Annotated in this window: 53 protein-coding genes and 3 tRNA genes (2 of these 56 cut by a window edge); 17 read left to right on the top strand and 39 right to left on the bottom strand. The window is 52.4% G+C overall.

All coding sequences use genetic code 11. The features are described from left to right. Both G3I67_RS11610 and G3I67_RS11605 read right to left on the bottom strand, forming a co-directional pair. Positions 1-317, bottom strand: the 5' portion of a protein-coding gene (locus G3I67_RS11610) for a TerC family protein (protein ID WP_163655503.1). The gene continues 1,267 nt to the left of window position 1, outside the view; only the first 317 of its 1,584 coding nucleotides appear in the window; it begins with the start codon at positions 315-317; its stop codon lies off the left edge, out of view. A gap of 54 nt (positions 318-371) precedes the next feature. Next, entirely contained in the window at positions 372-1,172 is an 801-nt protein-coding gene (locus tag G3I67_RS11605; protein WP_163655501.1) for an inositol monophosphatase family protein, read from the bottom strand. Positions 1,173-1,210: 38 nt separating this feature from the next. Between G3I67_RS11605 and G3I67_RS11600 the strand changes: the two genes are divergently transcribed. Both G3I67_RS11600 and cysE read left to right on the top strand, forming a co-directional pair. Next, positions 1,211-1,993, top strand: a complete 783-nt coding sequence (locus G3I67_RS11600; protein WP_235931873.1) for an RNA methyltransferase — start codon at positions 1,211-1,213, stop codon at positions 1,991-1,993. A 77-nt stretch (positions 1,994-2,070) separates the two neighbouring features. Further along, positions 2,071-2,985, top strand: a complete 915-nt coding sequence (gene cysE / locus G3I67_RS11595) for a serine O-acetyltransferase (RefSeq protein ID WP_163655499.1) — start codon at positions 2,071-2,073, stop codon at positions 2,983-2,985. A 24-nt stretch (positions 2,986-3,009) separates the two neighbouring features. Here the strand turns inward: cysE and G3I67_RS11590 are convergent, their stop codons facing one another. From G3I67_RS11590 to G3I67_RS11580, 3 genes are all read right to left on the bottom strand, one after another. Beyond that, positions 3,010-3,648 carry a 3-oxoacid CoA-transferase subunit B gene (locus tag G3I67_RS11590; RefSeq protein WP_163655497.1) on the bottom strand — a complete coding sequence of 213 codons (639 nt, stop codon included), beginning with the start codon at positions 3,646-3,648 and terminating at the stop codon, positions 3,010-3,012. After that, positions 3,648-4,322 (bottom strand): 3-oxoacid CoA-transferase subunit A, encoded by a 675-nt coding sequence (locus tag G3I67_RS11585; protein ID WP_163655495.1) that lies wholly within the window; start codon positions 4,320-4,322, stop codon positions 3,648-3,650. Before G3I67_RS11585 ends, G3I67_RS11590 begins: the two co-directional genes overlap by 1 nt. Positions 4,323-4,389: 67 nt before the next feature. Beyond that, the gene (locus G3I67_RS11580) at positions 4,390-5,382 is read right to left on the bottom strand and encodes a tripartite tricarboxylate transporter substrate binding protein (RefSeq protein ID WP_163655493.1); all 993 of its coding nucleotides are present in this window, start codon (positions 5,380-5,382) and stop codon (positions 4,390-4,392) included. Between the two features lie 158 nt (positions 5,383-5,540). Here G3I67_RS11580 and mutS point away from each other — a divergent pair, with 158 nt between their 5' ends. Next, positions 5,541-8,147 (top strand): DNA mismatch repair protein MutS, encoded by a 2,607-nt coding sequence (mutS, locus tag G3I67_RS11575; protein ID WP_163655553.1) that lies wholly within the window; start codon positions 5,541-5,543, stop codon positions 8,145-8,147. Beyond that, positions 8,144-9,331 (top strand): cupin domain-containing protein, encoded by a 1,188-nt coding sequence (locus G3I67_RS11570; RefSeq protein WP_163655491.1) that lies wholly within the window; start codon positions 8,144-8,146, stop codon positions 9,329-9,331. Before mutS ends, G3I67_RS11570 begins: the two co-directional genes overlap by 4 nt. Before the next feature lie 73 nt (positions 9,332-9,404). Here G3I67_RS11570 and bamC read toward each other — a convergent pair whose 3' ends face one another. From bamC to G3I67_RS11550, 4 genes are all read right to left on the bottom strand, one after another. After that, positions 9,405-10,559, bottom strand: coding sequence for an NlpB/DapX family lipoprotein (gene bamC / locus G3I67_RS11565; RefSeq protein ID WP_163655489.1), 1,155 nt, complete (start codon positions 10,557-10,559; stop codon positions 9,405-9,407). A gap of 1 nt (position 10,560) precedes the next feature. Then, positions 10,561-11,466: a 4-hydroxy-tetrahydrodipicolinate synthase gene (dapA, locus tag G3I67_RS11560; protein WP_163655487.1), complete on the bottom strand. Its 906-nt coding sequence runs from the start codon at positions 11,464-11,466 to the stop codon at positions 10,561-10,563. Positions 11,467-11,598: 132 nt separating this feature from the next. Beyond that, positions 11,599-12,246: a site-2 protease family protein gene (locus tag G3I67_RS11555; RefSeq protein ID WP_163655485.1), complete on the bottom strand. Its 648-nt coding sequence runs from the start codon at positions 12,244-12,246 to the stop codon at positions 11,599-11,601. Between the two features lie 45 nt (positions 12,247-12,291). Continuing rightward, a complete protein-coding gene (locus tag G3I67_RS11550; RefSeq protein WP_163655483.1) occupies positions 12,292-12,918 on the bottom strand; it encodes an L-threonylcarbamoyladenylate synthase in 627 nt (208 codons plus the stop codon). A gap of 92 nt (positions 12,919-13,010) precedes the next feature. Between G3I67_RS11550 and G3I67_RS11545 the strand changes: the two genes are divergently transcribed. Further along, a tRNA-Arg gene (locus G3I67_RS11545) sits at positions 13,011-13,087 on the top strand. 49 nt (positions 13,088-13,136) lie between these two features. Here G3I67_RS11545 and G3I67_RS11540 read toward each other — a convergent pair. Then, positions 13,137-13,943 carry a peptidylprolyl isomerase gene (locus G3I67_RS11540; protein ID WP_163655481.1) on the bottom strand — a complete coding sequence of 269 codons (807 nt, stop codon included), beginning with the start codon at positions 13,941-13,943 and terminating at the stop codon, positions 13,137-13,139. A gap of 74 nt (positions 13,944-14,017) precedes the next feature. On the opposite strand from G3I67_RS11540, the gene G3I67_RS11535 reads away from it, so the two are divergent. Beyond that, on the top strand, positions 14,018-14,887 hold the full coding sequence (locus G3I67_RS11535) for an EamA family transporter (RefSeq protein ID WP_163655479.1): 870 nt from the start codon (positions 14,018-14,020) through the stop codon (positions 14,885-14,887). A 13-nt stretch (positions 14,888-14,900) separates the two neighbouring features. On the opposite strand, the gene G3I67_RS11530 is transcribed toward G3I67_RS11535, so the two are convergent. Further along, positions 14,901-16,358, bottom strand: coding sequence for a phospholipase D-like domain-containing protein (locus G3I67_RS11530; protein ID WP_163655477.1), 1,458 nt, complete (start codon positions 16,356-16,358; stop codon positions 14,901-14,903). 48 nt (positions 16,359-16,406) lie between these two features. Between G3I67_RS11530 and G3I67_RS11525 the strand changes: the two genes are divergently transcribed. Next, positions 16,407-16,482: transfer RNA gene (locus G3I67_RS11525), tRNA-His, on the top strand. A 36-nt stretch (positions 16,483-16,518) separates the two neighbouring features. Here G3I67_RS11525 and araD read toward each other — a convergent pair. From araD to G3I67_RS11500, 5 genes are all read right to left on the bottom strand, one after another. Beyond that, complete coding sequence (gene araD, locus G3I67_RS11520) at positions 16,519-18,258, bottom strand: L-arabinonate dehydratase (protein ID WP_163655476.1); 1,740 nt, start codon at positions 18,256-18,258, stop codon at positions 16,519-16,521. Positions 18,259-18,298: 40 nt separating this feature from the next. Beyond that, positions 18,299-19,867, bottom strand: a complete 1,569-nt coding sequence (locus tag G3I67_RS11515) for an ArnT family glycosyltransferase (RefSeq protein ID WP_163655474.1) — start codon at positions 19,865-19,867, stop codon at positions 18,299-18,301. A gap of 69 nt (positions 19,868-19,936) precedes the next feature. Further along, positions 19,937-20,821 (bottom strand): alpha/beta fold hydrolase, encoded by an 885-nt coding sequence (locus G3I67_RS11510; RefSeq protein ID WP_311197099.1) that lies wholly within the window; start codon positions 20,819-20,821, stop codon positions 19,937-19,939. Then, complete coding sequence (locus G3I67_RS11505) at positions 20,818-21,201, bottom strand: hypothetical protein (protein ID WP_163655472.1); 384 nt, start codon at positions 21,199-21,201, stop codon at positions 20,818-20,820. The genes G3I67_RS11510 and G3I67_RS11505 overlap by 4 nt, the downstream gene beginning before the upstream one ends. Positions 21,202-21,220: 19 nt before the next feature. After that, complete coding sequence (locus G3I67_RS11500; protein ID WP_163655470.1) at positions 21,221-22,438, bottom strand: ABC transporter substrate-binding protein; 1,218 nt, start codon at positions 22,436-22,438, stop codon at positions 21,221-21,223. 162 nt (positions 22,439-22,600) lie between these two features. Between G3I67_RS11500 and G3I67_RS11495 the strand changes: the two genes are divergently transcribed. Continuing rightward, positions 22,601-24,673: an acetate--CoA ligase family protein gene (locus G3I67_RS11495; RefSeq protein WP_163655468.1), complete on the top strand. Its 2,073-nt coding sequence runs from the start codon at positions 22,601-22,603 to the stop codon at positions 24,671-24,673. A gap of 3 nt (positions 24,674-24,676) precedes the next feature. Next, complete coding sequence (locus G3I67_RS11490) at positions 24,677-25,912, top strand: MFS transporter (protein WP_311197098.1); 1,236 nt, start codon at positions 24,677-24,679, stop codon at positions 25,910-25,912. Here G3I67_RS11490 and G3I67_RS11485 read toward each other — a convergent pair. Further along, positions 25,901-26,659: an SDR family oxidoreductase gene (locus G3I67_RS11485; protein ID WP_163655466.1), complete on the bottom strand. Its 759-nt coding sequence runs from the start codon at positions 26,657-26,659 to the stop codon at positions 25,901-25,903. The genes G3I67_RS11490 and G3I67_RS11485 overlap by 12 nt on opposite strands. A gap of 113 nt (positions 26,660-26,772) precedes the next feature. Between G3I67_RS11485 and G3I67_RS11480 the strand changes: the two genes are divergently transcribed. From G3I67_RS11480 to G3I67_RS11465, 4 genes are read left to right on the top strand one after another with little or no spacing between them, the layout of a single operon-like run. Next, complete coding sequence (locus tag G3I67_RS11480; RefSeq protein ID WP_163655464.1) at positions 26,773-28,245, top strand: amidase; 1,473 nt, start codon at positions 26,773-26,775, stop codon at positions 28,243-28,245. A gap of 2 nt (positions 28,246-28,247) precedes the next feature. Beyond that, complete coding sequence (locus G3I67_RS11475) at positions 28,248-28,976, top strand: tetratricopeptide repeat protein (protein WP_163655462.1); 729 nt, start codon at positions 28,248-28,250, stop codon at positions 28,974-28,976. 1 nt (position 28,977) lies between these two features. Next, complete coding sequence (locus G3I67_RS11470) at positions 28,978-29,763, top strand: SDR family oxidoreductase (RefSeq protein WP_163655460.1); 786 nt, start codon at positions 28,978-28,980, stop codon at positions 29,761-29,763. An 8-nt stretch (positions 29,764-29,771) separates the two neighbouring features. Beyond that, a complete protein-coding gene (locus G3I67_RS11465; RefSeq protein ID WP_163655458.1) occupies positions 29,772-30,167 on the top strand; it encodes a dihydroneopterin aldolase in 396 nt (131 codons plus the stop codon). Positions 30,168-30,173: 6 nt separating this feature from the next. Here the strand turns inward: G3I67_RS11465 and G3I67_RS11460 are convergent, their stop codons facing one another. From G3I67_RS11460 to ppk1, 8 genes are all read right to left on the bottom strand, one after another. Next, positions 30,174-31,046: a GGDEF domain-containing protein gene (locus G3I67_RS11460; RefSeq protein ID WP_163655456.1), complete on the bottom strand. Its 873-nt coding sequence runs from the start codon at positions 31,044-31,046 to the stop codon at positions 30,174-30,176. Between the two features lie 23 nt (positions 31,047-31,069). After that, positions 31,070-33,424 carry a YgiQ family radical SAM protein gene (locus G3I67_RS11455; protein WP_163655454.1) on the bottom strand — a complete coding sequence of 785 codons (2,355 nt, stop codon included), beginning with the start codon at positions 33,422-33,424 and terminating at the stop codon, positions 31,070-31,072. Between the two features lie 114 nt (positions 33,425-33,538). Continuing rightward, positions 33,539-33,615 (bottom strand) — tRNA-Pro (locus G3I67_RS11450). 56 nt (positions 33,616-33,671) lie between these two features. After that, complete coding sequence (gene pstB / locus G3I67_RS11445; protein ID WP_163655453.1) at positions 33,672-34,454, bottom strand: phosphate ABC transporter ATP-binding protein PstB; 783 nt, start codon at positions 34,452-34,454, stop codon at positions 33,672-33,674. A 38-nt stretch (positions 34,455-34,492) separates the two neighbouring features. Further along, on the bottom strand, positions 34,493-35,380 hold the full coding sequence (gene pstA / locus G3I67_RS11440) for a phosphate ABC transporter permease PstA (protein ID WP_163655451.1): 888 nt from the start codon (positions 35,378-35,380) through the stop codon (positions 34,493-34,495). Further along, positions 35,377-36,315, bottom strand: coding sequence for a phosphate ABC transporter permease subunit PstC (pstC, locus tag G3I67_RS11435; protein ID WP_163655449.1), 939 nt, complete (start codon positions 36,313-36,315; stop codon positions 35,377-35,379). Before pstC ends, pstA begins: the two co-directional genes overlap by 4 nt. 11 nt (positions 36,316-36,326) lie before the next feature. After that, the gene (gene pstS, locus G3I67_RS11430) at positions 36,327-37,367 is read right to left on the bottom strand and encodes a phosphate ABC transporter substrate-binding protein PstS (protein ID WP_163655448.1); all 1,041 of its coding nucleotides are present in this window, start codon (positions 37,365-37,367) and stop codon (positions 36,327-36,329) included. Positions 37,368-37,518: 151 nt separating this feature from the next. Next, the gene (ppk1, locus tag G3I67_RS11425) at positions 37,519-39,624 is read right to left on the bottom strand and encodes a polyphosphate kinase 1 (protein WP_311197097.1); all 2,106 of its coding nucleotides are present in this window, start codon (positions 39,622-39,624) and stop codon (positions 37,519-37,521) included. Between the two features lie 113 nt (positions 39,625-39,737). Between ppk1 and ppx the strand changes: the two genes are divergently transcribed. Further along, complete coding sequence (ppx, locus tag G3I67_RS11420) at positions 39,738-41,225, top strand: exopolyphosphatase (protein ID WP_163655446.1); 1,488 nt, start codon at positions 39,738-39,740, stop codon at positions 41,223-41,225. 21 nt (positions 41,226-41,246) lie between these two features. On the opposite strand, the gene G3I67_RS11415 is transcribed toward ppx, so the two are convergent. From G3I67_RS11415 to G3I67_RS11395, 5 genes are all read right to left on the bottom strand, one after another. After that, positions 41,247-42,041, bottom strand: coding sequence for a GNAT family N-acetyltransferase (locus G3I67_RS11415; RefSeq protein WP_163655444.1), 795 nt, complete (start codon positions 42,039-42,041; stop codon positions 41,247-41,249). A gap of 117 nt (positions 42,042-42,158) precedes the next feature. Beyond that, the gene (gene glmM / locus G3I67_RS11410; protein ID WP_163655442.1) at positions 42,159-43,505 is read right to left on the bottom strand and encodes a phosphoglucosamine mutase; all 1,347 of its coding nucleotides are present in this window, start codon (positions 43,503-43,505) and stop codon (positions 42,159-42,161) included. Continuing rightward, entirely contained in the window at positions 43,498-44,346 is an 849-nt protein-coding gene (gene folP / locus G3I67_RS11405; RefSeq protein ID WP_163655440.1) for a dihydropteroate synthase, read from the bottom strand. The genes glmM and folP overlap by 8 nt, the downstream gene beginning before the upstream one ends. 21 nt (positions 44,347-44,367) lie before the next feature. Continuing rightward, positions 44,368-46,260 (bottom strand): ATP-dependent zinc metalloprotease FtsH, encoded by a 1,893-nt coding sequence (ftsH, locus tag G3I67_RS11400; protein ID WP_163655438.1) that lies wholly within the window; start codon positions 46,258-46,260, stop codon positions 44,368-44,370. Between the two features lie 149 nt (positions 46,261-46,409). Then, positions 46,410-47,048, bottom strand: a complete 639-nt coding sequence (locus G3I67_RS11395; protein WP_163655436.1) for an RlmE family RNA methyltransferase — start codon at positions 47,046-47,048, stop codon at positions 46,410-46,412. Between the two features lie 18 nt (positions 47,049-47,066). On the opposite strand from G3I67_RS11395, the gene G3I67_RS11390 reads away from it, so the two are divergent. Next, complete coding sequence (locus G3I67_RS11390; RefSeq protein ID WP_163655434.1) at positions 47,067-47,672, top strand: YhbY family RNA-binding protein; 606 nt, start codon at positions 47,067-47,069, stop codon at positions 47,670-47,672. A gap of 2 nt (positions 47,673-47,674) precedes the next feature. Here the strand turns inward: G3I67_RS11390 and greA are convergent, their stop codons facing one another. The 5 genes from greA to G3I67_RS11365 all read right to left on the bottom strand — a co-directional run bounded on the left by greA (position 47,675) and on the right by G3I67_RS11365 (position 52,870). Beyond that, on the bottom strand, positions 47,675-48,151 hold the full coding sequence (gene greA, locus G3I67_RS11385; protein WP_163655431.1) for a transcription elongation factor GreA: 477 nt from the start codon (positions 48,149-48,151) through the stop codon (positions 47,675-47,677). 144 nt (positions 48,152-48,295) lie between these two features. After that, the gene (locus G3I67_RS11380) at positions 48,296-49,006 is read right to left on the bottom strand and encodes an ABC transporter ATP-binding protein (RefSeq protein WP_163655429.1); all 711 of its coding nucleotides are present in this window, start codon (positions 49,004-49,006) and stop codon (positions 48,296-48,298) included. Then, a complete protein-coding gene (locus G3I67_RS11375) occupies positions 48,996-49,784 on the bottom strand; it encodes an ABC transporter ATP-binding protein (protein WP_163655427.1) in 789 nt (262 codons plus the stop codon). The genes G3I67_RS11380 and G3I67_RS11375 overlap by 11 nt, the downstream gene beginning before the upstream one ends. After that, entirely contained in the window at positions 49,781-51,670 is a 1,890-nt protein-coding gene (locus G3I67_RS11370; RefSeq protein WP_163655425.1) for an ABC transporter permease, read from the bottom strand. The genes G3I67_RS11375 and G3I67_RS11370 overlap by 4 nt, the downstream gene beginning before the upstream one ends. A 12-nt stretch (positions 51,671-51,682) precedes the next feature. Further along, on the bottom strand, positions 51,683-52,870 hold the full coding sequence (locus G3I67_RS11365) for an ABC transporter substrate-binding protein (RefSeq protein WP_163655423.1): 1,188 nt from the start codon (positions 52,868-52,870) through the stop codon (positions 51,683-51,685). 313 nt (positions 52,871-53,183) lie between these two features. Here G3I67_RS11365 and G3I67_RS11360 point away from each other — a divergent pair, with 313 nt between their 5' ends. After that, on the top strand, positions 53,184-53,960 hold the full coding sequence (locus G3I67_RS11360; protein ID WP_163655421.1) for a ferredoxin--NADP reductase: 777 nt from the start codon (positions 53,184-53,186) through the stop codon (positions 53,958-53,960). Positions 53,961-54,004: 44 nt separating this feature from the next. Next, entirely contained in the window at positions 54,005-54,652 is a 648-nt protein-coding gene (locus tag G3I67_RS11355; RefSeq protein ID WP_163655419.1) for a histidine phosphatase family protein, read from the top strand. 16 nt (positions 54,653-54,668) lie between these two features. Here G3I67_RS11355 and G3I67_RS11350 read toward each other — a convergent pair whose 3' ends face one another. The 4 genes from G3I67_RS11350 to carB all read right to left on the bottom strand — a co-directional run. Beyond that, positions 54,669-55,430: an SDR family oxidoreductase gene (locus tag G3I67_RS11350; RefSeq protein ID WP_163655416.1), complete on the bottom strand. Its 762-nt coding sequence runs from the start codon at positions 55,428-55,430 to the stop codon at positions 54,669-54,671. Beyond that, on the bottom strand, positions 55,430-56,371 hold the full coding sequence (locus G3I67_RS11345) for a Bug family tripartite tricarboxylate transporter substrate binding protein (protein ID WP_163655545.1): 942 nt from the start codon (positions 56,369-56,371) through the stop codon (positions 55,430-55,432). Before G3I67_RS11345 ends, G3I67_RS11350 begins: the two co-directional genes overlap by 1 nt. Before the next feature lie 87 nt (positions 56,372-56,458). Then, positions 56,459-57,637, bottom strand: a complete 1,179-nt coding sequence (locus tag G3I67_RS11340) for a CaiB/BaiF CoA transferase family protein (protein ID WP_163655414.1) — start codon at positions 57,635-57,637, stop codon at positions 56,459-56,461. A gap of 32 nt (positions 57,638-57,669) precedes the next feature. Beyond that, on the bottom strand, positions 57,670-57,671 hold a 2-nt sliver of the coding sequence (gene carB / locus G3I67_RS11335; protein WP_163655412.1) for a carbamoyl-phosphate synthase large subunit. It continues 3,241 nt past the right edge of the window; a 2-nt sliver of its 3,243-nt coding sequence is all that appears in the window; its start codon lies off the right edge, out of view — the gene reads right to left on this strand; the stop codon is cut by the window's right edge — 2 of its three bases fall inside, at positions 57,670-57,671.

Raw genomic sequence — 57,671 nt, 5'->3', positions numbered from 1 at the left:
TGAAGCTCAAGGGTTCCCTTGAACAACAGGAAGAACCCTCCAACCATCAGGATCAGGTCCCGGCCGGAGAACTCGAAGCCGGCAATCGCCAGCCAAGGCTGTTTTAACTGGACTAGCCAGGACATGCCGGCCAGCAGGCCAAGTCGCATGATCAGCGCAAGGGATAGCCCTATGATTCGGGCCCGGTCGCGCTGGGCTGGCGGTAGCTTATCGGCCAGAATGGCGATAAAAATCAGGTTATCGATACCCAGGACGATTTCAAGTACGACCAGGGTAAAAAGGCCGACCCAGATTGTCGGGTCAAGCAGCCACTCCATTGAGGGCTCCAGTAGTTGTAGAGCCCTTAATGGTAACGGATATTTGTGACAGTGTTACTTGTTCGCCTGTCCTTGCAGGTGAGCCAGCATCTGGGTAAAGATTTTCGGAGTAGCGGCCAGAACGTTGCCCGACTCCATCCAGGTCTGCTCGCCTTCCAGATCTGCGATCAAACCGCCGGCCTCGAGAACCAGCAGGCTGGCGGCGGCCATATCCCACTGCTTGAGTCCAAAGCCACAAAAGCCATCCAGACGACCGACGGCAACGTATGCGAGATCAAGCACGCAAGATCCGGTTCGACGAACGCCTGCGGCAGTTTGCGCCATTTCGGCAAATCTCGGCGCAGCCAGATCATCAGGGACTTTTGAGCCCGGCCAGCGCGCGCCTAGCAATGCATCATGAAATCGCGTCTGAGACGATACGCGTACCCGTCTATCGTTCAGAAATGCCCCACCGCCACGACTGGCCGTAAACAGTTCATTGCGAGTCGGATCAAAAATCACGGAATGCATGATTTGACCGCGCTGGCGCAAGGCGATCGACACGGCATACGTCGGAAATCCATGAATGAAGTTGGTCGTACCATCGAGTGGGTCGATCACCCATTCATTTTCTGGAAAATCGCCGCTTTCGGGGTGACCGATCTGGCCGGACTCTTCGCCCAGAAAGGCGTGATCCGGATAGGCGGTGCGCAACACATCGATGATGGCCTCTTCAGCGGCATGATCGACTTCCGTGACATAATCGCGGGGACCTTTTCGGGAAACCTGAACACGGTCCAGATCAATGCTCGCGCGGTTGATGATGGATCCGGCGCGCCGGGCCGCCTTGATGGCGGTATTAAGCATTGGGTGCATATAAGTGGATTTTTTAATTGGCTAAAGTGTGATTTTAAATGACTCCTGATTTTTCACGCATCCGGTTCATCATGACCGAGCCAAGCCACCCCGGAAACGTCGGTTCCGCAGCCCGGGCAATCAAAACCATGGGATTTAGCGAACTGGTTCTCGTCTCGCCCAAGATTGACGACATCACGACTCAGCCAGAAGCCATTTCGCTAGCGAGCGGAGCCTCAGATGTTCTTAATAAGACGCGGATTTTGAATTCACTGGGTGATGCACTGTCGCCCGTGACGCTGGCCTTTGCACTGACCGCTCGTCAGCGGGATCTCGGGCCACCGGTATGCGATATTCGCCAGGCAGCCGAAATCGGTCGCCAACATTTGCTCGAACACGCCAATGCGCGCATCGCAATTGTTCTCGGTACCGAGCGATCCGGTTTGACTAATGAACAGATCGGCTTATGTCATCGCGTCTGCCACATACCCGCTAATCCCGAATACAGCTCATTAAATGTATCGCAGGCCATGCAATTGGCCGCATGGGAGTTCAGATATGCTTTATTGCAGGCTAAACCCCCGACGCCCGTTGTCTTAGCGGACACCGACCCCGGGCGCCAGCCCGCCAGCACCGAGTCTATCCTTGCCTTAATCACGCACTGGCAAGAGGCACTCGAGGCCGTCGAGTTCCTCAATCCGGCTCATCCAAAAAAACTCATGCCGCGCATGCGACACCTCTTTACTCGCAATAACTTGACGCAAGACGAGGTCGATATGATGAGGGGAGTGTGTTCAGCGATGATCCAGACTGCAAAATTCGGTGTCAGAAAAAAGAGTTGATCCGATAGTTGATCGAATCCACTCTAGTTCACAGGTTAATGCGATCGTGATGCAAACTCTGCGCTACGATGAACGTTATGTTTAAAAAAATACGCGAAAACATCAACTGCATTCTGGAACGCGATCCGGCAGCGCGCAGCAAACTTGAAGTCGTCACGTGCTATCCGGGCCTGCACGCCCTGATGACGCACAGCCTGGCCCACTGGCTTTGGCAAGTAAGGCTTTACTGGCTTGGTCGACTGGTTTCGCATCTTGGCCGAGTCTTGACTGGCATCGAAATCCATCCCGGCGCACAAATTGGTCGTCGCGTTTTTATCGATCACGGATTTGGTGTCGTGATTGGTGAAACTGCCGTGATCGGTGATGATTGCACCATTTACCAAGGTGTCACCCTTGGTGGAACGCGGCTATACAAAGGCACGAAGCGCCACCCGACCTTGGGCAAGGGTGTCGTTGTCGGTGCGGGTGCGCAAGTGCTTGGCGGCTTTACTGTAGGGGATGGTGCGCGCATTGGCTCAAATGCTGTAGTCGTCAAGCCGGTACCCGCCGGAGCCACTGCCGTGGGCAATCCCGCGCGCATCATTGAGGCAGACCAAGGTCAACAAGCCTCGAACACGAACAACGAAGCCGCAGCCGACGCCAAGACAAGCCCCTGTGGTGAATCGGCACTTGGTTCCAACAACGCAAACAAGTCTGCCGGCGGCAAATCGCCATGCGATTCAGACTGGGATGCAGCGCCGTTGCAGGCGATTCTGAACAAAGGCGAAACAACTCGCACCGCAGGCCGCGACGCATCGTTCACCGCCTATGCGGTCGACCCCGGTGCGAGCGATCCCTTGGTTAAAGTGCTTCACGAATTGATCACGCACGCCGAAGAGCAAGACGCACGCATCGCCAACTTGTGCAAAACAATCGAGTCGATGGGCTCGAAAGTCAACGACTCGACCAAGCCCTTCGATGCGCAGCGACTCAACAAACTGGTCGATGAATAGGGCTTGGTGTTTTAAATCTAAAACTTAAAACACCAAGTCGAGCCCCGTCATCCGACGCAGTTCCTCTTGTCCGGCACCGGCCATATCATCCACGACCCGAACCACGCCACCGGGTTCGATCTGAAACACGGCCACATCGGTGTAAACGCGCGAAACACAACGCAATCCCGTCAAAGGATACGTGCACTGATCGACCAGCTTGCTGACGCCTTCCTTGGTTTGCAAATCCATCATCACGAACACATCTTTTGCGCCGGCAGCCAAATCCATTGCACCACCTACTGCCGGAATGGCACCTTCTTCCCCGGTCGACCAGTTGGCCAGATCGCCGAAGCGGGACACTTGGAAAGCGCCTAGTACGCAAATATCCAGATGTCCGCCACGCATCATCGCGAAGGAATCGGCGTGATGGAAGTAGCTTCCACCCTTCAGAAGCGTTACAGGCTGTTTACCTGCGTTAATGAGGTCGTAATCCTCTTGGCCAGGAGCAGGCGCTGGTCCCATACCCAATACGCCATTTTCGCTTTGCAAAAAGATATCTTTATCGGCAGGCAGATAGTTGCCTACGCGGGTTGGCAAACCAATACCGAGGTTAACGACTGCGCCTTCCGGAATGTCACGGGCAACGCGCGCTGCAATTTCATCTCTAGAGACTCGTTTCATTATTTCGCTCCCTTGGCAACACGCACGACTCGCTTGACGTAAAGACTTGGCGTCACAATCGCCTCCGGATCCAGCTCACCGAGTTCGACGATTTCGTCGACCTGGACGATAGTCATCTTGGCTGCAGTAGCCATGACCGGACAGAAGTTACGCGCTGTTTTGTTGTAGATCAGATTGCCCCAGCGATCAGCCTTCAGTGCCTTGATCAAGGCCACATCGGCTTTAATCGGCAATTCGAAAACATAATCCTCGCCGTCGAGGTTACGGATTTCCTTGCCCTGCGCCAACTGCGTTCCTACCGCTGTACGCGTAAAAAAGCCGCCGATTCCGGCACCACCCGCACGGATACGCTCGGCCAACGTGCCTTGCGGAACCAGTTCAAGCTCAAGCTTTCCGGCGCGATAGAGGTTGTCGAAATGATGCGAATCGGCCTGCCGGGGGAAAGAACAAACGATCTTGCGGACCTGACCGGCAGCAAGCAACGCTGCAATGCCTGTCTCGCCGGAGCCCGCATTGTTGCTCACGATCGTTAAATCGCGCGCACCCTGCTCGATTAATGCGTCAATCAGTTGATGGGGTTGCCCCGCACCGCCAAAACCACCGATCAAGACGGTGGACCCGTCTTTGACACCTGCTAAAGCTGCTTGCAAATCAGGGACGATTTTTGAAATCATGTTTTGCCCGTATGTGTATTGGATATGTCTCAAAAAACGCCCCACTGAAAGCGGGGCGTATAAGGGGTTAGTCTACCTGAGCACCCGACGCCTTCACAACGTCACCCCACACTTTGACTTCGTTTTTGACGAAATCGCCGAATTCGGCCGTGGTCATCGACTGGGAAGTTGCACCAAGATCTGCCAGTCTCTTCTTCAATTCGGGACTGGCCAGGGCCTTAGCAACGGCGGCGTTGAGTTTTTGCACCACGGCATCCGGGGTTTTGGCAGGCGCCATCAAGCCGAACCAAGATGACACGTCAAAACCGGGAAACCCTGCTTCAGCCATGGTCGGAACGTCCGGCACGGCGGCAGAACGCTGGGGCGAAGTCACAGCCAGCGCACGCAACTTACCCGACTGCACCAACGGAAGCGCAGAAGGCATGTTGTCGAACATGAACTGCACCTGCCCGCCAACCAGATCGGTCATGGCCGGCGAACTTCCTTTGTAGGGAATGTGGGAGACATCGATTTTGGTGTTGATTTTGAAAAGTTCGCCCGTCATGTGAATCGACGTACCGCTTCCGGATGAAGCAAAATTCAACTTGCCCGGATTTTTATTGGCATACGCGACCAACTCTTTAACCGAATTAACTGGCACTTTAGGATTGACGACCAACAAATTCGGGACTTTAGCGCCCAAAGCAACAGGGGTGAGATCCTTCAGGATATCGAACTTGAGATTCGGATAAAGAGTCTGATTGATCGTGCTTGTCACGGCCATCATCAACAGGGTGTAGCCATCTGCAGGGGCGCGGGCCACATATTCCGCCGCGATATTGCTGCCGGCACCGGGCTTGTTTTCGACGATGAAGCTCTGACCGAACTCCTCGCCCAACTCCTTGGCAAGCAGGCGTGCCACAACGTCAGTGGATCCGCCAGCCGAAAACCCGACAACAATACGCACCGACTTATCAGGATAATTAGCTTGCGCAGAGACGGAAAAAGGCAAAGCAGTTGCCAACCCCGTCAGTAAAAGGACTGATGCGCGACGAATACGGGAAATCTTTGATACTTGCATGACTCAACCTCGGAGAAAAACAAAACAATCCTTTCATTATAAGTAATTACCCTAATTAAGGTTGCCATTAAACTAGATACTTTGCAGACAGAGAATCCACCTTGAAAACTCAAGGCGAAAATAGTTCGCTCGCAACGGATCTGAGCAACCACACCCCGATGATGCAGCAATATCTGCGGCTCAAGGCTGAGGCCGGCCCCTTGCTGCTTCTATACCGGATGGGTGATTTTTATGAAATGTTCTACGAGGATGCCGAACGCGGAGCAAAACTGCTTTCACTGACCCTTACCAGACGCGGCAGCTCCAACGGCACCCCAATTCCAATGGCGGGCGTCCCTTTCCACGCCGCCGAACAATACCTGGCAAAACTCGTGGCTCAAGGCGTATCCGTGGCGATATGCGAACAAATAGGTGATCCAGCCACAAGCAAAGGACCGGTCGAACGCAAAATCGTTCGCATCGTCACGCCGGGCACACTCACCGATGAGGCGTTGTTGCCGGCCAAAGCAGATCGTTCAATCGCAGCGGTTTTCGTCCCTAGAAAGGCAAACAAAGCCGCTCGCGCAGGCATAGCCTGGCTGAATCTGGCTAGCGGCGAATTCAAGGTTTCTGAATGCGCGATCGACGCACTGGACTCCGAGCTGCACCGAATCGATCCGGCCGAGGTGCTGATCCCGGAAGATGCCGGGTTGAATCTGACCATTCATTGTGCGACCACTAACATCCCTCCCTGGCATTTCGAAACCGAACAGGCTCAAGCGCATTTGCTTGCGCACTTCAAAACACAATCACTTTCCGGATTCGATGTTGACGATATGCCAGCGGCGATTTGCGCTGCTGGGGCATTATTGCGCTATGCAGGAAGAACGCAGGCGCATGCACTATCCCACATCCACTCGATTGTGGCTGATCGCGCCAGTCAATATGTGTTGATGGATCCGGCTACGCGCCGAAATCTCGAATTGACCAGAACATTATCCGGAGAAGAGGCGCCCACTCTGTTTTCTATTATCGATACATGTTGCACACCGATGGGCAGTCGATTATTGCGTCGTTGGTTGCATCACCCGCTGCGGGACAACGCACCGGTGCTTGCAAGACAACGTGCTGTAGGAACGCTGATAAGCGCCAACGATCAACGAACGGATGTGCTGCATGCCACTGCATTGTTGCAATCGCTGCGCGGTGAGCTCAACAAACTGCCCGACCTCGAACGCATCGCCACCCGCATTGCTCTGCTATCGGTGCGTCCAAGGGAATTAGCGAGTTTGCGCGATGCGCTATCCGCCCTACCCGTGATTCAGCAGCAAGTTGAGCAAGCAGCCCACACCGATCAGCAAGCAACGCTGCTAGGCAATATATCCGCGAGACTAACCCCACCGGATGGCATGCACGATTTGCTGATGCGCGCGATCGCGCAAGAGCCCGCATCCATGGTGCGCGACGGCGGCGTAATCGCTACCGGTTTTGATGCGGAACTTGATGAGTTGCGAGCAATTTCCACGGACAACGGCAGCTTTCTGCTTGAACTGGAAGCGCGCGAGCGTGAAAGAACTGGCCTGTCCACGTTGCGAGTCGAATTCAATCGTGTGCATGGATTCTTCATAGAAGTCAGCCGAGCGCAATCGGACAAAGTTCCCGAAGACTATCGCAGAAGACAAACTCTCAAAAATGCGGAGCGATACATCACGCCCGAGCTTAAAGCATGGGAGGACAAAGTTCTGTCCGCGCAGGATCGCTCGCTCGCTCGCGAGAAATGGTTGTTCGAGCAGTTACTGGACCAGCTTGCACCCATGATGACCAGTCTGGCTGATACCGCATCAGCTTGTGCTGAACTGGATGCCATCGTTGCGCTTGCGCACCATGCTCAACACCACCAATGGGTTGCTCCCGAACTGGGAGATCAACCGGGCATCGTCATCGAAGCCGGCCGTCATCCGGTCGTAGAGCGCGCGATCGAGCGATTCACTCCGAACAATTGCGTCTTGAATTCGCATCGGGCACTACTGGTCATCACAGGTCCGAACATGGGTGGTAAATCCACTTACATGCGACAAGTTGCGCTGATCGCACTGCTCGCACGAATCGGTAGCTTCGTGCCTGCAAAGGCCGCGACAATCGGGCCGCTGGACAGAATTTTCACCCGCATCGGCGCAGCCGACGACCTGGCGGGCGGACGATCCACCTTCATGATGGAAATGACCGAAGCCGCAGCGATTCTTGCCTCCAGTACGGCAAACAGCCTGGTCTTGATGGATGAAATCGGCCGAGGAACTTCAACCTACGACGGTTTGGCACTGGCCTGGTCAATCGCGCAGAGGCTGGTTACGCATAACCGTGCCCTCACCCTCTTTGCGACCCATTACTTCGAAATCACCCGCCTGCCCAACGAACAACCGAATACGGCCAACGTGCATCTCGCCGCGACTGAATCGCCCTCAGGCATTGTGTTTTTGCACGAGGTCAAGGAAGGTCCGGCCAGTCGAAGTTACGGGATTCAGGTTGCGCAGCGCGCCGGCATACCCGCGGCGGTCATTCGACACGCCACGCGCGAACTCGAAAGACTGGAGTCGCAAGGCGCCCCCACACCACAACTCGGGCTTTTTGGCGATGTGATCGAACAGGATGCAAAAGCCCAGGAAGCCGCTCGAACATCCGAAGCGCTTAACACGCTTAGCCAGGCGATTTTCGAACTGGATCCCGACACCTTAAGTCCGCGCGAAGCACTCGAAGCGCTCTATCAACTGAAAAATCTTCTGCCATGAATCCGAATAAACCTTTGGCAATGCTGGGTGGCATCACGCCTGCCGAGTTCATGAAAACTTACTGGCAACGAAAACCTTTGCTTGTGAGACAGGCCTTTTCCAATTTCAAGTCTCCGCTTTCCATAACTGAACTCAAAAAAATGAGTAAACGCGATGAAGTCGAATCGCGACTGATCTGGCGTGAAAATAAACAATGGCAAATGGAATGCGGGCCGTTCGCACGCCTGCCGAAAGCAACCGAGCCGGACTGGACATTATTGGTGCAAAGCGTTGACATCCACAACGATGGGGCCTGCGAACTGATGAATCAATTTCGGTTTATCCCGGATGTTCGTCTGGATGACATGATGATCAGCCTGGCAACTGCCGGCGGCGGCGTCGGACCGCACTTTGACAGTTACGATGTTTTTCTATTGCAAGCGCATGGGCGTCGTCGCTGGCAATTCGGACAGCAAAAGGATTTAACGCTAGTACCGAATTTACCGCTAAAGATTTTGAAAAACTTTGCTCCTGAGCAAGAATTCGTGCTCGAACCCGGTGACATGCTTTATCTGCCGCCTCAAGCGGCACATGATGGCGTCGCCTTGGATGATTGCATGACGATTTCAATCGGATTTCGCGCCCCGGATGAGGCAGCGCTGGCCAGAGGCATGCTTGAAGCCGCGGCGGACCAAATTTTTGCCCGAGCCGGTATCGCAAGTGGTCCCTATGGTGAACCGGCATTGCCCGGCCCCAAACTGGATGCGATTTATCGTGACCCCGGACAAAGTGCTACTAAAAATCCGGCACAAATCCCCGATCGCATGATCGATGCCGCAATAAAGGCAGCTGCGAAGATTCAGTTCAACGAAGCACTCGCCAATCGATTTCTTGGCTGCTGGCTCACAGAACCTAATCAAGCAGCCGTGTTTGATGCCTTCGACTTCAATGAGGACTCGGATGGCCAGCTAGAGCCTTATACCCATTGGTCACTTGATCGTAGAACCCGCATGCTCTACCGGGGCCAACAGTTGTTCATTAATGGCGAAGTAGCCTCCGTGCGTGCGGAGCCTGCCTTGAAGATTCTGGCCGATGAACGTGAGCTGCGTGGTGACCACCCCGCCGCAAATAAGCTTTCTGATGAGGCAAAAGATGCGCTCACAGAATGGCTGGAAGATGGCTGGATTCATCTGATCCGCAAGTAATCTTCATAAAAAAACCTCCGGTGTTTTAAGGCACCGGAGGTTTTTCATTTGAGGCCGTGATTTTATAGACGTATCACTTCAACTTGCCAGCCAGCACATCCAGCATCCGTTGCGCGGTTGAACTAGTATCACGTTTGCCATCGGCATCCAGAACCGTGACTTCGGTTTCGTTGCCCTTCTGGGTCAAGTGCAAGCGATATGTCGGCGCCTTAGCCGGATCCTTGGCACCGAAAAGCCGGCTGAAGAATCCGGGCTCTTCACGCTTGGCGCCTGTATCTGTATCAACATAGCGAACATAGAAATCACCCGCCGAGCGATCGCGATCATCCACGGCAAAACCACCAGAATCCAGAGCCACACCAACTCTGCGCCATGCCCGGTCAAAAGGTTCAGCCAGATTCAACGATGTTTTATCGCCGGTTGCAATCACCTTGGCGGCCTCTGCAGGTGCCTGGGCCTGAGCCATTTTCTTGCGTGCGCCATCGACATCTTCACCGAAGAAAACCATCATGCGAGCGAGCATGGCGGAGTTCAGGCCGGGATCTTCCTTGCCGTTAAACCAACGCACGTTGACCTGACCTTGGGTACTGTAGTCTTTCTCTTCCATGTGCTTATGGGAAATGTACACCTCGGTGCGGTTCGGACCAACACGCTCGACGCGTGTGCTGAACTTGTCGCGCGTGCCACTGTCCCACAGCCCTTCGAGGACTTTGCCCAAGGCCTGCCGGATGAAACTTTCCGGAATCTTTGCCCGATTTTCGGCCCAATTGGTCACTAGCAAACCCGCCTTGGGATCGGTCACATCAAGGGTAAAGCCGCTTTCCGTCCAGAAGTCGGCCGCCATCGAAAATACCTTGTCGGCCGGCATATCGACCACCAACCAACGTAAATCGCCATCTCGCATGACGCGCATATCGGAGCGCGTCGGCAACACGGAGGCCTGATTCGTGTTTTGAGGTGCCCCTTTAGCGGCAGCCAGCGCCTGGCCCTGCTGTTGGAACTGAGAATAAGTCGTCGTGCCCGAAGCCGGCGCACGATAGCGCGGGTCATTCGCAGCCTGAGTCAAATCAGGTGGAATGCTTAGTGGATCTGTGCGAACAACGCTCTTGTAATCAACAGAATCATCACCGCTTAGTGCTTCCCGGATACCACTACAACCCTGAAGGGTCAATAACGCTGCAAGAAAACCTGCGAACCATACGGTCTTGCGACCAACAAAACTTTTCATTTCAGAGCAACCCCGCCTGGACCATTGCTGCACGCAACGGTGCGTGAAACTGTGCACTTAACTCGACTAGTGGTAAACGGTATCCCAACGGAGTACGTCCCATCTGGGCAAGCGCCCACTTAACTGGCACCGGATTACCTTCGACAAACAGCAGCTTGTTCAAAGGTCCCAGTAAATTGTTGATTTTTCTAACTTGCGCAACATCGCCTTTGAGCGCAGCCGCACACATTTCATGCATCGCACGCGGTGCGATGTTAGCGGTCACGGAAATATTGCCGCGTCCGCCCAGCAGAATCAAAGCCGCGGCGGTGGCATCGTCACCGCTGAGCACCTGGAAGTGTTCGGGCACATCGCGAATCAGCAGCGCGCCGCGACCGATATCCCCGGTCGCATCCTTGATACCGACAATGCCGGGAACTTGCGCCAGCCGCAATACAGTTTCATGCGACAAGTCGGCAACTGTTCGTCCGGGCACGTTGTAAAGAATGGTGGGCAGATCAACCGCCTCTTGAATGGTTTTAAAGTGCTGGTACATGCCTTCCTGGGAAGGCTTGTTGTAGTAGGGAACAACCGACAAACCGGCCTGCGCGCCAACCTTGCGGGCATGTTCGGCTAGATGAATCGCTTCGCTGGTCGAGTTTGCACCGACACCGGCAATCACGGGCATGCGGCCGGCGGCATGCGTCACGGCGACACGAATCAATTCCGCATGCTCGTCGACATCGACAGTGGGAGACTCGCCGGATGTACCGACCACCACAAGTGCGTCTGTACCTTCCTGGGCATGCCAATCGATCAGTTTTCGAAAACTGTCGTAATCCAGACTACCATCAGGGTGCATCGGGGTGACAAGAGCCACCATGCTTCCCTGAAAACGGGGGCCTTGCGAAGATGAGATCGAGGACATATTGAGATCCAAAACGCTTACTAGTGGAGACGCGACTGCGCCACGTGTCATAAAAGTGCTTAAGTTTACTGGATTGCAAGAGAAATGCGTAACCTGGAACGACTTGAAACTTTTTTACCTTCGTACCCAAAATCACACAAAGATCCTAACAAGCCATGGAGCCAGGCTCATGACAGGATACATGAGCGCATCCAGGATGCCCGAAAACAAAAGGACGATCACAATTAACATGCCATAAGGCTCGAGGCGACCGAATTGCCAGGCGTATCTATTTGGCAGCAAGCTAAACAGAACGCGGCCGCCATCCAGAGGTAAAACCGGGAGCAAATTCAGCGCCATCAGGGACAAATTGATCTGAATACCGACTAGGGAGACTTCAAACATGAATCCATCCCTGATACCCCTGGAAATCAACATCCCGCACACAAAGGCCCAGATCAATGCCATCAGTAGATTGGCGCCGGGGCCGGCAAGTGCCACCCACAACATATCCTGCTTGGGACGATGCAATCGACCGAAGTCAACCGGCACCGGTTTGGCCCAGCCAAACAGCAAAGGAGACCCGCCCAGCAGTTTGGACATCAATAAAATGCCCACAGGCACCAGAATCGTGCCAACTGGATCAATATGCTTGGCCGGATTCAGGCTGACCCGGCCAAGCTGGGATGCTGTCGGGTCGCCAAATAATCTAGCCACATACGCGTGGGCAGCCTCGTGAAGCGTAATAGCAAATATGACCGGCAGTGCCAGTACGCAAATCGTTTGGATGATTTCATTCATAAGTTTTACTTTATTTTGAGCCGGACCGAATCATCGCAAAATGAACTAATCCAGTCCTAGAACGGAGGGATCTCCCCGTCCCCTGCGAACAGTAACCGGCTCAGAACCGGATAGATCGATGATCGTTGTCGGCTCGAGCGAACAGCTTCCCGCATCGATCACCGCAGCCAGTTGATGTTGAAAGCGGGTCCGGATCTCCTCCGGATCATTTAAGGGTTCATCCTCGCCCGGCGGAATCAGTGTGGTGGATAACAAAGGGGATTCGACCGTTTTGAGCAAAGCCAGTGCTACTGGATGATCCGGCACCCTGATTCCGATGGTTTTGCGCGACGGATGCGACACCCGCCGGGGAACCTCTCGAGACGCTTCCAGAATGAAAGTCCAGGGACCCGGGGTGGCGTGCTTGAGCAGACGAAACTGTGCGTTATCAACGTGGGCGAACTGGCTGATGCCGGCCATGTCCTGACATAGAACGGTCAGGTGATGCCGTTCATCCAGACCTCGCAACTTGCGCAAACGATCTGCAGCTGCCTTGTCGTCAAGACGTGCAACAACGGCATAACTGGAGTCGGTGGGAACAGCCACCAAACCGCCCTCTTGCAAAAACTGAGCTGCCTGCTTCAGCAGACGAGGTTGCGGATTTTCAGGATGAACAACAAATAATTGAGACATAGCTGACACGATACAACGAAATGCCCCGAAAACGCTTATTTGCCCTCTGAGTTATGAAGTCTTGCCGGCTGAGGTTAGAATAGCGCCCGGATGTCCCCGTAGCTCAATTGGATAGAGCACCCGCCTTCTAAGCGGGTGGTTGTGAGTTCGATTCTCGCCGGGGGCACCATCCCCACACAGGAGTCAACCTGCCCGACTCCGGTCCTCCCCACCAGGCCCTACTCCGTTACTTTCGCCGCAGCCCGAAGCTTTTTAGCGAAATCAATGCGCTTTTGCTGGGTGATCATCTGGCGGATATTTTCCCTGCTCTCTTCAAGCGTTGGAGCCTGAAAAGGGCGAACATCCTCCACTTTAATAATGTTCCATCCCGCAGGTGTTTGAATCGGCGCGGCGGCCAAGCTGCCTTTGTTCAAATTCACCATCACGTTCGAGATCACAGGCAGGATTTGTCCAGGCATGACCCAACCGACATTACCACCATCTTTTTTGCTGGGATCAATCGACTTTTCGGTGGCCAGCTTCGAAAAGGGTTCGCCTTTACGCAAACGAGCCAGTAAATTTTTTGCCTCATCTTCAGTCTTCACAACGATCAGACTTAATCGATATTGTTTGGCATCGGCCATTGCGGCAATCTGACGATCGTAATCCGCTTTAATCTCGGCGTCAGTCACGGGGTTGTTCTTGAAATAATCCGCAAGAAGCAACTCGATCAGAAAAGTCTGGCGCAACTGCGCAAACTGCTCTTGAGCATCAGGGGTTTTGTCCAGCTTCTTTTTCGATGCTTCTTGAGCAAGGACTTCGCGGGTAATCAATTCCTCTTTGATCACCTGACGCAACTCCGGCGAATCTTTCGCGCCCTGGCTGACATTGATCCGCACGTTTTGATCCAGCAGACTTTCGGGGATGGCAACGCCATTAACTTTAGCAAACGAAGCCGTTGTTTTGCCTTGAGCATAGGCCGCAGGCGCACATGCCGTCAACACGACAACCGCGGCAAATCCTTTGAAAAATTTGGAAACAGACATGGCTTGAGCTTACCCGCTAGAGAAGTAAATTGACCTCAAATTATAGAATGAAGCTCTATGCTCTAATGTGATGTATGTCTCTTTCGAACTCGCATTCTCCACGCACTGTTCTGCTTCCGGTTTTATCCCTACTTGCAGCCATCCTGTCCCTCTGTGTCGGAACATCATTCGCAAAGTCGCTCTTTCCTGAAGTCGGGGCGGCCGGGACAACAACCTATCGACTTGTATTGGGCGCTCTGATTCTGGTGATCTGGCAACGGCCCTGGAGATGGGCCTTGGACGCCAATGCCGCCTTCAGAATATTCCTCTATGCAGCATCGCTGGGCTTGATGAACCTGGTTTTCTATATGTCATTGCGAACACTGCCGCTGGGCATTTCGATTGCACTCGAATTAGCCGGACCGTTGACGCTATCGATCGTGCTTTCCCGCAAAGCGATCGATTTTCTCTGGATTTTTTTCGCTTTGTTTGGCCTGTCCCTTCTACTACCAATCACTGACCTCGGAAGTGAGCTCGATCCACTAGGCGTGATATACGCATTGGCCGGGGGGATGTTCTGGGTGCTTTATATTTTGTTCGGCAAACGTCTGGGTGGTTTGCCATCAGGACAGTCGACATCGTTGGGACTGGTGATGGCCGCACTATGTGTTTTGCCATTCGGGATCGCGGAAGCAGGTGTCAAGCTGATCGATCCTGTTTACCTTGTTGCAGGACTTGGGGTGGGTATTCTGTCGAGCGCTTTGCCTTACTCACTCGAAATGAATGCGCTGAAGGGACTTTCGGCTAAAACATTCGGCATGATGTTATCCATGGAGCCCGCCATTGGTGCGTTAACGGCGGCTGTTCTTTTGCAAGAGCATCTGGAGAGGATGCAATGGGTGGCGATCCTTTGCATCATCATTGCCGCAGCGGGTTGCGCTGCGACGGCAACACGCAAAACCTAATCCGGCGAGCGAATCACAAGTATGGCGAGGCTAGCCAGACTACCCTATTGCGCAATCTGATCAGGAAAGGCTGACGACGCTCTGCGTCCAGCGTAACGAGTGTTGACGTGGAAATCGCAGCATCGATGCGCGCATCCAACTGTTGCGCCAGTTGTCGATCATAAACCTCGATATCCAGCTCGAAATTCAATCTCAGGCTTCGCGGATCAAGATTCGACGATCCGACATAGGACCAACTGCCATCGACCGTAAATAATTTCGAATGATCAAACGTGCCGGAAGATCGCCAGATTCGACAACCGGTTTGCAGCAACTGATCGAACTGGGCAGACATCGCCGCGCTGACGAGCTTGAGATTATTTGCGCCAGGGATCACGATATCGACAATCACACCACGACGTGCAGCAGTCGCTAGTGCGGCAATCAAAGGCTGATCAGGCAAAAAATACGGCGACTGGATTCTGACGTGGGTTTGCGCGACGGACAAAGCACCCATGAGCATTTTGTGCGTATTGCCAATCGTGCTGTCCGGACCCGAAGGCACGCATCGAATCGGAACGCCGGGCTCAAGCTCATTGGCCAACACATTGGAAAACCAGGCATCGCCGGTGATTTTCTCTTGCGTTGTGAAATGCCAATCGTGCGCAAAATTAACCATCAACTGATGAATAATCGGACCACCAACCTGGAAATGAGTGTCATGCGTAACGTGCTCTTTGGCAATGGCCGTCATGAACCCCGCACGAATATTCATGCCTCCGGTAAATCCATGCATGCCATCGATGACCAATAATTTACGATGGCTACGCAAATTGGCATAAACAAGCCTGAGGCCAATAACCGGGCGCATGAACAATGCTGTTCTCACCCCCCCCTTTTCCAGCATTCGAACAATAGGCGGATGGGAATATTTGGATCCAACCGCATCGATCAAAACCCTGACTTGTACACCACGCTTGACTGCATCGATCAATGCCCCGGCAATTTTCTCGCCTATCGGATCATGATCAAAAATGTAGCTTTGCAAGGCGATCGATTTTTGAGCCGATTCGATCGCTTCCAGCATGGCCGGGTAAGTTTCATCACCACCATTGAGCAATTTAATCCGATTAAATCCAAGCAATCGGAAATCAGTAACACGATCGCCAAGCTGCCTGAGCGCAGCGAACTGGGGACCGGAAACATCGACAACATCGTGAGCGAGCACGCGGTCGATCACCTCTTCGGGATACATATTGCTTGAGCGCAGTTGGGATACACGCTCTTTTCGGATCCTGTTGATCCCTGCCACCGCATACAAAAACGGCCCGAGAAAGGGTGAAAACAGCACCACGCCAACCCAGCCAATCGCTGCCCGGACATCTTGCTTGGTCATGGCGGCATGCACCGCAGCAACAGCACTTAGTAGCCCCGAAAGCACAAAAAGTATGTGCGGCCAGTAGATCAAAAACAGTTCTTTCGCTTCAGTCATGGTCCCGAATCAATTTTTTTCCAAACATGCTAAACTTGCAGTCCTGCGGTGGCTGTAGCTCAGCTGGTAGAGCCCCGGATTGTGATTCCGGTTGTCGTGGGTTCGAGCCCCATCAGTCACCCCACCGATTTAAAGGGCGGCATTTGCCGCCCTTTTTTCGTCAGTAGATATCAGGCTCCGGCACCGGAGCACCAAAGTCGGTGCGTAAAAAGTCAAAATCGCACCCCTCGTTAGCCTGCTGGATATGTTTTGAAAACATCCAGCCATACCCACGCTCATACTTCGGTGCAGGCGGTGTCCATGCGGCTTTGCGACGCGCCATCTCTTCATCCGAGATTTCAAGCCGGATGCTTCGTGCCGGTACATCCACCGTAATCATGTCCCCGGTTTTCACCAAGGCCAAGGGCCCACCGATATAGGATTCGGGTGCGATGTGAAGCACGCAGGCACCATAGCTCGTTCCGCTCATGCGCGAATCGGAAAGACGCAACATATCCCGCACCCCTTGCTTGACCAGTTTTTTAGGCATCGGCAACATGCCCCATTCCGGCATGCCGGGTCCGCCCTGAGGGCCGGCGTTGCGCAACACCATGACATGATCAGGGGTCACATCCAAATCATCATTGTCGATAACAGCCTTCATGGATGGATAATCATCGAACACGATGGCCGGTCCAGTGTGCTTATGCAAATGAGGCGGACAAGCACTCGGCTTGATCACACAACCATCCGGCGCAAGGTTGCCTTTGAGCACGGCCAAGGCACCTTCAGCATAAATCGGGTTATCCACCGTACGGATCACATCATCGTTATAAACACCTGCGCCTTCAATATTTTGGCCAAGCGTCTTGCCGGTGACGGTCAAGGTGTCCAGATGCAAATGCTGGCGAATCCGGTTCATCAAGCCCGGCAACCCCCCGGCGTAGAAGAAGTCTTCCATCAAATACGTGTCGCCGCTCGGACGCACGTTCGCAATCACCGGAACGATGCGGCTGAATCGATCAAAATCATCTAATCCAATATCGACACCTGCGCGTTTTGCCTGAGCAATCACGTGAATGATCGCATTAGTCGAACATCCCATCGCCATGGCCACTGCAATCGCGTTTTCAAATGCCGCATGCGTCTGGATCTTTGCTGGGGTGAGATCCTCCCAGATCATGTCGACAATGCGACGTCCGGATTCGGCACTCATGCGCACATGATTCGAATCCGGGGCGGGGATCGATGAAGCGCCAGGTAAAGTCATGCCCAAAGCTTCGGCAATCGCAGTCATGGTGCTGGCCGTCCCCATGGTCATGCAAGTGCCATGGCTACGCGCGATGCCGCCTTCGATTTCGATCCAGTCTTTTTTATTGATCAACCCTGCGCGCCGATCATCCCAATACTTCCATGTATCCGATCCGGATCCCAGCACTTTGCCATGCCAGTTACCGCGCAGCATGGGACCCGCCGGAACATAAATGGCGGGTAGGCCAACACTTGTCGCACCCATCAATAGAGCGGGAGTGGACTTGTCGCAACCTCCAAGCAACACCACCCCATCTATGGGATGGCAACGCAACAGTTCTTCCACATCCATGGCAAGCATGTTGCGATAAAGCATTGTTGTCGGCTTGACGAAAACCTCCGCGACCGACTGGGCAGGCAACTCGATCGGAAACCCGCCAGCCTGTAGAACGCCACGCTTGACGTCTTCAACGCGCTGCTTGAAGTGAGTGTGACAGGGATTGATATCGGACCACGTATTGATAATCCCGACAACCGGCTTGCCGGCCCAGTCTTCAGGGGCATAGCCCATCTGCATCGCGCGCGAACGGTGTCCGAACGCACGAAGATCATCGGGAGCAAACCAGCGTGCGCTACGCAACGTCTCTGGAGTTTTAATTCGTTTACTCATTTGTCACCTACACACGTCATTGATTTTTAGATGTAACCATTTAACCGGCCGGGCAAAATTTGGACTTGAATTTCGCATCCGTCACGATTTTCCAGGTCGTACCTTGATTTTGCTGCACAAAAAAGGGTTCGCGTTCTTTCAGGATATCCCAGTAAATCGGCATTTGGTGATCTCCTCGTATCCAGAAGACCTGATTGTCCGTCTTGCACATACCGGGCAGCAATCCGTCAATATTAATCAACGTCTGCTTACCCGTCACCGGATCGAACTGTGCTGCATCCGCGAGTTCGTTGCGCCAATTATCCCGTTTCGTCAGTCCGGGCCAATTTTCAACTACCCACGCCGGCTTTTTAGAGTCCGCATAAAAAGCCAGGTCGAAGGGGTAATTCATCAGATAAACCATCGTATCTTCAGGCTTGAATTCGGCAGAGATCCTCTGCCCGGTCTCTTGAGCGCTGTCAGACTGGATAAAGCGGAAAATGCCGATTGAAATCAGGCACACTATGACTGAGGCAACCACAAAACCACCGATCAGGCGCATGGTCGTCGAGCCTTTCGCGCCATGAATCCCTCGGTACAACACTTCAGCTATCAGCGCAGCCATCGGCGCAAGGGCCGGCAAGGTGTAGCCGATCAACTTCGATGCAGGAATGGAAAAGAAGACCGTGATAATCAAAATCCAGATCAACATCAGAAATTTCAATTCACTTCCGTCTTTTTTCCAGAAGTCCGGCTTGAACAACCAAGGCAAAACAAAAGACCAAGGCAATGTCATCCCCAACAGAACCGGCGCGTAAAACCAAATCGGCTGAGGATTATTGAAGGACTGGCCAACAAAACGCTCAAACTGTTGATGAACGAAGTAATAGTCGAAGAAGTCGGGGAATTTGTGCTGCATGTACCAGAACCATGGCACGGCAACGACCAGAAACATCAAAATGGCTGCTGGCCACAACAACACGCCCAGTTTGCGCCATCGGCCGGTCAGCACAAGCCAGAAAAACAGCACGCCACCAGGCAGAACAAGTCCGATCAAGCCCTTTGAAAGCACAGCCAAAGCCGCGCATGCTGCGGCACCAAGCGACATCATTCGATAAGGTTCGCCGGCCAGAGAGCGAAGCACGGCCTCTGCGCCCGCAATTACGGTCAGGCTGATCATGCCGGCAACCAGCATATCCAGATTCGCGTATTGGGCACCCCCATAGAAATAGGGCATGGTGACCAGAACCACAAGCGCCAGCGTGGCTTGCTCGACTCCTCGATGTTTGCGCATGAAAAAATAGAGGGCCAATGCACTGAACCAGGCGGCAAGAACCGACGGCAGGCGCGCAGACCATTCATGCACACCGAATACCATGAAGGCTATTTCATTTAGCCAGTAGAAAAGCGGTGGTTTATGAAAATAAGGCATCCCGTTCAACAGCGGGACCCAAAAACTGTCGGAGCGCAGCATGTCGTAAGCGACACCTACATAGCGCCCCTCATCAGGAAGATGTAATTGACGCACCCAAGCAAGAAACCCCAGCCAAAAGCCGGAGCCAAGCACAACCCAGGGGATCGCCCGGGGTTGCAGGGCAAACCCCCACAGGCGGCAAAGTAATTTATTCATGAACAAGTAAGATGACAAAGCTAGTGCGATTGTAGGGTGTTCCGCACAAACTTGGGAGCCGTCCGATGTTCAAGCCGCCTTTGACCGAGCAAGCATTGCTTGCTCAAGCACTGGAAGAAGATAAGTTTTAAAGGTTTCAGGATCTTCGCTCATCGGGAAATGCCCCATGCCGCGCATGATCTGCCATCGGGCCCCCTCGATCGTATTGCCCAGAAACTCCGTATCTTGAGGCGTGCAGGAATAGTCGTACTCCCCTGTCAGTAGCCAAAGGGGACATTTTTTGGTGTCGATTTTTTTTACCCGGTCCCGAATATCGCCATCCTCGGTGTAAAAAAACAGGTCACCCTTGAAAACACCCGGACCACCTTGCATATAGTGCCAAAGTGTTTCCCAACGATGGCCTGACGGACTTGCCGGACCGATGAGTCCGGACACTATGCCGGCACAGACCTCGCCACCATGCACATCCGAACGATGCAACCACTCCAGATCGTAGTAGGGGTCGACATGTGCACCAGACTGCAAGCCGATTGCCGCCCCAAACCTTTCCGGATGCTCCAGCGCCAGATGCAGGACGATTCTGCCCCCGATCGAACAACCCATTACGATAGGTTGATCCAGTTCCAACGCATCAGCAACGGCCAAAATCGCCTCGGCATAATCCTTGGAAGATAATTTGTAGCTTGCGTCCTGCCAACCAATCGGTGGCGATGACTTGCCATGCCAAGGCAAGTCAAATGCGATTACCCTGAAACGGTCAAGAATCTGCGGATCATTTTGAATCGCTCGATACTGTCTTGTATCCGAACCCGCAGTGTGCAAACACAACAATGGCACACCGGATCCTGACTCCTCCACATAAACACGATGCGCTTTTCCTTGAATGTCCAGATGCAGATACCGCCCTGTAATCGGCTCCACGCGCACTTTTGCCGGGTGATTGACTGAATTCACTTTGATGTTTCCGCCTGACGCACGGATGCCAGCACATCCTTGAAATAAAGCAAATGAGACATGATGGGATAAAGGTCGCCTTCCATCTTCAGATACTTGAACTTGACCATCGCCATCAGGTCGTGAAACCCCGGCGCAGGCATCGCCTGCCAAAAAGCGGACCATGCATCGCTGGACGCACGCATCGCAAATTGCCAATTGGCCTGCACAAAGGGACCCTTTCTTACGGAAGTGATACGACCTTCATGGATGACGATCAAAAACTGATCGTCGCCGGTTTGAAACAGAAAAGTTGTGTCGACGTGACGGCCCCGCCAAACCAGACGCTCGTTCTGATTCACTAAGCGAGACAGTCGCGTCAACAAAATATCATCATGCATAGCGATATCCCGGGCGTAATTATTTCTTTGCCACCAAAGGACATTTGCTTTCAGACAACGGGTTGAAAGCCTGATCGCCGGGAACGGTTTTGACGATTTTGTAGTAATCCCAGGGACCTTTGGATTCCTGGGGGCTCTTTACCGAAACCAGATAGGTATCATGAATCAGCTTGCCATCCGGACGCAGCTTCGCGTTACGTGCAAACGCATCGCGAATGGGCATCTCGCGCAGAGTCGCGATGACATCATCAACATGGTCACTTTTCGACTTTTCGACTGCACGCAGATAATTCAGAACCGCAGAGTATTGGCCGGCCTGTAACGCGGTAGGCATTTTGCCCAGCTCTTTATGGAACCGTTGTGCGAACTTGCGGGTTTCATCATCCATATCCCAGTAAAAGGTTTCCGCAAAATTCATGCCTTGTGCTGCCTGCAACCCAACACCATGGACATCGGTGATGCTCATCAACATAGCGACAAGCTTTTGCTTTTTGCCCAGGCCGAATTCATTTGCCTGCTTGATCTCATTTTGCAAATCCGCACCCGCACTGGCGAAAGCCACTGCATCGGCGCCGCTAGACTGCGCTGAAATCAGGAAGGAAGAAAAGTCATTTCCGGGAAAAGGATAACGCGAAGATCCTGCGACCGTTCCGCCACCTTCCTTCACAAAGCGCATGCCATCGCCTTCAAGCGAATGGCCGAAGGCATAATCGGCAGTGACGAAATACCATTTTTTGGCACCTGCTTGTACTAAAGGCAAGGTTCCGACCTTAGCTAGGGCATAAGTGTCATAGACCCACATCACGTTGCCGGGCTTGCAATCCTCGCCGGTAATGCGACTTGCGCCCGCACCCGTAACCAAAGTCATTTTCTTCTTTTCCGCTGCGATGTTCATCACAGCCAGAGCAACAGCACTATTACCCAGCTCGCTCACTACATCCACGCCATCGCGATCAAGCCATTCGCGCGCTCTCGAAGCGCCTACATCTGCCTTGTTCAGGTGATCCGCACTCACCATTTCAATCGGTTTACCCAAAACTTTGCCGCCAAAGTCCTCGATCGCCAATTTGGTCGCGAGCACCGAACCCGGCCCGACGTTGCCCGAGTATGCACCCGACATGTCTGTCAACACACCGATCTTGACAACGCCTCCGGAAATCTTGTCCTGGGCGTGTACTGGCGCGACTCCGATTGCTGCAGCCGCGATCAAGGCAGAAATTGCCGATAGTTTGAACATGATGATTGTCTCCCTTTGGATGAGGCCATTAACATGGCTGTTTATTTATATTTATTTGTCCATCTTAAGCCATTTTTGCCGAAGATGACTGGACACAACGGAATCCTGTTTCCTATTATCCTTAGTAATCAATTTAAAAAGCTCCATTAGCAGAAACGCAGCATGACAGACAAAGAATTCGCTCAAGCCTTGTTTTCACCCCGTGCGATCGCGCTTGTTGGCGCCTCGGGCAACCTAAAGAAAAATACGGCCAGACCGATGCGTTTCATGCGCAAACACGGCTTTACAGGAAAGATCTACCCAATCAATCGCTCGCAAAGTGAAATCATGGGCGAGCAGGCCTATGCCGATCTGGCCGACCTGCCGGGTCCGATCGATCAGGCCTTCGTCATGGTCGCAAGTGATCTGGTTTTGCCGATGCTTGAACCGATCGCCAAAGCGGGCGCAAAAGTCGTGACCATATATTCCGACGGATTCGGCGAAACAGGCCCTGAAGGCATGGTCGTACAGAACGCGCTGATTGCACGCGCACGCGAACTTGGCATGCGCGTCATCGGACCGAATAGTATTGGCCTGGCGGATTTACATAGCGGCATGATCCTTTCGGTCAATGCCGCATTCGAAGCTGAGTCACTGATTGCCGGCGAGCTCAGCCTGGTGTCTCAAAGCGGCTCGATGATGGGCTCACTGTTGGCGCGTGCGGCGGCTCGCGGATTCGGTTTCGCCAAATCAGTTTCTGTCGGCAATGAAAGCGACGTTACGGTCGGCGACATCATCAATGCGCTAGTCGACGATCCGGACACCAAAACGATTCTGCTGTTTCTCGAAACTATTCGCAACGCTGCGGTGATGGCGGCGGCGCTCGAGCGGGCCCGTGCGCACAACAAACCCGTGATTGCGTACAAAATCGGACGCTCAGAACAAGGCGACTCGCTGGCACAATCTCATACCGGAGCCTTGGCAGGTAACGATGTAGCAGTCGATGCCTTTTTGCAGGCACATGGCGTGATGCGAGTGCGCAATCTCGAAACGCTGTTTGAACTGGCCCCGCTTGCCCAGAAATATCTCGGCAAAGCCGGCTCCCATCCTAAGCCCGCACGCGTGGCAGTCATCACCACCACCGGAGGAGCCGCAGCAACTGTTGTCGACAACCTCGGACTGATGGGCATGGTCGCGGTGGCGCCACCGCCGGCTTTTATCGACCATATGGCAAGCAGGGATATCAAGATTCGGGAAACCGCCATTATCGACTTGACGCTTGCGGCAACGAGCGCGCAGTACAAAGACCTGCTCGAGCAACTACTGCAAACCGATTGGTGCGATGCTGTCCTAAGCGTGGTGGGGTCTTCAGCCCAGTTTCATCCCGAGCTAGCTGTTAAGCCTCTGGTCGAATCTGTGAAATCCGACAACAAACCTTTGGCTGTTTTCCTGGCTCCGGAAGCGACTGCATCACTGGGCTTGCTTCAGAAGGCAGGTATTGCCGCATTTCGCACGCCTGAATCATGCGCGGATGCGTTATCGGTATTTTTCAGAAACCGTGATCCCGCGCCTCCTGAAATCGCAACAATCTCATGGCCATCGGATTTACCCAAGCACGGATTATTAACGGAATATGAAGCGAGTCGTGCCTTTACCGCACTTGGTTTAACGACCGCCAAATCGCAAGTAATCCCAGTCGACCAGACATCCCATCAGGTTCCCTACCCTGTCGTGGTCAAGATTTCTTCACGCGACATTCCACACAAGACCGAAGCCGGCGGCGTACGAGTCGGAATCAAGGATGATCAGGAGTTCGGACAAGCCGTATCTGAGATACGCGAAAATGTTCGCAAGTACGCCCCCAATGCGCAGCTTGATGGACTGCTTGTACAGCAAATGGAAGGTAGATTACTGGAGTTGATTCTCGGATACCGCAACGATGCCTTGGTAGGCCCGACCATCATTTTGGGTGCGGGAGGCATAACAGCCGAGATTTCACCCGACTTCGCCATCAGGCTTGCTCCGGTCACCATCGAACAGGCACGCGCGATGATCGACGAGGTTCGCATCACGGCACTCATAAAAGGTTTCAGAGGCTTACCCACCGGCGACATCAATGCGCTTGCCCAAACTGTAGTCGCTTTCTCGAAATTGGCCGCAATTTCCGAAGTGGATATCCAGGAAGCGGAAATCAACCCTCTTTTTGTTCAGAAAGACAAGGTCATTGCCGTCGATGGACTCATCAGATTAGGTTAAAAGGTGAATCAATCCATCCCACCTGCAGAAGCGAGCCCGAAAGCGCTTACGCATTTTCTGGGCATCAGCCAGATTTGCACTTGGGGGGCATTCTATTATGCGTTTCCGCTGATCGCAGTGGTGATGCAGAATGAACTTGGTTGGTCAAAATCCGACTTGTACGGCGCACTCACGGCAGGCTTACTTTTGTCGGCATGCCTCACCTATCCTGTCGGCCTCGCAATCGATCGGGGATACGGCCGCCAAGTCATGATGCTGGCATCTCTTGGCACGGCTGCGTTGATGGTTGCGTGGTCTTTCATTCACGATCTGACCCTCTTCTATCTGGTCGCATCCGCCCTGGGCGCGCTGCAATCAGCCATTCTGTACGAACCTGCCTTTGCGGTACTGGCGCGTCGAGTCGGGCCGCTGAATTCCCGAAAGGGAATCACATCAATCACGCTATGGGGCGGTTTTGCCAGCACAGTTTTCATTCCGATCGAACAGTTTTTGCTCAACCACTGGGGATGGCGAGAATCGCTCTGGGTGTTGGCCGGCGTCTATTTGGCATGCGCCGTAGGTTTTCTGTACTTTATTCGTCCGGAACTTGATGTGATCCATGCCACACATTCAACCGCACGTGCCGAAAACAAGGCGCGTGATAAAAGCATAGTCCATCAAGCTTTGCGCGGTCCTACCTTCTGGCTGCTGATGATTGCGCTCACCATCTATGCGTGCATGATGTCGACCTTTACTTTCCACATGTATCCCATGCTGCAGGAAAAAGGCATTTCTACTGTCGAAGTCGTTCAAGTCATTGCCGTCATCGGCCCGGCTCAAGTACTTGGACGCGTTTTAATCAGCATGTTTGCGACCAGCGTATCGATGCGGGCCATGGGATCCATACTGGTCGGATTGTTTCCCATTCCGTTTGCAATGCTGATGACCGACTCGCAAAATGTGTGGTTTCTTGCCGGTATTTTTGGCCTATACGGAATCACCAACGGCATCTTTACGATCGTACGTAGTCAGGTTGTCCCTGAAATGCTTAGCCAGCATGCTTACGGTGCACTCAATGGCCTGTTGACGATTCCGGTCACGATCGCCAGGGCAATGGGACCGGTCATTGCAGCCTGGCTTTGGGCCATTAGCCAGGACTATCAAACAGTGTACGAGGCTATCCTCTGGTCCTCACTATTGCTTGCGCTGACATTCTGGGCCGCCAATCAGGCCAGCCAACGCCCACAATCAAAAATGTGACATGTACCCGCCATCGACGTGGATAATTTCCCCCGTGACATAGGATGCTGCGTCGGAGGCGAGAAATGCCACTGCGCCGGCGATTTCACTGGGCTCGCCCCAGCGTCCGAGAGATGTGCGCTTTTCGAGCATTTGTGCAACAGATTGATCGGCGACTACTTTGGCATTGGTTTCAGTGGCAAAAAAACCGGGAGCAACACCGTTTACCGTAATGCGATGCTTGCCAAGATCGGCGGCCATTGCTCGAGTCAACGCAGCCAATCCCCCCTTTGAAGCCGTATAAGCCGCATCGCCCGAGTTTGAAATCGATCCTGCAATTGACGTGATGTTGATTAAACGTCCGGGCTTGCCGGCATCAATCAAATGCCCGGCAACGAGGCGACACAACATGAACGGACCGATCAAGTTGGTATTGAGTATGTCGAGGATATCTTCATGTGAAAAGTCGAACAGACCCCGGCGATCTCGTTTGCCCACATTATTGACGAGGATATCGACCGGACCGATCCGATCGATCAGGGACTTGAATGCATCGGTCAAGCCCGATTCCTCGGACACGTCATATCGCCAGCATTGTGCTTGAACTCCACGACTCTCCAAGTGGGCAAGCGCGGCATCCAACGCCTCGTCGCGACGACCGTTCAAAACGACTTTAGCCCCTTGAGAAGCCAGTCCGTAGGCTATTTCCAACCCAAGCCCCCTGGCACTACCGGTTATCAACGCAGTTTTTCCCTGAAGCGAAAACATTCTTAACATTCCTTACTTTTCGACAAGTGGACCAAGTGGTCGGTGGCACTGACGATTCTATTGCTTTATGCTGTCATGCATAGAAATTTCGACTTTTAAAGGCTGGTTGTCTCATGTCCGCATCAGTTCACTCCTCTTCCGTCTCCGGTGCAAACGAGATCGTATCGATGGATGCCTGCGCGCTATCTCGCGCGATTCACGAAAGAAAAGTATCCTGCGTGGAGGTTACTGACGCTTTCCTCACGCAAATAGACCGGATCAACCCGAAAGTTAACGCGATCGTAGCCATGACTGATCGGGATGAAGTCCGCAAACTTGCCGCCGAACGCGACGCTCAACTCGATAGAAACCAAAGCATGGGGCCACTGCATGGTTTTCCGCAAGCGCCTAAGGATATCTCGCCTGTCGCCGGAATGGTGACGACTAACGGCTCTCCCATTTTTAAGGGACAAATCACGACAACCGACTCCGCCGGCAACGGCCGATTGCGCTGCGCAGGCGCTGTCTTTATCGGTCGAACCAATTCACCCGAGTTTGGCCTAGGTGGGCATACCTTCAATCCGATCTATGGCATCACCCGCAATGCGTTCAATCAAGCCAAATCGGCCGGTGGCAGCAGCGGTGGAGCCGGTGTCGCCGTGGCGCTCAATATGCTGCCCGTAGCTGACGGTTCGGACATGATGGGCTCTTTGCGCACGCCTGCCGCGTTCAACAACGTATTCGGTTTCAGAACATCAGTTGGCTGCGTGCCAAGCGGTCCGGGCGAAGAAGTGTTCATGCAACAGTTCAGCGTAGTCGGGCCGATGGCTCGCAACATTCCGGATTTGGCCATGTTACTTTCGGTTCAGGCTGGATTTGATCCCAGACTTCCTCTGACTCGTCGTCAGGATGATCCAAAACAGTTTCTGCAGCCGCTAGAAACTGATCTAAGCGGCAAGCGCATCGGATGGCTGGGCGATCTGGGCGGGCATTTACCGATGGAAGACGGCCTGCTGGAGGTCACTAGAAAATCCCTCGATTACTTTAAACAAGTGGGCTGTTCTGTTGAAGAAATCACGCCACAATTCGATTTCGAAAAACTGTTCCAGGCCTGGTTGAACCTGCGCAGCTTTACCTTTTCAGGCACAAATTTCGCGCTTTACGACAATCCCGAAAAGCGCGCGCTTCTGAAGCCTGAAGCCGTGTGGGAGATCGAGCGCGGTCTCAAACTATCGGGCCTGGATGTATTTAATGCATCCAAAGTACGATCCGCCTGGCATCAAACGTTACGTCTTCTATTCGAGCGATTCGATTATTTTGTGATGCCGGCAACGCAAGTCTTTCCTTTCACAGCCGAATTGCATTGGCCTGCTGAGATAGCCGGTAAAAAAATGGATACTTACCATCGCTGGATGGAGTCGGTTGTCCCCGTGACGATGCTCGGTCTTCCAACTTTGGCGGCACCGGCCGGATTCGGTCCGAACGGCCTGCCTGCAGGCATTCAGTTGATTGGTCCGCCGCAAGCGGACTGGTCGGTGTTACAAATGGGTCATGCGTATGATCAGGCAAGTGGTTTTGCCAAAATGCGCAGCCCACTTCTGGATTGAGCATGAACAATAGATTTTTCTGTGCCGTGGTCACCGTGGCGCTTTCACTGACGATTTCCGGATGCGCCTTGCAGTCCGGCACTGTGGCCGAAGGCCTCGCCTATTATGATGCGGGCGAGTATAAAAACGCGATCGGCATTTTAAAAAGCCTTGGCCAGGACGGAGACTCGCAAGCCCAGAATGCACTAGGTGTCATGTATGAAAATGGCCAAGGCGTTGATGTGGACTACAAACAGGCTTTATCCTGGTATGAACTTGCCGCCGCTCAAGACAACGATAGCGCACAGTTTCACATCGGCATGTTGTACGCTCGCGGAATGGGCGTGCAGCAATCGCATGTTGAAGCACTGAAATGGTTCAGGCGTGCAGCGGTCAATGGTAGCTCGAACGCTCAATACCAACTTGGCATGCAGGCACTCAAGGGACAGGGCGAACCGGTCAATCCGCAGCAGGCCTTTATCTGGTTTAAGCAGGCATCCGCGCAAGGCGACTCTCAAGCACAGCTTCAATTGGGTACCATGCTAGCCAATGGTTATGGGATTAGACAGGATGTTGTACTTGGTTATATGTGGCTTGAAATCGCGGGCGGAATGGATGAACCTGTAGCTATTCAGGCTACTCAGCTATTGGCCGACAAAATGTCCAAGAAAGATATCGCATTAGCTCAAAAAATGGCTCGACAGTGCATCAAGCAAAACTACAAGGCATGCGACCGCATTGCGCGAAACTAATATGACTGAGTCTCGAAAAATTGCACTTGTCACCGGAGCGGGAAAACGTCTGGGGCGACATATCGCACTGGAACTGGCTCAAGCCGGCTGGGACATCATCGTGCATTATGGTCAATCCCTTGAGCAGGCCAGGGAAACAACCGAACTCATCCGTCGGATGGGTCGCAGCGCGGTTGAAATTCAAGCCGACCTTGGCTTTGAAGATCAAGTGAATGGCCTGATCACCCGATGTGAAAAAGCTTTGGGCATACCGGACTGCATCGTCAATAATGCCTCGCTATTCGACTACGATACTGCGAACGATTTCTCGTATGGCCAACTGGAACGGCACATGCGCATCAATACGGCAGCCCCGATCGCGCTTGCACGCGACCTGCACCAGGCACGGCTTCGAAACGCCCGCAGTCCATCTGGTTCGCATCCCGCCGTAGTCATCAATTTACTGGACCAAAAGCTGGCAAACCCGAATCCCGACTTTTTATCCTACACCCTATCCAAAGCAGCCTTGCACGAAGCGACCACTTTATTGGCCCAAGCGCTTGCGCCGCACGTGCGTGTTGTCGGGCTTGCCCCGGGCATTACCTTGATTTCCGGCGATCAATCACCAGACAGCTTCGCACAATCGCATAAAATGACGCCTCTAGGGCGCTCATCCACCCCGAACGACATCAGCGCGGCAGTGCTATACCTAGCCACTGCCCACGCCATCACTGGCACCACGCTATATGTCGACGGAGGTCAGCACCTGCAACCATCGGAACGTGATGTCATGTTCCTGACATCTTGAAACCTTCAATGACCTTCAATACCCTGCCCACCGCCGCACTCGCCAACTGTCGACGACTCTTTCTCAAGGACTATGTCATCAACATGAACATTGGCGTACATGAATTCGAAAAAAAGGGCGAGCAACGCGTCGTCGTCAATGTCGATCTCTATGTACCGCTGGAATTGAATACTCCGACCAATGATGACCTGAAAGAAGTCGTGGATTACGATTTCATGCGCCAGACAATTTCCGACATCATCGCGTCAGGCCATATTCATTTGCAAGAAACGCTCTGCGATGAAATCGTCTCTCGCATGCTTGCCCATCCTCTGGTGCATGCTACGCGCGTATCGACAGAAAAGCCCGATGTCTATCCGGATTGCAATGGCGTAGGCGTGGAAGTGTTTCGCAGCAAGTATTGAAAGTCCTCAGGCAGTACCTTTCGAAGTCGCTTCATCGATTGCAGCACAGTCATCCCAGATGCTGACACAGTTTCGACCGGCATGCTTTGCCCTGTACATGGCTTGATCGGCACGTTCCAGTTGCTGCTTGAACAAGCTCTCCTGATTGAATGACTGGATTTGAGCCGGTTCAAATATCGAAACGCCCAGACTAATCGTGATTCTGATTGGCTGGGCGGCCGAAGTAATATGTTCGATTGCCGCAACTGAAGCGCGGATTCTTTCTGCCGCGTCCATCGCGCGACTTTGAGTGGTGTCAGGCAATAAGATCACAAACTCCTCGCCCCCCACTCGTCCAAAAAAATCATTCGCACGCAACATGGTCTGACAGGATTGAGTCAGGCTTTTAAGAATTTCATCGCCTACTTGATGCCCATACTGATCATTGATGTGCTTGAAATGATCGATATCCAATTCGATCACAGCCATGGGCATTCTGGTTCGAAGCGATCGCTCGATTTCCAATACTCCCAAACGCATGATTTCTGAACGGCTGATCGCATGCGTCAATGAATCCAACCGGTTCAACGCATCCAGTTCCTTGTTTTTATTGTTCAATTCAATTAAAGCGCGTCGAACCGTAAATAATCCGAAAAACAACAACAAAGAAATCACGAAGGATGCGCCAGAATCGAAAAGCGCAAAACTAGGCACTGGAGGCTCGTGAAATATCCAGATCGCACCAAAGCGTCGACCTAGCATCAATAACAAACCGAGCGACAACACAGCCCAGCTCATTCGGAAACGCTTCAGATACCTGAAGCCCGAAATACAGATCAGGACCGCAGCGCCTTGCGCAATCAACGCCAATACATAAAGACCGAATACCAAATATTGCATGATGTTCAATCCATTATTCATGGTTATTTTTTACGGCGAGGCGGCAATCCGGTGTGTTGTGTGAGCACACGCCCTCTTGTCACCCCGGATGATTTGCCGGCGGAACCTGTATGCACTTTCTTCACACCGACTGATTTAGTGGCGATTGTGCTGTTTTTGCGACGAGTACTGGTGTAGCTACCATCGGTTTGAGGTTGATAAAACGGAATCAAATGGTTTTTACCATTGCCAATCAGATCGGCACGTCCCATCATTTTTAAGGCTTCTCTCAATAATGGCCAATTATTAGGGTCGTGATAGCGCAAAAATGCCTTGTGCAGCCTACGGCGTCGCTCGCCGCGGACAATATCGACAGACTCGCTCGTGCGGGTAATGCGCCCCAAGGGATTGCGTCCGGAATGGTACATCGCTGTCGCGGTCGCCATCGGACTAGGATAAAAGGTCTGTACTTGATCCGCCCTGAATCCATTGCGCTTGAGCCACAAAGCCAGATACATCATGTCCTCATCGCTGGTGCCGGGATGGGCGGCGATGAAATACGGCACGAGAAACTGCTTTTTACCGGCAGCCAGACTGTACTTCTCGAACATCTGCTTAAACTTGTCATAGCTGCCAATTCCCGGCTTCATCATTTTGGATAAAGGTCCGACTTCGGTATGCTCCGGTGCGATCTTTAAATAACCGCCCACGTGATGTGTCACAAGCTCTTTGACATATTCGGGCGATTTCACGGCTAAGTCGTACCGTAAACCGGATCCGATCAGGATTTTCTTAATCCCGCGCAGTGCTCGGGCGCGGCGATACATATGAATAAGCGGACCATGATCGGTATTCAGATTCTGGCAAATATCCGGATACACGCAACTTGGCTTGCGACAAGCACTTTCAATCTCGGGGCTCTTGCATCCGATCCGATACATATTGGCAGTAGGCCCACCCAGATCCGAAATCACCCCGGTAAAGCCCGTGACTTTGTCGCGTATTTCTTCAATTTCCCGAATGACCGAGTCTTCGCTTCGACTCTGAATAATGCGACCTTCGTGCTCGGTGATCGAGCAGAATGTGCATCCGCCAAAACATCCTCGCATGATATTGACGCTAAAGCGGATCATTTCCCAGGCGGGAATCTTCGTCTCGCCGTCATGACTGCCATTTTGATCGGCATAAGCGGGATGAGGACTACGGGCATAGGGCAGATCGAATACCAGATCCATCTCTTCGGTGGATAAGGGAATCGGGGGGGGATTGACCCACACATCACGTGCAATGTGCCCTGTTCCATGAGCTTGCACCAAAGCGCGAGCATTACCGGGATTGGTCTCCAGATGCAGCACCCGGTTTGCGTGGGCGTAGAGAACAGGATCAGACTTCACTTGCTCGTAGGATGGTAGCCTGATGACGCTACGATCTCTTGGCGGGACTTTGAAACTGCCCTTTCCGCGCAATGCAGGGTTTGGCACAAAATTCAAAGGCTTAGTACCTGAAGATTTCACGGACGATGCCGCACTACTTTTGGCATTCGCCGCCACTGCAACTTCACGGGCCTCTTGTTCGCGCGCGCAAGTTTCACCAAGCGATGCGGCCTGCTCGCTCACCATCAAATAAGGATTAACGTGCGCTTCGACACGACCAGGCAAATCAATGCTGGTCGAATCGATTTCGAACCAGCCCTCGGGTGTTTCACGTCTGACAAACGCAGTGCCACGCACATCGGTGATTTGATGAACGGGTTCTTTGGCGGCAAGACGATGTGCGATTTCGACGATTGCTCTCTCGGCATTGCCATACAGCAGCAAGTCGCACTTGCTATCGACGACAACTGATCGACGCACTTTATCGGACCAATAGTCATAGTGCGCGATGCGACGAAGCGAACCTTCAATGCCACCTAATATGATCGGAACGTCCTTGTAGGCCTCGCGGCAGCGCTGACTATAGACAAGCGCGGCACGGTCCGGACGCTTGCCGCCGATATCGCCCGGCGTATAGGCATCGTCACTTCGTATTTTGCGATCCGCTGTATATCGATTGATCATCGAATCCATGTTTCCGGCCGTGACACCAAAAAACAGATTCGGCTTGCCCAGTACTTTGAAAGGATCGGCACTTTGCCAATCCGGCTGTGCAATGATCCCTACTCGAAATCCCTGGTTTTCAAGCATCCGGCCAATGACCGCCATTCCAAAGCTCGGATGATCTACATAGGCATCGCCCGTAACAATGATGATGTCGCAACTGTCCCACCCTAATTGAGTCATTTCTTCGCGACTCATGGGTAAAAACGGGGCTACACCAAAACGTGCCGCCCAGAACTTCCTGTAGCTGCCCAATGGTTTGGCATCACGCGGGAACAGGGAGACGTCGGCGTAAGAGGTCATATTGTTGCTAACTGATTGATTTCTAGTACTTTACACGCTTACGGCGCGAAAAAAGACAGAGAGGAAGGATGAAAATAAAAAAGCCAACTGCAAGAGTTGGCTTTTTATCAAAACTGGTCGGGGCGGTGGGATTCGAACTCACGACCCTCTGCTCCCAAAGCAGATGCGCTACCAGGCTGCGCTACGCCCCGAAGACAAAGATCATAACAGAATTCGTGATTCTCCGCTAACCGGAGAAATCCTCCGATTAGCCAAATCGACCGGTAATGTAGTCTTCAGTTTCCTTCTTGCGCGGTTTGATGAAAATCTGGCTGGTTTCGCCAAACTCCATCAGTTCACCCAGGTACATATATGCGGTGAAGTCCGAGCAGCGGGCAGCCTGTTGCATATTGTGGGTGACGATCACGACCGTATAGTCTTTTTTGAGCTCTGCAATGAGTTCTTCGATTTTGGCGGTCGAAATAGGGTCAAGAGCCGAACAAGGCTCATCGAGCAAAAGAACTTCAGGCTTGATCGCCACGCCACGCGCAATGCATAAACGCTGCTGTTGCCCCCCGGACAAACTATTTCCACTTTGGTGCAACTTGTCTTTCACTTCATTCCATAGGGCAGCCTTGGTCAAGGCCCATTCGACACGTTCTTCCATCTGGCCTTTGCTCAAACGTTCGAACAACTTCACCCCGAAAGCGATGTTATCGAAAATGCTCATGGGGAAAGGAGTCGGTTTTTGAAACACCATGCCCACTTTCGCACGCAACAAGGAAATATCCGTTTTGGTCGTCAGCAGATTCTCGCCATCCAATACGATTTCGCCCTCGGCGCGCTGTCCGGGGTACAGCTCAAACATGCGGTTGAATGTGCGCAATAGTGTCGATTTACCGCAACCGGAAGGTCCGATAAATGCCGTCACTTTATTTTCCGCAATCGACATGTTGATGTTGCGCAGAGCGTGAAATTGGCCGTAATAAAAATTCAGGTTGTTGACCTCGATTTTCGAACGGTTCGCTACGTTGTTTGCAATGGTATCCATGTTCAGTATCGTTTTGGTTAACTGATTTTGATCAATCATCAGTGTTTACGGAATAAGTTACGAGCGATGATATTGAGCACGAGCACGGCTAGCGTGATCAGCGTCGCACCCGCCCAGGCCAGCGTGTTCCAATCTTTGAAGGGACTGGCGGCGAACTGGAAAATCACAACCGGTAAATTGGCAAGTGGCTTGTTCATATCGAACGACATGAACTGGTTATTTAATGCGGTAAACAACAATGGAGCCGTCTCTCCCGCAACACGCGCAACAGCAAGCAACACTCCGGTAATGATGCCCGAACGCGCGGCGCGATAACAAACCATCACAATCATGCGCCACTTGGGACACCCGAGAGCAAAGCAGGCCTCACGCAATCCGTTAGGCACCAGCATCAGCATGTTGTCGGTCGTGCGGACCACGACGGGTATCACCAGAATAGCCAGGGCAAATGCACCCGCCCAACCGGAATAATGACCGACCTGAGAAACATAAACAGCATAAATAAACAGACCGATCACAATCGATGGCGCCGAGAGCAACACATCATTCAAGAATCGGGTGGCAGGAGCCAACCAGCCTCGCTGACCGTATTCGGCCAGATAAGTACCGGCGAGAATTCCGATTGGCGTCCCTATCAGCGTACCCATTCCCACCATGACCAAACTGCCCAGGATCGCGTTGAGCAGACCGCCTGCCTGCCCCGGAGGAGGTGTGCTTTCTGTCAGCAGCGAAAGCGAAATCGCGCTTCCACCTTTGATGAGCAGCACAAGCAAAATCCAGCACAACCAGAACAGTCCGAATATAAGGGCCGCCATCGACAAGCCGATCATAATCCGATTGGTCAGGCGACGCCCTCTATATACCCAATTGTCTGAATTAATGGCGGACGCCGGCGGTTTGAGAGTCGTTTTGATGGTGATATTCATGACTTCTTGCCTTCAGATTTTTCCATGCGCAACAACATCATCTTTGCCAATGCCAAAACAATCGTAGTGATCAGAAATAGAATCAGACCCAGTTCGATCAGGGCTGATTTTTGCAGGCCACCTGCTTCGTTGAACTCGTTAGCCAATGCGGAGGCGATCGAATTGCCCGGATCGAAAAACGAGCCCGGCATACGGAAAGCGTTACCGATAACAAAGGTCACCGCCATCGTTTCGCCAAGCGCTCTGCCCAGGCCAAGCATGATGCCCCCGATGACGCCAGAACGCGTAAACGGCAACACGACCTTCCACATCACTTCCCAGGTAGATCCGCCCAGACCATATGCAGACTCTTTGAGCATGGGCGGGACGATTTCGAACACATCACGCATCACCGCAGCAATAAATGGCGTAATCATGATCGACAGGATCAATCCGGCCGTAAAAATACCGATACCGAAAGGTGCGCCGGAAAACATCCAGCCAATTCCAGGCAAGGGACTTAATACACTGATCAAGCCTGGTTGAACGTATTCCTGAAAAAAAGGAACAAAAACAAACAAACCCCACATGCCGTAGATGATCGATGGAATCGCGGCAAGCATTTCAATCGCTGTGCCAATTGGCCGTCTCATCCAGGCAGGGGCTAATTCGGTCAAAAACATCGCTATACCGAAAGAAACCGGTATAGCGACTGACAGAGCCACAAAAGAAGTCAACAATGTGCCCATGACCGGAACGAGTGCGCCAAACTCACCCTGAACCGGATCCCATTCGTTGGTCCAGAGAAACGAAAGACCGTACTTGGACAGCGTTTCCTGGCTTCCGTATATCAGCGAAATCATGATGGCAGCCAGCAGGCTGAACACCAGAAACGCAAAAATACGCGTCACATGCTTGAAAAGTGCATCTTGCAAGGTTTGTGAGAGGATTTTCATGGGCGGATCATTTACTTCAACAATGGCTGGCCATCAGCTTTAAGATTTGCTTTCCAGGCGGCACGGATCTTGTCGGTCACGTCCTTGGGCAGAGGGACATAATCCAGATCAGCGGCGGTCTTGGCGCCTTTCTCGAACGCCCAGTCAAAGAAGGCAACGGTGGCGCGTCCATTATCGGCTTTGGCCTGATCCTTGTACATCACGATAAAAGTGGCACTCGTAACCGGCCATGAATCCGCACCAGGCTGGTCGGTCAGTACAACACCCATGCCGGGCTGACTTTCCCATTTTGCGTTTGCGGCTGCGGCGGCAAACGACTTCTGTTCAGGCTGAACGAAGTTGCCGGCCTGGTTCTTAACTTGCGTCCAGGACAATGCGTTTTGCTTGGCATAGGCGTATTCGACATAGCCGATCGAATTCTTCAATTGTTTTACATACGCAGCAACGCCTTCGTTACCCTTGCCACCCTGACCTGCGGGCCACTTGACCGCTTTGCCTTCGCCAACTTTTTCTTTCCAGTCGGGTGAAACCTTGGCGAGATAATTAGTCCAACCGAAAGTTGTGCCCGAACCATCCGAACGGTGTACCACCACAATCGCGCTTGAGGGCAACTTCACATCCGGGTTCAAAGACTGGATGGCCGGGTCGTTCCACATTTTGATTTTGCCAAGATAGATGTCAGCAATCACCGTGCCGGTCAACTTAAGCTGACCAGGCTTGACGCCTTCAATATTGACCACGGGAACCGTTCCGCCAATGACTGCGGGAAACTGCAACAAACCGATCTTGTCGAGTTGCTCACCTTTCATCGGATCGTCCGTTGCGCCAAAGTCGACTGTCTTGGCCGTGATCTGCTGAACACCACCGCCTGAACCGATCGACTGATAGTTGACTGCCTTGCCGGTGGCAGATTTATAGTCGGCAGCCCACTTTGCATAGATCGGGAAAGGAAATGTCGCACCTGCGCCAGTAATATCGGTTGCATTGGCGGAAAAAACAGCAGCACCTAACAACAAGCCAGCTGAAATTTTGAGTATTGCGCGCTTCATCATTTGCGTTACCTTTTCGTTCGAAAAAAAACAGAAACTACAAGAATGAAGACATCATATGTGTCAAAAGTGACGGGATTATGACAGTCACAAACTAAAAAAGCCTCATTGAGGCTTTTTTAGTTTTAAGCAAATTAAGTCGTAACCAATTGATTTAATTATGATTACCCAACAAATTCATTAATTTTTGGTGCAAATTAAAGGCTTGCCGCCGGCTGCGTAACTTTGCGTAGTCTCCGTCGGGTTGTTGCAGCCATGCCAAGCGATTGTCTTTGAGCGCATAGGTAAAAGCCTCGTCGATGACGCGTTTTTTAAGTGCCTTATCCAACACGGGAAAGGCAAGTTCAACTCGGCGAAAAAAGTTTCGATCCATCCAGTCGGCAGAGGAAAGGTAAACAGATTCCTGACCGTTGTCATAGAAATAAAACACCCTTGAGTGCTCAAGAAAACGGCCGATGATCGATCTCACAGTGATGTTTTCTGACAGTCCCGGCACGCCGGCGCGCAAAGCGCAAACGCCACGGATAATCAAATCAATTTTTACGCCCGCCTGACTGGCTTTATAAAGCTCCTGAATAACGGTAGGCTCAAGTAGTGAATTCATTTTGGCCATGATGCGCGACTTTTTACCGGCCCTGGCGGCCCTGGCCTCAGCCCGGATCATCGCTACCACTGATTCATGCAATGTGAATGGAGACTGCAATAGATATTTAAGTGAACGTCTCGCCCCCAGCCCAGTTAATTGCGAAAACACTTTATCCATATCCTCGCACAGCTTGGGCTCGGCCGTCAGCAAACCGAAATCGGTATACAAGCTTGCGGTGCGGGGGTGGTAATTGCCGGTTCCGAGATGTCCGTATCGACGGATACGACCTTTTTCGCGACGTAATACCAGCGCCATCTTTGCGTGAGTTTTGTGTCCGACGACACCGTAAATCACATGCGCACCGACCTCTTCAAGCTTGGACGCCCAGTTGATATTCGTCTGTTCATCGAAACGCGCCATCAACTCCACCACCACGGTCACTTCCTTGCCTGCTTTAGCGGCTACAAGCAACAATCGCATCAATTCGGAATCTTCACCGGTTCTATAAATCGTCTGCTTGATCGCGACAACATCCGGATCAAATGCGGCGGCGGTCAAAAAATCGATGACCGGCTGGAAGGATTGGTAAGGATGGTGCAAAAGTCGATCCGCTTTGGCGATTGCTTCGAAAATCGCAGAGGGGCGATTAGCCAATGCATCAAAAGGCGCAGGCACCGGGCCGCGGAACTCGGGAAACAACAGGTCCGGACGCTTAACCAACGTGCACAGCTGCATCAGGCGCATCAAATTTGCGGGTCCGTTGACGCGATACGTATCTTCACGCGTCAAGGAAAACTCCTTCTGAAGAAAGGCCTCGATATGAGGAGGAGTCAACTGATCGATTTCCAGTCGCACCGCCATACCAAAGTTGCGCTGTGATAATTCTCCTTGCAAGGCCTGGCGCAAATTGGTGACTTCTTCTTCGTCCACGAACAAATCGCTGTTTCTGGTGACGCGCCACTGATAGCAGCCCTGCATCTCCATGCCCGGAAACAACTCGCCGACAAACGCTCTCAATAGCGAAGTCAGCAGGATGAATCCGTTTGGAACACCCGAAATAGCCGGCGGCATTTTCATCAGCCGCGGCAAGGCTCGTGGCGCCTGAACGATTGCGATGGTCGACTTTCGACCGAAGGCATCCTCTCCGGACAACGGCACAATGAAATTCAGACTTTTGTTGTAAACCCTTGGAAAAGGATGAGCAGGATCCAGTCCGATTGGAGTCAATAGTGGCATGACATCGCGCATAAACACTTCATGCGCCCAAGCAGACTGCGCTTCATCCCATTCGGACGCATGGTGCAATATGACCCCCTCGGCTTTCAACAAGGGATAAATGTGATCATTGAGTACCGAATACTGCTTGGTCACCATCTCATGCACCACCAACTGCACCTGTTCGAACGCCTCCGCCGCGGTGAGTCCGTCCGGACCTTTTAAATTGGGTTCCTGCGCCTGTTGAGCCTTCAAACTGGAGACTCTGATCTCGAAAAACTCATCCAGATTCGAACTGACAATACAGACATAACGCAATTTTTCCAGCAGCGGCGTGTCGGGATGCTCCGCCATCGCCAGAACGCGCTCGTTGAACTTGAGCAAGGACAATTCGCGATTCAGCAGCAAAGGTTCGGATTTTTTGCGTATGGGTGCAGTTTTTATTTCTGAAGTATTCACTTTCGATTTCAATTGTTAAGTTGATTCTGTTCTTCTTGTACTCTACTCAGATGACAGATATATAACAAGATACCCTTTTATAATAGGCTCCATCGTATTTTTGGTTGCACAGCATGGAACACCTTCTGGCCGCAGTCGATTTAGGCTCAAATAGTTTTAGGCTATCTATCGGGCGGGTTGCCGAACAAAACGGAGCAAAGCATATCTATCAAATCGACCGGATGAAGGAAACCGTTCGATTGGCGGCGGGTCTGGATGCAGCCAAGATGCTTAACGAAGAATCCATCTCCCGTTGCGTCGAAGTATTGAAATTATTTGGCGATAGACTGCGCAGCTTTCATCCTGACCGCGTGCGTGCGGTTGCAACCAATACATTTCGAGTTGCGCGTAACGTGGCCGATTTTCTTCCGCGTGCAGAAGAAGCGCTTGGTTTTCCGATCGAAGTCATCGCCGGGCGCGAAGAAGCTCGTCTCATTTATGCGGGTGTCAGCCATACCTTGCCGATCAATGCCGAAAAACGTCTGGTGATCGATATCGGAGGCGGCTCGACCGAGGTCATCATCGGCAAGGGGGATGACCCTATACTGCTTTCATCTCTTTACATGGGTTGCGTCAGCTACAGCCGCCAGTTTTTTCCGAATGGCGTGATCGACGCTCAATCCATGAAAATGGCGGAAGTCGCCGCGCGCCGTGAAATCGAAGTCATCACCAAGCCATATCGCAAACAAGGCTGGGACACGGCTATCGGATCATCCGGAACTGCAAAAGCACTCTATGCCATTCTGACCGAAGGGGGCCTGTCTAAAGATGGCATCACCCGCGAAGGGCTGGAAAGACTCAAAACGAAACTGATTCGCGCGGGCAAAGTCGTGCCTCATGATTTGCCCGGAATCAAGCTTGAGCGGGCAGACGTTCTGACCGGTGGACTCGCCATCATGAGCGCGTTTTTCGATGAAATGGGCGTCGACGTCATGAAACCCGGTGATGGCGCGCTGAGACTTGGTGTACTCGTCGATTTGGCCGGTCGCGAAGAAGAGCACGATCGCCGGGACGAGTCCGTCAAAGCGTTCATGAAACGCTACCACGTGGATCCCCGCCAGGCGTTACGCGTCAAAAAGTGCGCCCTCAGCCTGTACGACAGTATCTATCCTGATAAAAAAGCTTTGGATGAAATGCGACACGCCCTCAGTTGGGCTGCCGATTTGCACGAAGTTGGCATGTCGATTGCCCTGAACGGCTACCACAAGCACAGCGCCTACATTCTAAATAATGCGGACATGCCGGGCTTCTCCAGAGTCGACCAATCCCAGCTCGGCTTGTTGACACTGGTACATACCGGAAAACTCGGAAAGGCCCAGGCTTTGGTCAAGACGCGCGACCAGTGGCTTCTTATCCTGTGCTTGCGACTTGCAGTCTTGCTGTGTCGTCGTCGAGTCGATATAGCGAAGCTGCCCTTAACCGTTGCAGTCAAGGGCAATTCGATCGTCACGCGTGTTGACAAGAAGTGGCTGGCCACACATCCTTTGACGGACTTCTCACTTCACAACGAGGAATCAGAATGGAGCAAAGTGGGATTCGACTTCGAACTGATTCCGGTCTGAACCGAATGATCGGAATCACTCTCAACTCTGGTTAGTCAATTTGTCAAAGCCGAAATGACGGCGATATCGGCTACCCATATTGCTCACCGACAATAGCATCGGAAAATCAGCTGTATTGAAATCGGGATCCCATGCGGGCTCACCGCATATTCTCGCCCCCAGCTTCAGATAACCATTCAACAGAGCCGGCATCTCCGCCGGCAGGTCGCTATCTAACATTTCGACCGGATATTTATGCAATGGAACAACTTTCGCTTTCGTCGTATGCAAAGTCTTTTCACGTACCTCGCGCCACACGCGCGCAGCAGTGACGCCATCATCGCGCAAGCTCACGCTGGCACAACCGAAAATGTGCTCGTAACGTCCTTGCTTGAGAATTTCCGCCAGTCCACTCCACAGCATCATCAGAACGCCGCCTTTTCTATATTCTGGATCGATACAGGCGCGACCGAACTCCACTAGATTCTGACGAATATCGCCCAACCCATCCAAATTAAACTCCTGCTCTGAGTAGTAACCACCAGCTTGCTTTGCCTGCAAGGGAGTCAAAACACGATATGTTCCGACAATGCGATCAGAGCCAAGTTCACGAACCATCAGATGCTCGCACCAAGGGTCGAAATCATCACGATCGATTCCTTCGGAAGCATCGCCAATCATCGCACCGTACTCGGTGCTGAACACATCAAAACGAAGCCGTTGGATAGACTCGATTTCTTCGGATGTTCGGGCCAACCCAACAACCAAGCCACCCTGAGCCTCACTGGCATTCGGAATGGTAAAAAAACTGGATGTACTGCGTACGAGTTCGAGCATGTCACCGTCCTCCTGTCATGTCGACAGTTTGAACAATCGACATTGCAGGAGGGTGACAGAAAAATGAAGGTTTTATTAAATGAAGTTCGGAAACGCTCTCGATCCGAGGCCGCGGATTTATCGACTCAAATCGACTGCAGTGAGCATCTCTATGCCTCTGTTAGCCAATTCCTGACTCTCGGCTTCAACCATGAGTCTCAACTTAGGCTCCGTACCGGAAGCGCGTATGAGCACGCGCCCGGAGTCACCCAGCATGGTTTCGACTGCTTGCTGGGCGGACATCAATCCTGCGTGATTTTTCCAATCGACACCTTCGGTTAACGGCACATTGACCATCAGTTGTGGATACATGCGCAGATCGGACAACCATTGCGATAAAGATTCGCCGCTGCGTTTTAAAGCAGCCAGCACTTGAAGGCCAGCGATAATACCGTCACCCGTTGTATGACAGTCCAGACAAAGCAGATGTCCGGAGCTCTCTCCACCGTAAAGCCACCCGCGCTGACGCAACTGCTCCAGCACATAACGATCACCGACTTGAGCGCGCTCGAATCCGATACCCAGCTTTTTGATCTGGCGCTCAAAACCATAATTGGTCATCAAGGTGCCCACTACCCCCTCGACGGGTCCTCTCATCATGCGCTCGCGAACAACGGCATATAAAAGCTCGTCACCGTTATAAACACGACCCTGCGCGTCCACCATCTGAATCCGGTCGGCATCTCCATCCAGTGCTATACCCAAATCCGCGCCCTGTGCCTTCACTTCCTGAGCCAGACTATCCGGATGCAAAGCGCCGACACCTTCATTGATGTTAAAGCCATTGGGTGAAACGCCCACTGCATGCACCTGCGCACCCAGCTCTCTGAACACATGTGGGGCAATATGATACGCGGCACCGTTAGCTGCATCGACGACCAGCTTGAGTCCATCCAAATCCAGATCGGAAGGAAAAGTGCTTTTGCAAAACTCGATGTAGCGCCCGGGGGCATCATCGATACGACGGGCCCGACCAACCTGCTCCGAACTCACGCACTGCATCGGCTCATCCAGTGCGGCTTCAATCGCCTCTTGCGTTGCATCGGGCAACTTCATCCCCTGGGACGAAAAGAACTTGATACCGTTGTCATGATAAGGATTGTGGGATGCGCTAATCACAATCCCTGCTGCAAGGCGCCAAGTCCTTGTCAGATAAGCGACTGCGGGAGTCGGTAACGGTCCGGCCAATAAAACTTCAACGCCAGCAGAGGCGAACCCTGCTTCCAGCGCCGATTCGAGCATATAGCCGCTGATACGGGTATCTTTACCGATTAGTACTGTAGGACGCCCGCGTTTGGTCGAGTGCTCTTTGGCTAATACTTTGCCGGCGGCATATCCTAGCCTTAATGCGAATTCGGCATTGATGACATCGCCACCCACCAGACCGCGCACGCCATCAGTACCGAAATATTTTTTCTTACTCATTGTTATCGCCTCTTTCTTCCACCGCTTGCCAGACATCCAGCGCATCCTTTGTCGCTGCCACATCATGCACACGAATGATCGCCGCACCACGCGCAACACCCGCCAAAGCTGCGGCGATGCTACCGGCCAGCCTTTGATCAACCGATCGGCCGGTGATTGCGCCTATCATCGATTTACGAGAAACACCCAAAAGAACAGGATACGAAAGCTTCACGATTCGATTCAATTCGCGAAGCAACACATAGTTCTGCCGAACCGTCTTGCCGAATCCAAAGCCGGGATCCAGCGTCAATCTATTTTTCTGCACCCCAAGCTCGATCAACTGATGTGCCTGCCCAAGCAAGTATTGCTCGACCTCAGCCACAACGTCTCCGTACTGAGGATTCACTTGCATCGTTCTTGGCTCGCCTTGCATATGCATGATACAGACGCCGCAGTTTGCGTGTTTCGCCACGATGGCTTGAGATCGCGAATCACTGAAGCCGGTCACATCATTAATCATGTCCGCACCGGCATCCAGAACGGCGCGCATCACTTCGGGTTTGCAGGTGTCGACTGATAGCGCCACAGGTTCGTCGCGTAGTGCGCGAACCACCGGGACAACGCGCGCAAGCTCGTCATCAATCGAAACAGCGCTAGCGCCGGGTCGGGTGGATTCACCACCGATATCGATCATATCGGCGCCTTCTTTTATCAAGGCATGCGCATGATCGATTGCACTCTGCACGGTCGCATGTTCACCACCATCCGAAAAGGAATCCGGCGTGACATTCACGATGCCCATTAAAAGCGGGCGCTTGAGCATGAACTCGAAGCGCCCGCATAACCACTTATCCGACATTCAGGTCAAACCCCGGAGCGATCAGACTGCAGCAGCCGTGTCGCTGGAAGTCGCACCCGGAGCGGTTCCGGTAGGCGTATCCGAAGAGTCGGAGGGACCTTGCGGAACTTTGGGAGGACGTGGAGGACGCCCCTCGATAATGTCGTTGATCTGATCCGAATCGATTGTTTCCCATTCAAGCAACGCTTTAGTCATAATTTCGACTTTGTCACGCTGAGCTTCGAGAATCGAACGTGCCACCGCATACTGCTCATCGATGATTTTGCGAATCTGGGCGTCGACTTTTTGCAGGGTCGCCTCGGACATGTTTGTCGTCTTGGTGACGCTACGACCCAAAAACACTTCGCCTTCGTTTTCGGCATAAACCATTGGACCAAGCTCGGTCGTCATGCCATAACGGGTCACAATGTCACGGGCAATGGCGGTCGCGCGTTCAAAATCGTTTGAAGCACCTGTAGTCATCTGATTCATGAACAGTTCTTCAGCGATACGTCCACCAAACAACACGGCAATCGTGCAAAGCAAGCGCTCTTTGTCCATGCTGTAGCGATCACCTTCGGGCAACTGCATGGTCACGCCAAGAGCACGCCCGCGGGGGATGATCGTGACCTTATGTACAGGATCGGTCTTGGGCAACATGCGTGCAACAATCGCATGACCCGACTCATGGTAGGCCGTATTGCGACGTTCTTCTTCGGGCATCACGATCGAGCGACGCTCTGCACCCATGATGATCTTGTCCTTAGCTTTTTCGAAGTCGGACATGTCGACAGTGCGACCATTACGGCGCGCCGCGAACAATGCTGCTTCGTTGACCAGGTTTGCCAGATCGGCGCCCGAAAAGCCGGGGCAACCACGCGCCAACACATGTGCATCGACGTTTTGGGCAATCGGAACCTTACGCATGTGCACTTTGAGGATCTGCTCACGACCACGAATATCGGGAAGCGGCACCACTACCTGACGATCAAAGCGGCCTGGGCGCAACAGCGCCGGATCAAGCACGTCCGGACGGTTTGTCGCAGCGATCACGATAACGCCTACACCCGACTCGAAGCCATCCATCTCGACCAGCATCTGGTTCAGAGTCTGCTCACGTTCGTCATTGCCACCACCCAAGCCTGCACCGCGTTGACGACCAACCGCATCGATTTCATCAATGAAGATAATGCAAGGGGAATGCTTCTTTGCGTTTTCGAACATGTCGCGCACTCGCGCGGCACCGACACCAACGAACATTTCGACGAAGTCGGAACCCGAAATGCTGAAGAACGGAACCTTGGCTTCTCCGGCAATCGCTTTGGCGAGCAATGTTTTACCGGTACCGGGCGAACCCACCATCAGCACGCCTCGGGGGATGCGACCACCGAGCTTCTGAAATTTGCTTGGATCACGAAGAAAATCGACGAGTTCCTGCACATCCTCTTTTGCCTCATCGCATCCGGCCACATCCGCAAACGTGATGGAGTTGCTGCTCTCGTCAAGCATGCGGGCACGGGATTTGCCAAAACTAAACGCCCCGCCCTTGCCACCACCCTGCATCTGGCGCATGAAAAACACCCAAACGCCGATCAGCAACAACATCGGAAACCACGAGACAAAAATACTCATCAGAAACGATGGCTCTTCGCGCGACTTGCCTGACACTTGCACGCCGGCCTTCATCAGATCAGACACCATCCACAAATCGCCCGGGGACGTCAACGTGTAAGAGCGACCAGAATCAGGTGTGACATGCAATACATCGCCCTGGACGTCCACCCGGCGCACTTTGCCGGCTTTGGCGTCGTCCATGAACTGTGTATAGCTCACGCCGTCCTGAGACTGGCTGCGTCCATCGAATTGTTTAAAAACCGTGAACAGCACCAGACCGATCACGATCCAGACCGCAACTTTTGAAAAGGAATTGTTCAAGGCCGATCTCCTGCTTGTAATTCCGACAAGCGATAACCCTATTGGCCTACAGGGAATTTCGCAAATTAGCAATAGCTTGATTCTACCCTTTATCCGAGGGATCACCGAGCGATGCCGGGTTATTCAAGTAACAAACTCTTATCTATCCTTCATTGCCTTTTAAGACCTTTTGCGATCAGGAAAGTTTCGGAAGACCGAGGTCTAGAGGCTTTTGGCTTAAGTTCAACCACTCGCTTGAAATGCCGCTTAAAACTTTCAACAATCTGAGAAAAACCACTTCCATGAAAGGCTTTGACAATCAATGCACCTTCAGGTTTGAGGTGCAAAAGCGAAAATTCAAGAGCCAAATCGCAAATATGTTGAATTCTGGCCGAGTCTGCGCTGCCAACACCGGACAAGTTCGGAGCCATATCGGACATCACCAGGTCAACGGGACATCCTTCCAGAGTCTTATTCATCTGCTCCAGCACCTCATCCTCGGTGAAATCACCCTGAATAAACTCCACCCCGGCAATCGGCTCCATCGGCAAAATATCCATTGCCAGGATTCGGCCATCAATGACCCCCTCTTTTCCGACCAGACGCTCTCTGGCAACCTGAGACCAGCTTCCGGGAGTCGATCCCAGATCCACCACGACATTCCCCTTGCGTAAAAGCTTCTCGGCATCCAGAATTTCAGTCAGTTTGAAGGCGGCACGCGCCCGATAGCCCTTTTGTTGGGCCAACTTTACGAATGGGTCATTAATATGCTGCATGACCCATTCTTTGGAAAATTTGTTTTTAGCCATTACCGTACAATAACCCCTATGACTACTATGGAACTTACCCCTCGCGAGCGCAGCGCGCTTCGTGCCGCAGCCCATCCGTTGCGCCCGGTTGTCCTGATCGGGGATAACGGACTGACAGAGGCCGTGCTCAAAGAAATCGACTTAAACCTTTCCGTCCACGAACTGATCAAGGTTCGCGCGGGTACCGCCGATCGCCAGGCTCGTGATGAAATGCTCGCCACGATTTGCGAAACGCTATCTTGCGCAGCCGTGCATCATCTTGGCAAAATGCTGATTTTGTACCGTTTCGGCTCCAAAGGCACATATCTTAAACCCGAAGCCAAGACTGCGGATCCATCAAAACGCAAGGCAAGTGAACCGCACACGCCCAAAAAACTGGCGGCACAAGGTAAAAAACTTGAAAAGCCGACCCGGCGCACCCGTGCCGAACGCGATGCCCCTATTGAAGAAACCAAAGGCCGGCCAACGGTTTTCAGCTCGGACAGGCCTGCACGGCCAACCACCCGTGCGACCAAAGATCCCGGTCACGGCATACCGAGACGTAGCGCCTTGTCTTTGCGTGCCGGTGCTCGCCGCGGCACACTGGGGGCCACAACGCGTCGTCGGGCCCCGGTCAAGCGTTAACGTCAAATATATTTAACGCTAATCACTTCATACTCGCGCACTCCCGAAGGTGCTTTGACATCTACAACATCACCTTCGTGTTTGCCAATCAAAGAGCGGGCGACCGGACTCGATACCGAAATCAGATTGTGACGAATATCGGCCTCGAGATCACCTACGATTTGATACGTCACTTTTTCGCCAGTTTCCAGATCCTCGATTTCGACTGTAGCGCCAAAAACAACACGACCGTCGGCATCAATTGAAGTCGGATCAATCAACTGGGCATTCGAAAGCGTGCTGTCGAGCTCTGCGATACGACCTTCAATAAAGCCCTGACGTTCGCGAGCAGCATCGTATTCGGCGTTTTCAGACAAGTCGCCTTGGGCGCGCGCCTCGGCGATCGCATTAATCACGGCAGGACGTTCGACATGCTTGAGTCGATGTAATTCAGCTTGCAAACGCTCGGCCCCGCGCACAGTAAGAGGAAGAGTGGACATGATTATTTCCCAAAAAAAGCAAAACCCCGGCTCGGGTCGGAACCGGGGCAGAGACTAGAAGTCTCTATTGTGAGCAATCTTGCAAGCAATTGCAAGTTCACTCTGATTTGCGCTTAGGTTCGAATGCAGTTGAAGGGAGCGAGACTATGCAAAATCGCTGGAAATATCGGACATCGAACCAGCAGAAATAATTTCACCTTTCTCAAGAACATAGCCACGATCACAGACTAGCCCGGCAAAAGGCAGATTTTGCTCGGAAAGCAAAATACTCACACCTTGTTTCTTGAGGCTCAAGACCATTTGAACCATTTGCTCCACAATCACAGGTGCCACCCCTTCAGATGGCTCATCCAAAAGAAGAAGTAAAGGGTTACCCATGAGTGTGCGCGCTACGCTCAACATTTGTTGCTCTCCGCCACTCATCCGCCCACCCGGTCTTGTCGGCATCTTTTCAAGATTCGGAAATAATTCAAACAATTTTTCCTTATCCCAGAATGGTGCTACTGAACCATCGGGCCAAAACCTTTGAGGCTGACGCCCCACTTCCAGATTTTCAAGCACTGTCAGATCCGTGAATATTCGACGATCCTCAGGTACATAACCCAGCCCGCAAGCTGCTATTCGGTGCGTTGGCCAGCGGGAAACATCTTGCCCCAGCCAGGACACCTGACCGTTTCGCCGATCAGTCAACCCCATGATTGCCTTGAACAGCGTGGATTTACCCGCGCCATTCGATCCAAGTAAAGCTACAACCTCGCCTCGGTAAATTTGAAGATTCACATTGAACAGAGATTGCGCCGGTCCGTGCCACGCGCACAAATCACTCACAGCGAGAATCGGTTGATTATTCATCACTCACGCCCCGAGCGGTTGCCGATTTCAATCCACTTACGACACCACTGCCGAAATACACTTCCCGCACCAAAGCATTTTCACGCACAGCCTCAGGCGAACCCTGAGCAATCAATCGACCTCGGGCCAAAACAATCATTCGATCAGCATGTGCAAACACAACATCCATACTGTGTTCAGTAAACAGGACTGCGATGTTGCGCTCAGTGGCCAGTCGACGCGTCAAAATCATTAGATCACTCCGCTCCCTGGATGCCATGCCGGCGGTGGGTTCATCCATCAGCAACAAAGCCGGATCATTACTTAACGCAATCGCGAGTTCCACACGCTTATTGTCGCTATAGGCCAATTCATGACAAGCCCGATCGGCCTGATCGACCATGCCCACTTGCTCAAGCAAGGCCAGCGCACGCCCCCGATATAAACCCGCAGCTGAGCGCAGGAATCCGAATACTTTTCTTTCATGAGACAGCAATGCGATCTGTACATTTTCAACTACGGTCAAGCTGGAAAAGGTGTGCGCGATCTGAAAGGTTCGACCCACTCCAAGACGCCAGATTCCTCTGGTCGATCGACCAATCAATTCATTTTTCAGCAAACGGATCGAGCCTTGATCGGCGCGAATCTGTCCATTGATCATATTGAAAAGGGTAGACTTTCCGGCACCGTTCGGACCGATCAACGCCAGCATCTCTCCGGCCTTTAATTCGAAGCTGACATCATCCACAGCCCGGACGCCTCCAAAAAATTTGGAGACATGCTCAACAATCAGAAGGCTCATGAGTCGCCCCGTGCCGCATAATGCCTGAGCGACTTGGCATAACCGGCGATCCCTTGCGGAAACAACAAAACCAGCAACAAAATCAATCCACCCAACAAAGCTCGCCAATACTCCGCATGACGGGCAACGGTATCATGAAGCCAAGTGAAGCCAACCGCCCCCACCACGGGTCCCGACAAGCTCTGGATTCCGCCAAGCAAAACCATGACAAGCGCATCGACTGATTTTCCGACATGCAAACTTTCGGGGGAAATCCCCCCCTTTGAAAATACGTAGAGCGCACCGGCAAGGCCGGCGAATAATCCCGCCAATATGAACGCCACCCATTGCACCGTTTTGACATCGATTCCGATAGCTTCGGCGCGAATGGATGAATCTCGCGCAGCGCGCAAGGCCAGGCCAAATGGAGCGAACAAGATACGCCTCAACAACCAGACGCTTGCACCAACAAACATTAAGGTCAACAAGTAATAGCGATTTTTATCCGACAACCATGTTGACGGCCATATCCCCGTCAGGCCGTTGGAGCCCCCGGTGAAATCATCCCATTGAAAGACAATCGACCAAGTAATCTGGGCAAACGCCAATGTCAGCATAGCCAGATAGACTCCAGTCAATCTCACGCTAAACCAGCCGAAAAGCACTGCCCCTAAAACAGCGGCGATCGGACCAGCCAGTAAAGCGAACTCCATGCTGACGCCTGCCGAGCGCAACATCAACGCGGCGCCATAGGCGCCCAAACCGAAATATGCGGCATGGCCAAAAGAATGCATTCCGCCCGGCCCCATGATGAAATGCAGGCTTGTCGCGAATAAAACCGCGACAAGCAAATCGATTCCCAATACCATCAAATAAGGTGTCGATGCCGTTAGCCATGGCATCGCGAACAGAACAACAAACAACACGCCTACCCAGACTTTGAAGGCAACCCCTGAAGCTCTCAACGCAGGTTCAGGCATTCCTACATTTCTGGTTGCCGCCTGCTCACGCCCCATCAATCCCCAGGGTCGCCATACTAGTACTGCAGCCATCACAAGAAACTCAACGACAAGCGTCAATTTCGAAAACGAAATATCGATACCGAATACATTCACGATACCCAACCAGATGCAGACAGCCTTGATTTCGGAAATCAATAATGAAGCAACGAAAGCGCCGGGAATGGACCCCATCCCTCCCACAACTACAACAACAAAGGCCGCGCCAATCGTTGTCATGTCCATATCCAGATTGGCTGGTTCGCGCGGTAGTTGCAGTGCTCCACCCAGCCCAGCCAATAAGGCACCTAACGCAAATACCCCGGTAAACAACCAGGCCTGATTCACGCCTAGTGCAGCGACCATTGTGCGATCCTGTGTTGCGGCACGAATCAGCGTACCCCACCGCGTCCGTCTCAATAAGATCCAAAGCAGCATTAGTAAAACAGGCCCGATCAGGATCAGAAACAAATCGTATTGAGGAAACCGGCGCCCTAATATTTCGACAGACCCCTTCAATCCGGGCGCACGAGGGCCAAGCAGTTCTTGCGGCCCCCAGATCCACAACACCACATCCTTCAGCACCAGCACCAGGGCAAAGGTCGCCAGCAATTGGAATAATTCGGGAGCGGGATAAACACGTCGCATTAGCGACATTTCAATGACTACGCCAATCAATCCCACGACCAGTGGCGCAAGAAGTAATGCTGGCCAAAAACCCAAAACAGGCTCGAATTGTTTGACCATCGAATAGGCGATGTAAGTGCCCAGCATGAAAAAGGAGCCATGGGCAAAATTGACGATTCGGGTCACGCCAAAAATGAGCGAAAGGCCTGCCGACACCAGAAATAGAGATGACGCTGAGGCCAGTCCGTTAAGTAACTGAACGAGAAAGCCCGAAAGATCCATTTGAGATCAACATCAGTCCTGAGGACGCCATTGCTGCACTTGCTTGTCGCTTGGAAGAAATTTAGCACCGTCCATATAACGGAATCCTTCCATCACCCCTTTGCCGTCAACGTTTTTCGTGCGTCCGACATAACTACCCATCGTGGACTGATGATCCAGCGCACGATAAGTGATGGGGCCAACAGGAGAAGGTAATGTCAACCCTTTGAATGCAGCAATCAATTTTTCGGTATCAGTGCTTTGCGCTTTTTTAATGCCAGCGGCCAAAGACATGATCGCACTGTAGCCAATGATCGAACCTTGTCTTGGATAGTCTTTAAAGCGCTCCTGGTAGGCTTTCACAAAAGCTTGATGTTCGGGAGTCTGAATCCCATACCATGGGTAACCGGTTACAAGCCAGCCATTCGGGGTTTCTTCCTTCAGAGGATCCAGGTATTCAGGCTCGCCGGTCAACAAACTAACCACTTCACGACCTTTGAACAAATCACGGGTATGGCCTTCACGCACGAACTTGGCGAGGTCGGTGGCGAACAATACATTGAAAATCGCATCGGGTTTTGCATCGGCAATCGCCTGAACCACGCTGCCGGCATCCACTTTACCCAGCGCAGGTGCCTGTTCGACGACGAATTCGATATCAGGCTGTGCCTCTTTCATGAGAGCCTTGAAAGTGGCAACCGCCGATTGCCCATATTCGTAATTGGGATAAACGATTGCCCAACGTTTTTTCTTCATGGCGACTGCCTCGGGCACAAGCATCGCGACTTGCATGTAAGTTGAAGTTCTTAGTCTGAACGTATATCGATTGCCGTTTTGCCAGACGATCTTATCGGTCAAAGGCTCGCTTGCGAGAAAAAATACTTTTTTCTGTTTAGCGAAATCCGTCAGGGCAAGGCCAATGTGCGATAAAAACGAACCAGTCAACACATCCACTTTATCGCGGGTGAGTAGTTCTTCCGCCACCCGAACGGCGTCTCCGGGATTCGCATTGTCATCCCGGGTAATCAGCTCGACTTTTTTTCCGTTTAATCCACCGGATGCATTGATCTGCTCGACGGCGAGTTCCATCCCTTTTTTGTAGGGTTCCAGAAAAGCCGGCTGGGCTTTATAGCTGTTGATTTCACCGATTTTGATCGTGCCTTGAGCAAATGCGGAAGATGAAAACAACCCGCCAAAACAAGCCAGAATAGCGGAAGCCATAACAATTCGACGACCACGAAAAAATCCGAAGTTATTCATTTTCAACTTATTCACCTGACGAATACTCAATATTTTTTAACTTTTGCTTCAAATATGCACCGACAAAGTATTTCAAAGAGCATACTCGGGACCAACCGGACAAAAGCGCAATGAAGGATGATCATACACATGATCTAGAGCAAACAATATGCTCAAGCCATTTAGTGGTTGGAAGCTTATAACGTTAAGATTGTTGTTTTCGACCGTCAGACCGCTGTAGCATGACCTGCCGCACGGATTCTCCCTGCCGGCCCCCTCTCGATATTGATTCAAAATGAGTGCTTTTCTAGAAGAACGTGTTTTGTCTGTTCACCACTGGACAGATCGACTTTTCAGCTTCACGACCACCAGGGACTCCGCACTACGGTTTAGTAACGGTCACTTCACCATGATCGGACTGCGCGGTGAAAACGGCAAACCCCTTTTGCGAGCCTATAGCATCGCCAGCGCCAATTACGAGGAGCATCTCGAATTTCTGAGCATCAAGGTACCGGATGGTCCCCTGACCTCGAAATTGCAGCATATCCAAGTAGGTGACACCATTATCGTTGGTCGAAAGCCGACCGGTACGCTGCTGATCGACTATTTACTTCCTGGTAAACGCCTTTACCTGCTTTCGTCCGGAACGGGGCTGGCACCATTTCTCAGTGTGATCCGCGATCCGGAAACGTATGAAAAATTCGAAGAAGTCATCCTTGTGCACGGCGTACGTGAAGTCGCCGAACTTGCGTATCACGACTTCATCACAAAAAACCTGCCCGAACACGAATTTCTCGGTGAAATGATCAGCAAGCAGTTACGCTATTACCCGACTGTGACGAGGGAAGACTTCCACCAGAAAGGCCGAATCACGGATTTGATCGAAAACGGTAAACTCTTTTCCGATTTAGGCGTTCCCGCCCTTGATCGTGAACAGGACCGAATCATGATTTGCGGAAGCCCCGGATTGCTGAGGGACTTGAAAACAATGCTCGAAGCACGTGGATTCAATGAAGGCAATACATCATCTCCCGGTGACTTCGTGATTGAGCGAGCTTTTGTAGAACAATGAACCACCCCGGACTTTTTCCGGGGATTAACCGGAAAAAGTAAGGTATGACGGAAATCTGGGTAGTCAGGCACGGGGAAACGCCCTGGAACGTCGAAAGGCGTGTTCAGGGATGGCAAGATACCCCTCTTAATGAAAACGGGATCAATCAAGCCCATGCACTGGGCAGACATTTGGCCCGATTGCATCGCGACGGGCCGTTGATCAATGCGATTTACAGTAGCGATCTCACCCGAGCACACCACACTGCGCAAATCGCCGGCCAGGCAATAGGTTTGACCCCCATCATCGAAAAAGGGGTGCGCGAACGTCATTTCGGCGTCTTGCAAGGCCTTATTTTTCATACCATGGACGAACACCAGCCCGAGGCTGCCAAAATCTGGCGCAGTCGTGATCCGGAAGCCGACCTGCCCGAAGGCGAATCGCTTGGTACTTTTCATCGCCGCGTTGTCAAGGCGCTTGATAACATCGCTGCTAAACACGTCGGTCAACGCGTCATGGTTGTAAGTCATGGCGGAGCGATGGATATTATCTGGCGTCATGCCAGTCAGGTGGATCTCAGGGCTGCGCGACAAACACCGATGCAAAATGCCAGCATCAATCGAATAGAAGTCTCTCCGAATGGATGGCGCATTATCGATTGGGGCGATGTCAGCCATTTATCGCGTGAGTCTGATGATGACGTCACTGCCTAGCTAATGAGAAAGTCATTCAGGAAAGTTTGCGCGGTTTACGGGGAGCATTCACGGCAAGCCTGTCGTACAACCAATCAGGCAAAATGCGCATACATCTTGCGACCCAGCCCATTTGCCAAGGTATGACCTTATATGTTCTCTGCTGATCAATGGCTTTTGCCGCTCGAATCGCGAAGTCTTCCGCGTCCATTAAAAAAGGCATGGCATAAGGATTTTTGGCTGTCATCTCGGTGCGCACATAGCCCGGGGCGATCGTGACAACGCCAACCCCTCTGGGCATGAGTTCGAGGCGCAAGCTTTCGCAATAGGTTGCAACCGAGGCCTTGGACGCGCTGTACGCCCCTGCTCCAGGCAATCCACGCACACCGGCAACGCTGGCTATTCCGACCAGTGTTCCTTTGCGTCTTTCGATCATGCCGGCGATGAAGGGCTCGAAGGTTGCAACCGTAGCCAAAACATTGGTTTCGAAAATCGACTTGAACACTTGGTAGTCATCAGCTATTTCAGTCAACGTGCCCGCACTGATACCCGCACTCGCTATCACGATATCGACATGACCACCGGACTGCGTCAAAAAGTCATTGGCAGCTCGATGAAGCGCATCCCGATCACAAACATCAAGCACGTAGATGCGGTGCTGTCCCGGCAAATCTGCCGCCAGGCGCTCGAGTCGTTCACGACGTCTGGCGACAAGTCCCAACGAGTGACCGATCGATGCGTAATGTCGCGCCAGCGCCTCACCTAAACCGCTACTTGCACCGGTAATGAATACCGCCATTAATTCGCCTTGGCTCCCGACTTGCGGACGATTTCTTCCCATTTCACCGCTTCGGCTGCGTTATAACGGGCAAACTCGGCGGGAGTCGAACCAACAGGCTCAGCCCCCATGCCTGCATATTGTTCGATCACATTTTGTTTCTTCAGAGCCGTGGATGCAGCTTGAGATAATTTTTCGACAATGGCTGCGGGAGTGCCCTTTGGCGCCCAGTATCCATACCAGGTTGCTATATCGAAACCGGGATAACCGGACTCGGCTAATGTCGGCAAATCGGGCAGTGCCTGAGCACGCTTGACGGTTGTCACTGCAATGGGACGCAACTTTCCGGATTTGATGAAGGGCATGGCCGATGGCATGGAATCAAACATCAGCTGAATTTGTCCTCCGACCAGGTCAGCCAATGCAGGTGCACTTCCTTTGTAGGGCACGTGTTGCATTTCGATGCCGGCGACACTTTTAAATGACTCTCCGGCCAATTGCTGTGCAGATGCGTTTCCGGCTGATCCGAAATTTAATTTACCCGGATTTTTTTTGCCGAATTCGACCAGATCCTTCACAGTCTTGATCGGGGAAGATACCGGTACAACCAGCACAAGTGGAACAGCTGCCAATTGAGTAATTGGTTCGAAATCTTTCAATGCATCAAACCGCATGTCCGGATAGATATAACTGTTAATGACATGCAGGGATGCATTTGCCAAAAAAGTATAGCCATCGGGCTCTGCACGGGCCACCATTTCGGCACCAATCATCCCACTGGCGCCCGGACGGTTATCGACGACAATGGATTGGCCCAAAGCATTGCTCATTTCAGCCGCAACGACACGCGCGGTCAGATCGGTCGGACCTCCGGGGGGATAAGGAACAACCATCCGGATCTGCTTATTGGGATAGGTGGTTGTTTGCGCGTGCGCAAGAATCGGGGACATCATGGCGGACATCGACACAAAAGTGGCCAATGACCAAACAATCGAGGTCTTTCTAATGCTGTTTTGTTTTTGAATTTTCATCTTGTCTCCATCTACTTTTCAGGCTTGAAGCACAACGCCCTTTTGAATCAGTGTTCGAACCATCTCGTCCGACAGTCCCGCATGTTGCAAAATATGTTCGGAATGTTCGCCGATCACCGGAGCAGATTCAACCGGTCGACGATACGGATGAGTCGGCAATCCGATGTAAGGCAACGTCCCTATTCCACCCTGTTCAAGATACTGCGTCATGTTCAGGTGCAAAGACTGTGGATGATTCAAGACGCCTTGATAGTCTCGTACAGGCGCATGCAAAACATCATGTTTTTTAAATAACTCGGACCAATGCTGCGTCGTATTGGTTCGAGTTAATTCACGCAATGCATCATGCAGGATATCCCGATGCGCCATACGCTGAGAATTGTCCATGAAACGGGAATCCGTCAGCCAGTTCGGGCGATCAAGTGCCCGACAAAGTTTAGCGAACTGATCATCATTCAGCACGACAATCGAAATCGCGCCATCAGAAGTGGCAAACACCGCATTGGGAGCACTCACAGCACCGAAACGACGCTTGCCAGCCATGGCTTCTTCTATGAAACAAGGCGCCTGAAAGGCTGCACAGGCTTCAAAGAGACTCACTTGAACGTGTGTGCCAACATGGCGGGCTAAGCGCTGATACAGCGCTGTCGCCGCACCTTGCGCCGCGTACATGCCGGTCACGATATCGGCGGCAAGCACACCAAAACGTCTTGGCACGCCTTGATCGTCCTGATTGGAAAACATCAATCCGCTATCGGCCTGCATCACAGAATCCGTTGCCGGAGCATCTGCGTAAGGACCATCCGGACCGTAACCGCTCACCGAAACATAGACCAGTTCAGGCTTCAGTTTTGACAATGCGTCATAACCAACTCCCATTCTGTCTGCAACTCCCGGACGAAAATTTTGCACGATCACGTCAGCCTGCATGGCGAGATCACGCAATATTTTTTTTCCATCTTCGGTTCGCGCATCAAGTGCCAGCCCTTTTTTTCCGGCATTGAACTGTATGGAAAGCGCGCTTTGTTTACCGCTGGTGACACCAACGAAACGAATCCAGTCACCCGCGGGCGGCTCGACCTTAATGACATCGGCCCCTTGCTGCCAAAGAATATGCGCGCAGTACGGGCCTGCGATGCCTTGGCTGATATCCAAAACACGCAGACCTTGATAGGGAAGAGGGAGATTAGTTGTCATGCTTGCCCTCTTTCGGGAGACTTCGCTAGAGATT

Origin of the sequence: Sheuella amnicola, from assembly GCF_010499255.1 — a bacterium.
Lineage (GTDB): Bacteria > Pseudomonadota > Gammaproteobacteria > Burkholderiales > Burkholderiaceae_B > Zwartia > Zwartia amnicola.
The sequence above is the reverse complement of the archived record's forward strand: the minus strand, read 5'-3'. Positions and strand labels throughout refer to the sequence as shown.

Bases quoted from the DNA above. Each gene is read 5' to 3' on its own strand.
- G3I67_RS11605 (WP_163655501.1), bottom strand. From the start codon at position 1,172: ATGCACCCAATGCTTAATACCGCCATCAAGGCGGCCCGGCGCGCCGGA.
- G3I67_RS11600 (WP_235931873.1), top strand. From the start codon at position 1,211: ATGACTCCTGATTTTTCACGCATCCGGTTCATCATGACCGAGCCAAGC.
- cysE (WP_163655499.1), top strand. From the start codon at position 2,071: ATGTTTAAAAAAATACGCGAAAACATCAACTGCATTCTGGAACGCGAT.
- G3I67_RS11590 (WP_163655497.1), bottom strand. From the start codon at position 3,648: ATGAAACGAGTCTCTAGAGATGAAATTGCAGCGCGCGTTGCCCGTGAC.
- G3I67_RS11585 (WP_163655495.1), bottom strand. From the start codon at position 4,322: ATGATTTCAAAAATCGTCCCTGATTTGCAAGCAGCTTTAGCAGGTGTC.
- G3I67_RS11580 (WP_163655493.1), bottom strand. From the start codon at position 5,382: ATGCAAGTATCAAAGATTTCCCGTATTCGTCGCGCATCAGTCCTTTTA.
- mutS (WP_163655553.1), top strand. From the start codon at position 5,541: ATGATGCAGCAATATCTGCGGCTCAAGGCTGAGGCCGGCCCCTTGCTG.
- G3I67_RS11570 (WP_163655491.1), top strand. From the start codon at position 8,144: ATGAATCCGAATAAACCTTTGGCAATGCTGGGTGGCATCACGCCTGCC.
- bamC (WP_163655489.1), bottom strand. From the start codon at position 10,559: ATGAAAAGTTTTGTTGGTCGCAAGACCGTATGGTTCGCAGGTTTTCTT.
- dapA (WP_163655487.1), bottom strand. From the start codon at position 11,466: ATGTCCTCGATCTCATCTTCGCAAGGCCCCCGTTTTCAGGGAAGCATG.
- G3I67_RS11555 (WP_163655485.1), bottom strand. From the start codon at position 12,246: ATGAATGAAATCATCCAAACGATTTGCGTACTGGCACTGCCGGTCATA.
- G3I67_RS11550 (WP_163655483.1), bottom strand. From the start codon at position 12,918: ATGTCTCAATTATTTGTTGTTCATCCTGAAAATCCGCAACCTCGTCTG.
- G3I67_RS11540 (WP_163655481.1), bottom strand. From the start codon at position 13,943: ATGTCTGTTTCCAAATTTTTCAAAGGATTTGCCGCGGTTGTCGTGTTG.
- G3I67_RS11535 (WP_163655479.1), top strand. From the start codon at position 14,018: ATGTCTCTTTCGAACTCGCATTCTCCACGCACTGTTCTGCTTCCGGTT.
- G3I67_RS11530 (WP_163655477.1), bottom strand. From the start codon at position 16,358: ATGACTGAAGCGAAAGAACTGTTTTTGATCTACTGGCCGCACATACTT.
- araD (WP_163655476.1), bottom strand. From the start codon at position 18,258: ATGAGTAAACGAATTAAAACTCCAGAGACGTTGCGTAGCGCACGCTGG.
- G3I67_RS11515 (WP_163655474.1), bottom strand. From the start codon at position 19,867: ATGAATAAATTACTTTGCCGCCTGTGGGGGTTTGCCCTGCAACCCCGG.
- G3I67_RS11505 (WP_163655472.1), bottom strand. From the start codon at position 21,201: ATGCATGATGATATTTTGTTGACGCGACTGTCTCGCTTAGTGAATCAG.
- G3I67_RS11500 (WP_163655470.1), bottom strand. From the start codon at position 22,438: ATGTTCAAACTATCGGCAATTTCTGCCTTGATCGCGGCTGCAGCAATC.
- G3I67_RS11495 (WP_163655468.1), top strand. From the start codon at position 22,601: ATGACAGACAAAGAATTCGCTCAAGCCTTGTTTTCACCCCGTGCGATC.
- G3I67_RS11485 (WP_163655466.1), bottom strand. From the start codon at position 26,659: ATGTTTTCGCTTCAGGGAAAAACTGCGTTGATAACCGGTAGTGCCAGG.
- G3I67_RS11480 (WP_163655464.1), top strand. From the start codon at position 26,773: ATGTCCGCATCAGTTCACTCCTCTTCCGTCTCCGGTGCAAACGAGATC.
- G3I67_RS11475 (WP_163655462.1), top strand. From the start codon at position 28,248: ATGAACAATAGATTTTTCTGTGCCGTGGTCACCGTGGCGCTTTCACTG.
- G3I67_RS11470 (WP_163655460.1), top strand. From the start codon at position 28,978: ATGACTGAGTCTCGAAAAATTGCACTTGTCACCGGAGCGGGAAAACGT.
- G3I67_RS11465 (WP_163655458.1), top strand. From the start codon at position 29,772: ATGACCTTCAATACCCTGCCCACCGCCGCACTCGCCAACTGTCGACGA.
- G3I67_RS11460 (WP_163655456.1), bottom strand. From the start codon at position 31,046: ATGCAATATTTGGTATTCGGTCTTTATGTATTGGCGTTGATTGCGCAA.
- G3I67_RS11455 (WP_163655454.1), bottom strand. From the start codon at position 33,424: ATGACCTCTTACGCCGACGTCTCCCTGTTCCCGCGTGATGCCAAACCA.
- pstB (WP_163655453.1), bottom strand. From the start codon at position 34,454: ATGGATACCATTGCAAACAACGTAGCGAACCGTTCGAAAATCGAGGTC.
- pstA (WP_163655451.1), bottom strand. From the start codon at position 35,380: ATGAATATCACCATCAAAACGACTCTCAAACCGCCGGCGTCCGCCATT.
- pstC (WP_163655449.1), bottom strand. From the start codon at position 36,315: ATGAAAATCCTCTCACAAACCTTGCAAGATGCACTTTTCAAGCATGTG.
- pstS (WP_163655448.1), bottom strand. From the start codon at position 37,367: ATGATGAAGCGCGCAATACTCAAAATTTCAGCTGGCTTGTTGTTAGGT.
- ppx (WP_163655446.1), top strand. From the start codon at position 39,738: ATGGAACACCTTCTGGCCGCAGTCGATTTAGGCTCAAATAGTTTTAGG.
- G3I67_RS11415 (WP_163655444.1), bottom strand. From the start codon at position 42,041: ATGCTCGAACTCGTACGCAGTACATCCAGTTTTTTTACCATTCCGAAT.
- glmM (WP_163655442.1), bottom strand. From the start codon at position 43,505: ATGAGTAAGAAAAAATATTTCGGTACTGATGGCGTGCGCGGTCTGGTG.
- folP (WP_163655440.1), bottom strand. From the start codon at position 44,346: ATGTCGGATAAGTGGTTATGCGGGCGCTTCGAGTTCATGCTCAAGCGC.
- G3I67_RS11395 (WP_163655436.1), bottom strand. From the start codon at position 47,048: ATGGCTAAAAACAAATTTTCCAAAGAATGGGTCATGCAGCATATTAAT.
- G3I67_RS11390 (WP_163655434.1), top strand. From the start codon at position 47,067: ATGACTACTATGGAACTTACCCCTCGCGAGCGCAGCGCGCTTCGTGCC.
- greA (WP_163655431.1), bottom strand. From the start codon at position 48,151: ATGTCCACTCTTCCTCTTACTGTGCGCGGGGCCGAGCGTTTGCAAGCT.
- G3I67_RS11375 (WP_163655427.1), bottom strand. From the start codon at position 49,784: ATGAGCCTTCTGATTGTTGAGCATGTCTCCAAATTTTTTGGAGGCGTC.
- G3I67_RS11370 (WP_163655425.1), bottom strand. From the start codon at position 51,670: ATGGATCTTTCGGGCTTTCTCGTTCAGTTACTTAACGGACTGGCCTCA.
- G3I67_RS11365 (WP_163655423.1), bottom strand. From the start codon at position 52,870: ATGGCTTCCGCTATTCTGGCTTGTTTTGGCGGGTTGTTTTCATCTTCC.
- G3I67_RS11360 (WP_163655421.1), top strand. From the start codon at position 53,184: ATGAGTGCTTTTCTAGAAGAACGTGTTTTGTCTGTTCACCACTGGACA.
- G3I67_RS11355 (WP_163655419.1), top strand. From the start codon at position 54,005: ATGACGGAAATCTGGGTAGTCAGGCACGGGGAAACGCCCTGGAACGTC.
- G3I67_RS11350 (WP_163655416.1), bottom strand. From the start codon at position 55,430: ATGGCGGTATTCATTACCGGTGCAAGTAGCGGTTTAGGTGAGGCGCTG.
- G3I67_RS11345 (WP_163655545.1), bottom strand. From the start codon at position 56,371: ATGTCCGCCATGATGTCCCCGATTCTTGCGCACGCGCAAACAACCACC.
- G3I67_RS11340 (WP_163655414.1), bottom strand. From the start codon at position 57,637: ATGACAACTAATCTCCCTCTTCCCTATCAAGGTCTGCGTGTTTTGGAT.